This is a genomic window from Parageobacillus sp. KH3-4, from assembly GCF_022846435.1.
GTDB classification, from domain to species: domain Bacteria; phylum Bacillota; class Bacilli; order Bacillales; family Anoxybacillaceae; genus Parageobacillus; species Parageobacillus thermoglucosidasius_A.
The window spans coordinates 1,914,390-1,972,060 of sequence record NZ_AP025627.1 but is presented as its reverse complement, the minus strand read 5'-3'; the positions used below and the strand labels follow the sequence as shown (position 1 = coordinate 1,972,060).

Here is a 57,671-nt window from a genome sequence, read left to right as displayed (position 1 = left end):
CTCGAAGGCGCGGTATATGACCTTGATTTAGCGGGGGAGATCGTTGTAACAGACCGACGCGATATGGTCGATCTGGCGCGTTTTTCGCGGACGTATACGATTACGTTTTGTTTGCCGTCTGACAAAGAACGAACGATATCGTGCTCCGTTCGGCTGGCGATGGACTTGGAACAAATCGCGCAAGAACTGCTCCAGCGCGCCGTGCGCCCTGGCTGTGAGCTTGCTGTTATGTTTTTCTTGCCGATTCGGCGATATGCAACGTGCTCTCTCATTGAGAGCGCGTTGCGTCGCATTTGGGGCGAAAAGCGCATCATTCGCCAAACGTTGCGGCATGACTTTTATCACGAACCATCCGCATACTACATGAATGAAATTACGATCGAATTTGGGCGCCCTATTTATGAGGACAACGTCGATGATTTGCAGGCGATGGTCCCGTATATGCTCGATTCGCTTGAGCAGTTGCAGCGGTTTTACCAAATGTGAAGACGCGGAAGTGGAAAAACGACGGAAAATCCAATATGATGAAAAGAGAGGTGAAAAGCGATGAGCATTTATGATTTTACAGCGAAAACGATTCGCGGCGAAGAACAGTCGTTAGCGGATTACAAAGGAAAAGTGCTTCTTATCGTAAATACGGCAAGCAAATGCGGCTTTACCCCTCAATATAAAGAATTGCAGGAACTGTATGAACAGTATCGCGACCGTGGATTTGTTGTCCTTGGTTTCCCGTGCAATCAATTTGGAAATCAAGAGCCGGGAACGGAAGAAGAGATCGAACAGTTTTGCCAAGTCAATTACGGCGTGACTTTCCCAATGTTTGCAAAAGTTGACGTCAACGGTGAACAAGCCCATCCTCTTTTCCGCTATTTAACGGAAAAAGCGCCGGGAGTGTTCGGGACGAAAGCGATTAAGTGGAATTTCACGAAGTTTTTAATTGATCGCAACGGAAATGTTGTTGCCCGTTTTGCTCCACAGACGAAGCCGAGCGAGCTAAAAAGCGAAATTGAAAAATTGTTGTAGCGAACGAAAAACTGTCTTTCCGAAACGAAGGAAGGGCGGTTTTTTGTCAATGGATCATCCGTTTTGCAGTGTAACAATGATGACAATGCGGGCTAAATTTTATGATGGCTAGTGCTGGCTTCACCGATCAACGCCTAAATGATTATATGCATTCCGCCCAATCATGCACAAATTCTGAGGTTTCATCATCGGAAACTGAAGATAGGCCATTAGGAAGGCGTTTGCTGGATACATGGAACGGCGAGCGTGCACGTGTAGGAAAAGCGGTTTTGCGCGTTATCCTGCTGTGCTGTACAAAATTAAGCGAGGAGGGAAACGTGTTGAAAATTAAATCGATTGAGCCAACTCCAAGTCCGAACACGATGAAAGTATTGCTAGATGAAGAATTGCCATTTGGCACGAGCCATAACTATAAGCCGGATAATGTCGAGACGGCGCCGCCTCTCATTCAGCAGTTGATGAAAATCGAAGGGGTAAAAGGAATTTATCATGTTGCCGACTTTTTGGCGGTGGAGCGCAATCCGAAATACGACTGGAAAGAGATTTTAACGAAAGTGCGCGAAGTGTTTGGCGAAGAAGTCGAAGAAGAGCAAGAAGAAACGCAAAAGCTGAACGAACACTTCGGGGAAGTAAAAGTATATGTGCAAATGCTGTACGGGCTGCCGATGCAAGTGAAATTAACGGATGGGGAACGGGAGCACCGCGTCGGGCTTCCGCAACCATTTATCGATGCGGTCATTGAAGCGCAAAAATATGCGGACAATGTCGTGCTAGAGCGGAAATGGGTTGAAAAAGGCGTGCGTTACGGCACATTTGAAGAAATCGGCAATGAAATAGTTGAAGAACTTTCCGCGGCATATCCGCCGGAACGATTAGAGCGCATTGTGCAAATGTTCCGCCGCGGAGAACAGGCAAAAACAGCGCAAAAACGTCCGAGCATCAAAGTAACAGAAGAAATGCTCGATGATCCGGATTGGCGGAAACGGTATGCGGCGCTAGAACAAATGGCCGATCCGAGCGAAGACGATATACCGGTGCTCGCAAAAGCGCTGAGAGATGAAAAAGTGGCGATCCGCCGCTTGGCGACCGCGTATTTAGGGATGGTCGGCGGCAAAAAAGTGCTGCCGTATTTGTATGAAGCGCTGAAAGACAAGTCGGTGTCCGTCCGTCGCACCGCCGGCGACTGCTTGTCGGACATTGGCGATCCGGAAGCGATTCCGGTGATGATCGAGGCGCTGAAAGACCCAAGCAAGCTTGTCCGTTGGCGTGCCGCTATGTTCTTATACGAAGTCGGCGACGAATCGGCATTGCCGGCGTTAAAAGCGGCGGAGAACGATCCAGAATTTGAAGTAAGCATGCAAGTCAAAATGGCGATTGAGCGCATTGAAGGCGGCGAAGAAGCGAAAGGGTCGGTATGGAAACAGATGACAGAAAGCCGGAAAAAAGAAAAATAACCACATGTTTCTGAAAAAGCCGCCCGTCTTGAAACGAAAAAAGGGATGCGAATCGGTAAATTTTTCATTTTTGAAAACAAAATATATGTTTTATTATGGGCTCCATCGGGGAAAGAAAGGAAGCGAATGTTTATGCTTCATTGTAAAAATGTCAAGCGGACTTCGTCGATGGTATGCCCGCATGCGATATGCTGCAGAAAAGGCGCGACAAAACCTGTCGCGCCTTTTCTATGCATGTAAAGTTCCTTTTGCTTTTTATTATGTTGTCACAGTCGTTGTAGATGACGGAGCGAATTGAACAATTTCTAGCACAATCGGGGTATTTGCCGGGATTGGATCTCCGCCGGCAGGCACGTTAATGGCAAGTGATCCGACGCCTGTAGCCCCCGGTGTATACGTGGTGATGCCCTCCATTTGCAAAACGCCGTTAATATAAACATTATAGTAACTGTTGTTTGTCGCTAATGTCGGCAATTCCGTAGCCGGGTTTCCGTCGTCTTGTAAAAAGTTTGCTGCATCAATGGTCAACGTCGCGCCCGCGGCTGTTTCTGCTGTTGTAAGAAGGAATGCTGATTTTAAAGACTGCTGACGTTCCAACCAAAGGAGCTCCCATCGTCCTTCAATTTATTACAATCAAGGTTTAATTTTTTAAGAAACGAAGCGCTTTTGCTTATGGCAAAGATCCAGGTTGCAGCGTTTTACCGGTTTGCAACGTAAATATGATTATTTTGATTGATTTTTCGAAAATAAAATAGTATGCTGGTGGCATTGAATAACGTTGGGAGGGATTGCTGTTATGTCTATGGCTTATGAAGAGTATATGCGCCAGCTTGTGCAGCCGATGCGCGATGAACTTGTGCGCGCCGGATTCCGCGAGCTTCGTACAAGCGAGGAAGTCGAACAGTTTATGGAAAACGTCGAAGGAACGACATTCGTAGTGGTGAACTCTGTTTGCGGATGCGCGGCAGGATTGGCGCGACCAGCGGCAACGCAGGCTGTCCTGAACAGCGAGAAAAAGCCCGATCATTTAGTGACGGTGTTTGCCGGCCAAGATAGAGAAGCGACCGCAAAAATGCGCGAATATTTTGTTGGCTATGCCCCTTCATCGCCATCGATGGCTCTTTTAAAAGGTAAAGAAGTCGTTCATTTTATTCCACGCGAGGAAATTGAATTTCAATCGATGGAAACGGTAATGGAAAACATTATGAGTGCATTTGCAAAGTATTGCGAATAGGATGCTTATTAGGCATCCTTTTTTTGTTTGGGGACGCTCGCTTAAAAAATTGGCTTTGGCACATGAAAGGCGAACGATGAATGAAAAGGAATAGAAAGAAAATCATAAGGGGACGTTAAAGGTGGAGGTGACATACGATGACGAAGCGGAAGAAAGATCCGTCGAAAACCGGGATCAGCGCGCCAAACGTAAAAGGACAAGGAACAACGCAAACGGAAACGGGGGCATACGAACTTGACTCCGCCCGCAAGAAAACAAAAGCCGATTAACGGAAAAACTCGCAGTCGCTCTGCGAGTTTTTCTTATGCATTCGCAATACAGCTATAAATGAAATAAAGGATCGTAATGATGCTTGCCGCAAAAAAGATCGCATTCATGTTGTTTCCCGCCTTTCTTGGTATGTTTCGTTCCATAAAGTATGATACACTATTTATATACTCATAGTATATATCATTTAAAACGGAAAAAGAAAGCGTTTTTCCATGCGTAAACCGGGGGAGATGGAGCAACGGGGTTAGCTATGTATGAAAGCTTTGGCCAAGCCTAATTATTGCAATTTCACTTCGATAAACTTGAAGAAACCGGAAAACAAAGCTGTTTTTGGCGTCTTTCACTTCATCAAAAGCTTTTTTGTTTAGTAAACAGACAATGCAGCCAAAGCGGACAATAGAAAAATAGAATCCGACAAAGTGAGGTGAAATGGCGTGAAGCTGCCAAAATGGTTGAGAAAAGTGCTCGTTGTTGCGATCACGGTATGCACGTTTGGCCTAGTTACTCCGCCAGCTTCATTAATGGCCGCTGACGAACCAGCGGCGGATGATTCACCGTCTTCCGATTGGCAAAACAGTCATGGCGGATCGCAAACGGCGTCCGTTGGATCCGAGCAGGAAACGCGAGCGCCAATTTTGACGCGGCAGCAATTTATTGAACAAATGATGGAAAAAGCGGTTGTGCAATCGTATGAAAAGTTTGGCCGCAAAATCGCCCCGGTGATTAAAGAGGAGTTTCGCGATGTGATTTTGCCGCGCATCGAAGAAGTCATCGCGTCGCTTGCCGAACAATATCCGGAGGAACAACTGCAATATTTAGCGGTCACGGAAAACCCATCGGGCGGGATGGGAGAACGAATTTTCCATATTTATCGCATCGACACGGGGGAAGATATCATCCGTTTCCACGTCAGACGCGAACATCCGCCGCAAGATGGCTATTGGTTCCAGTTTCATTACCATACGTACCATGATCGTTTTCAAACACATTACGAGCTTGGAAAGATTTATTGGGATAAAAACATGCCTCCACAATGGCGGACATAAGCGATTTTTAAGAATCTAATTCCATTTGCACCGTTTCATGAAGTTTTTTCCTTATTTTATGAATTTTCCCCTGTTTTGGCGTGTGCTATAATTTTCGTTAGCAGAAAAATAGATTATTAGATTGGCAGTAAAAATGCGGGGGAAGGCTTCATGAAACTGTTTCTTTTTTTGATCGCGACGGTTATCGCGGTCGTTCCGCTTCTTTCGCTTTCACCGTATCCGGCGGCACACGGCGTTTTGCTTGATGACAGCGATATAACCGTAAAGCATACGGCACCGTACCGTATATTAAAAACGATGGTTATTGTTCCGGAAACGGATTATCCGCGCGAGGAGGCAAAAAAAATCATAGATACGCTCGCCCATGTCGATTCATCGCTGCTGCAAAAAGCAGCAGACCATCATATTTACGTTCAGCTGCTGAATGGAAAGATTACCGACGAACCGTCTGCAAGGCATTTGCGCGGAAAAACACCGCGCGGATATTTGTCATCGTCGACTACGTGGGATGATATCCCCGGGCTGGGCGGATCGCATTTAGTGCTTGTCAAAATTGGCCATAGCGAGAAAGGACAAGGCCACGGTTCGGTGAATTTGGAATTGCATGAATTTGCCCACTCGCTCGATTACATTGTGTTTCACCATATACATGAAACGCCTGCTTTTCGAGCGATTTGGAAAGAAGAGGCAGCGAACCTATTTCCGCAGTATTACTATTTCCTTACGTATCCGGAAGAATATTTTGCCGAAGCGTTCGCTTATTATTACTACAATAGGGATACGCGCAAACATTTGCAATCCAATGCTCCAAAAACATATCAATTTATCCGCGATCTAAAATAAAGAGCTCGCCAATGAGCTCTTTTTTTATTGTGTTTCGCTGAGATGTCCCTTATGATAGAAGATGAGGTGAGAACATTGCGTCAATATTTACAACTATTGGATGATATTCTAGAAAACGGAATAGAAAAAGACGACCGTACAGGAGTCGGGACATTATCCGTTTTTGGCCGTCAGCTCCGTTTTGATTTGCAAGAAGGCTTCCCGCTTTTAACAACGAAAAAATTACATATTCGCTCGATCATTTACGAATTATTGTGGTTTTTAAAAGGAGATACAAATGTCCGTTATCTGCAGGAAAACGGGGTTACCATTTGGGACGAATGGGCCGATGAAAACGGCGATTTAGGTCCGATATACGGCGCGCAATGGCGTTCTTGGAAAGGGGCGGACGGGAAAACGGTGGATCAAATCAGCTGGATTATTGAAGAAATTAAGCGGAATCCGAATTCCCGCCGCTTATTAGTAAGCGCCTGGAATGTGGCGGAGCTGGACGAGATGAAGCTTCCGCCTTGCCATTATGCGTTTCAATTTTATGTCGCTGATGGAAAGCTTTCTTGCATGTGGCAGCAGCGCTCCGTCGATACATTTTTAGGGTTGCCGTTTAATATTGCCAGCTACGCGTTGCTGACACATATGATCGCCCAGCAGTGCGGTTTAGACGTTGGCGAATTGATTTTCAGCGGCGGCGATGTCCATTTGTATAAAAATCATATTGAACAAGCGAAGCTGCAGCTGACGAGAGAGCCGCGGCCGCTTCCGAAACTGGTGATCAAACGGAAGCCTGCTTCAATTTTTGAATACAAATTCGAGGATTTCGAAATTGTCGGCTATGACCCGCATCCGCATATTAAAGCACCGGTCGCCGTATAAAGGGGAGATACGATGATTTCACATATTTTTGCCATGGATCAAAACCGCGTCATCGGCAAAGATAACCGGCTGCCATGGCATTTGCCTGCCGATTTGGCGTATTTTAAAAAAGTAACGATGGGACACGCCATAATGATGGGGCGCAAAACGTTTGAATCGATCGGGCGGCCGCTTCCGGGAAGAGAAAATGTGGTTGTCACACGGAATCGGTCATTTCGAGCGGAAGGATGTACGGTGCTCCATTCGCTCGAAGAGGTTCGCCAGTTTGCCGCCAATCGTGACGATGAAGTGTTTGTCATTGGCGGCGCGGAACTGTTTCAAGCGACATTGCCGGTTGCCGATCGTCTTTATATTACAAAAATTGAGGCGAGTTTCCCCGGCGATACGTTTTATCCCGCTTTTGATGAGTCACAATGGCAGCTCGTTTCCTATACGAAAGGAATCAAAGATGAAAAAAATCCATATGATTACGCATTTATGGTTTATGAACGCAAACATTAAACGTGTTTCGCTGTTTGGCGGAGCACGTTTTTTCGTTTAGGATCGAATAGAAACAGCGCCAAAAAGGAACGATAACAGTAAACGGTGAGTTGGAAATGGAGGAATAGGATGAAACACGTCGTTCCCTTGGCGTTCAAATTTATTGCATGGAGTGTAGTGCTGCTTTCGATTTTTACCATTTTTGATGCTCCGCTACTTCCGATATTCATGATGACGGCAGGAACCGCTGCTGTTGCTTATATTATCGGCGATTTATTGATTTTGCCGCGCTTTGGCAATTTGGTGGCGGCAATTGCCGATGTGCCGCTTGCGTTTTTGTTGATTTGGTTTGCTAGTTCCGCGCTGTTCGAGCCGGCGGTTTATATGGCGTACGCTTCATTTTTTTGCGCGTTGGCGATTGGTGCGATCGAAGCGTTTTTTCATCTGTTTATGGAAGACCGTGTGCTTGATGTGGCAAGCAAAGAACAAGCGTATCGGTGGAATGGAGATGGAAGCTGGGCAACAGAGTTTGCCGAGGAATACGAAAACGATCAAAACAAAGACGACCGCACGTAAGACGGTCGTCTTTCTATTCATTATACGTAAAAAAGCACGCAGCAATACATCATCGCACTGCCGCCAAGTACAAACAAATGCCAAATCGCATGATGGTACGGAAGCTTTCTCCATAAGAAAAACAATGCTCCGACCGTATATAGGATGCCACCGCCAACCAAAAGAAAAAAGCCAAACGGATATAGCGCGTCATAAAGCGGGCGAATAGCAATCACCGCAAGCCATCCCATCGCAATATACACGACAGTAGATAAAATAACAAAACGGTCGACGAAAAACACTTTTAACATAATTCCCACAGCTGAAAGTCCCCAAATGATGCCGAACAATGTCCACCCAAGTGCACCGCGCAACAACAGCAGTGTAAACGGCGTATACGTGCCGGCGATCAACAAAAAAATCGCCGAGTGGTCAAGAATTTGGAAGATGCGTTTCCACTTATGCCAAAAAAACGAGTGCAATAAGGTGGAACAAACATATAGGAGGATCATGCTCACTCCAAAAACAGTAAAACTAACGACTCGCAAGCTATCGCTAGATGCTGAGAAGAAGAGAAGAATGAACGCGGGGATGCTTAACAATACACCGAGTCCGTGCGTGATGGCGTTAGCGATTTCTTCTTTCCGTGAACATTCCATTTTTTTCCCCTCGTTTTCGAAAAGATTAACTTTATTTTATTCCAATCGCGTTATATAAACAAGACAAATGTGAAAGCAAGCAAGGAGACAAGGAAAAACAATGGCAGGACACCTAAAGCCGTCATAAAAGGAATGGTTTTTACAAGTTTTTTGAAAATTCCCTTTCTTTTTTTAAAATTTGTGCTATAATTTACAAATTAAAAAGACAACTTAGAAAGAAAGGGAACGAAGGAATGGAACAACAACTGAAACGAAAACAAGGAGCCGTTTATGTTGAAGATATTTTAATCGCTCATCATACGTTAAAGGATGTGGTACATCACACTCCGCTGCAAAAAAATCCGTTATTATCGGAACGTTACGAATGTAACGTATATTTGAAGCGGGAAGATTTGCAAGTGGTGCGCTCTTTTAAAATTCGCGGCGCATACAACCGGATGAAACATTTAAGCGAAGAAGAGCGGAAAAACGGCATCGTCTGCGCCAGCGCGGGAAACCATGCGCAAGGGGTGGCGTATTCATGCCGCGCATTAGGCGTGCACGGAAAGGTGTACATGCCGGCGACAACGCCGAGACAAAAAGTGTCACAAGTAGAGCTGTTTGGAAAAGAGATGGTCGATATCGTTTTGGTAGGCGATACGTTTGACGATTCGTTTAACGAAGCAATGGAGTGTGCCAAGAAAGAAGGCCGCACGTTTATTCATCCGTTTGACGATGAATATGTCATCGCCGGACAAGGGACGATCGGCGTCGAAGTGCTCAATGACTGCGAAGAGCCGATTGATTTCGTGTTTGCGAGCATCGGCGGCGGCGGATTGATGGCTGGACTTGGTACATATGTGAAAAGCATTTCTCCGGCGACAAAAATTATCGGCGTCGAACCGGAAGGAGCGCCATCGATGAAAGCCGCCCTCGAACAAGGGCATGTGGTGACTTTGAAAGAGATTGATAAATTTGTGGACGGGGCGGCGGTCAAAACGGTTGGCGAAAAAACGTACGCTCTTTGTAAAGAAATTATTGACGATATTGTTGTTGTGCCGGAAGGGAAAGTATGCACAACGATTTTGGAGCTATATAACGAAAACGCGATCGTCGTTGAACCGGCGGGGGCGCTTCCAATTGCGGCACTTGATTTTTACAGAGATAAAATCCGCGGAAAAACGGTTGTCTGTGTTGTCAGCGGAGGAAACAATGACATTGACCGAATGCAGGAAATTAAAGAGCGTTCGATGATTTACGAAGGGCTGCAGCATTATTTTATCGTCAATTTTCCACAGCGCGCCGGCGCGCTCCGCGAATTTTTAGATGAAGTATTAGGGCCTACCGATGATATTACCCGATTTGAATATACGAAGAAAAATAACAAAGAAAACGGCCCAGCGTTAGTCGGCATTGAATTAAAGCGCCGCGAAGATTACGCCCCGCTCATTGAGCGCATGAAGAAAAAAGGATTTCCGTTCCAAGAAGTCAATAAAGACCCAAATTTATTCCATTTGCTCATTTAGCAAAAAAGCGCGAAAAAAGCCGCAAGTATTTTGCGCATTTCCGACATGATTTTTCGCCGATTTCGTGTATAATAAAAGTAAATCGGTGAAAAAAGAGGATTGATATTTTGCTATTCAAAAGCCTGGAGTTTAAAAATGCTTATGGGCAGAAGGTGAAGATTATAGAAATTCCTGTATTGGAGGAAGATAACACATATCGGTTTATGATTCAGTTGCGTTTAGAAGCGTTTATTGCCAAAGTATATCGATCCCGCGACGTCCATACGGTTTACTCGTTTCGCGAATATTTGAAAAAAGTGCTAAAATGGTCTGTGTATAAGCAAATTTTTAAGACTGATGTTTTAAAAAACAATGCTTAAATTTGGGAAAAGTTGTTTTGCTTCGGCAAAACAACTTTTTATTTTTTCCATTTTAAGCAGTTGTGTGAATAAATGTAAAACGTTGTTTAGTAAGTTCATTTGTCTTTCAATATTTTTTCAAACTTTCCACACAAATGATTGGTACGATAATCAATCGGATGATACGGCGGAAAAAAGATGATACTTTAGAAATGGGGTAAAAAGAAATTTCTGGGTTCACTGGAAAGAGGTGGGGGAATTTTGCATAATTAAAGCGCTGTGTTGCATAAATTCATTCTGGCTGTCAATCGGGAATTTGCATTAAAAGAAACAGTAAAAAAGCGGTGTTTACGTCCGCTGAACCGAGAGCGAATTTTATGCAATGATTAAGGGTTTCACCAATAAAAATGGTTGATTCTCTAGATTTTTATAGGAATTTTCCTCGTTTCATTGTATAATTGTATGGTAGTTATGAATGGTTCACCGATTTGCGTTGTTGAAACAACGCCGTGGGACTGGGAGCCGAAAGAACAGAAAAAACGGGTGAAAAGAAAGATGAAGCGAATGATCGTTCTTCTCGCGATTGTTCTTCTTGCTGCGTGCGGAAAAACGATTCCTGATGCAAAAAATTGGCCAATTGACGATTTTACATTTACGGATCAAAACGGGGAACCGTTTGGTTTAAATGATTTAAAAGGAAAAATATGGGTTGCTGACTTTATTTTTACAAACTGTGAAACGGTTTGCCCTCCAATGACTGCCCATATGGCTAAGTTGCAAAAAATGGCGAAGGAAAAAGGGCTCGATGTTGAATTTGTCTCGTTCAGCGTCGATCCAGAAATAGATACGCCGGAAAAGCTTAAAGAGTATGTGAAAAAGTTTGACGGAGATTTAGCAAATTGGCATTTGCTTACAGGTTACAGCCAGCAAGAAATCGAGCAATTCGCCGAGAAAAATTTTAAAACGATTGTGCAAAAACCAAAAAATCAGGATCAGGTGATTCACGGAACGAATTTTTATCTCGTTGACCAAAACGGCACGATCGTGCAAACTTATAGCGGGGCACAAGACGTTCCGTACGAACAAATTTTAGAGCATATCGAAATTTTGCAGTCGTCATAGAGAGGCAAAAATGTAGGCGCATTTTTGCCTTTTCGCGTTTTTTCGAGAGGGCAGGTGTAAAAAATGAAAAAATGGGGATTGCTTTTTTTATTGTTGCTTTATTGCGCAGGATGTTCTGCCAAGCAGACCATCAACGTTGAGAGCTTGCCTGAGCGAGAAGTGAAGTTAGCGCCGCGGACGGTTGCCGATGATTTTTTTCCAAAAGATGTTCGCCTGCTTGCTCTCGGCGATTCGTTAACGGAGGGGGTAGGGGATCACGAACAAAAAGGCGGATATGTTTCGCGCTTGCGCCAACAATTGTTACAACATAAAGGGGTGCGGACGCTTTCGGTCGTCAATTTAGGAAAGCGGGGATTACGGATTTCCCAGCTCGATCCTATCGTAACGAAAAATTTAGACGAAGTCCGGAAGGCGGATCTTATCTTTATCACCATCGGCGGAAATGATATTATGAAAATTGTTCGCTCCCATTTCTTTGATTTATCGTACGCTTTATTTGCGAAGGAGCAAAAACGGTTTGCCGGGCGGCTAGACCGCCTTTTGGCAACGATCCGCGCGACCAATCGCGACGCTACGATCGTCCTTGTTGGTTTATATAACCCATTTTCTAGCTCGCTTCCGAACATTCCGGAAATCGACGATGTGATTGAGCTGTGGAATAATGGAAGCGAAGCGGTTTTGTCGCGTTATGACCGGACGATTTTTGTCAATGTGAAGGATTTATTTGACGGCCGCGATGACATATTATATAGCGACCAATTTCATCCGAATGAAGTCGGTTATGAGCTAATCGCAAGACGTGTGTACGAACAATTGGAACAACACGAACAATTGTGGCTAGGGAGATTGGAAGAATGAATTGGAAAAAGCTGTTTTGGATATTAGCCATCTTCAATATCGCCGTAATTGTGCTGATTTGTGCTTGGCTGTTTCAGCCTTCGAAGCCGATATCGATACCGTCTCCGAAAAAAATAAACGGAGCTTCTTTTACGGTATATTCCAATAAGGAACATCTGAATACGGTGATCAATGATTATATACGCAAAAAAGCGGGAAGCCATCCGGCGCAATACCGCGTTTGGCTTGACGACCGTGTATATGTAGCCAGCAAGCTTCCGGTATTTGGTCGCGATGTTGCGTTAACGGTTTCCTTTGTTCCGAAAGTCGTGAAAGGGGGGGACGTCGAACTGCAACATCCGGAAATATTATTGGACGATTGGAAGCTTCCTGTCACTTATGTGTTAAAATATTTAAGCAAACATGCGCCACTGCCGGATGAGGTCATCATCGATCCAAACGTGAACCGTGTTTATGTAGCGCTCACCGACATCCGCTTTAGAGATGGCTATCAAATTGCCGCCCAAAAAATTGACTTAAAACACGATAAAATCGTGTTTACACTGACGATTCCCGTTCAGCATCCGTAAAAAATCGGGCAGCTTGCAAGCTGCCCTCATTTTATGTATGGACTCGCAATCCTTTTGGGTAAAAGTTTTTTACAATGCCCTTTACTTCTTTGCCCCAGCCGAGCGGATACCCATCAACGGTCACAAGCAGCCAGCCGCGGTCTTCTCCCGTCTCGATCGTTTCCCCGCGCAAATATTTTAAACATTCGCCGCTGTCGCTTGACAAATCAAGAGAGAAACGAACATCTTGCGGCTTTAGCGATAAAGCGAGCGCGTGATTCGGCTCAAAACGCTGCTTTTTCGCTTCTCCTACGTGCAGCCCCGCTCGTACTACTTTGAGACCATTGAGGCTTGGGCAGTGATCTGGTAAAGCGAAAAGATGGTGTTGAAAGGCGTAAAGCGGTCTTTCAAGTTCTATTTGCAATACTTCTTGTGCAAACTGCCGATATGTGCGGAGCATTTGTTTAGAGACGTTCGGTTTCGCATAGCTGCCATTCCATGAAGGGGCGAAACCCGTTTTTTTCATTTTTGCGACAAAATGCCCTTCCCCTTTCAAACAGTGCGGCCATAGCCGGGCCGTCCGTTCGATTTCCTCCAAGTCGGTGTTCGTCCATTCTCTCCTTCCCGGTTGAATACCATGAACTTTTTCAATCGATAGCAATTCCAGATCATCATATGTTTGCAAAAAAGTTTCGATTATCTGTTCGTTCTCTTCAGGAGAAAATGTGCAAGTGGAATAAACGAGAATGCCGCCTTCTTTTAACATGTCGTACGCGCAGTCTAAAATACGCCGTTGTTTGCTGGAGCATTGTTCGACGTGCGCTTGGCTCCAAAACCGGACGGCTTCTTCGTCTTTGCGAAACATGCCTTCCCCCGAACATGGAGCGTCGACTAAAATTTTGTCAAAAAACCCGGGGAAATATTTCGCGAGCTTTTCCGGCGTTTCATTTGTGACAAGCGCGTTTGTGATGCCAAACCGCTCAATGTTTTCCGACAGCGCTTTGACGCGTTTTGGATGAATTTCGTTGGCTACAATCAGTCCCTGATTTTTCATCATTGCCGCAAGCTGCGTCGTTTTTCCGCCGGGTGCAGCGCAAAGATCGAGAACCGTTTCCCCCGGATTCGGGCTTAACACCTCAGCCACAAACATCGCGCTCGGTTCTTGGATATAATAGAGCCCTGCCGCATGATACGGATGTTTTCCGGGTTGTTCGTCTCCATCATAATAAAAGCCAGTAGGGCAAAATGGCACGGGGGAAAGCGCAAACGGGACGAGCGTTAAAAACGTTTCTCGGTCGATTTTCAACGGATTGAACCGCAATCCGTTTGCTTTTTCTTCATGATATGTCGAAAAAAAACGAGAAGCTTCGTCTTGCAAAAGCCTCTCCATTTTTGCAATGAATTCGCTTGGTAATTTCAATGATCTAACTCCTTTCCGATCGATTGATAGCCTGTTATTATGATGCCTTGATCGCACGCACGATAAACGATGTTTCAACAGATGAGATTAGTCCTATTTTCCGCCCAGCCATTTGACTTTTGGCTCCGTTTTGTTGATGATGCGTTTTATGTTCGCGCGGTGGCGGTAAAAAATGAACGCCGCCAATAGTAATACTGCGATCATTAGCGGAATGTCATCAGTAAAGAAGATTGTATAAACCACCGCGTACGCGCCGGCAGACATCGAAGAGAGTGAGACATATTTAGAAATATATAAAACAATGAAAAAAACGACGAGAAGGGAAACGAATAAAAACGGCGAATAAAACAGCATCACCCCTGCCGATGTTGCGACGGCTTTTCCGCCGCGAAATTTCGCAAAGACCGGGTAAATATGTCCAAGGACCGCGCACACTCCTGCTAACAGCGGGTGCACGTGAACGGAGAACAACACGGGCAAGCTTGCCGCCAATGTTCCTTTCAACATATCTCCGCATGTGACCATAAGCCCTGCTTTTACTCCGAGCACGCGAAACGTGTTTGTCCCGCCTAAATTGCCGCTTCCATGCTCGCGGATATCGATTCCATATCCTATTTTCCCGACAAGGAGCGCGAACGGAATCGAACCAAGAAGGTAAGCTGCGATTAAAATAAGCGCTTTTTCCATCAATCTCCTAACACCCTTTACTTTATTAAATTCAATGCATGTTTTTATTTTATCATGCATGAAAAAAAACGGTAGATAGGAAACTAAAACATAGCGGCGGAAAAGTATTTTTTTTGCATTTATTCTTTTTACAAAGTAAACTTGATAATATCTTATGTTATTTTTTTATCGCCTGAGCAGAAAGAGGAGGAAGAAAGGAAATGAAAGCAAAAGTAACATGGAACGGACAAATGTCGTTTACGGGAATAAGCGCGTCAGGCGTGCAAATTCCAATTGATGCCTCCAAAGAAGCAGGGGGGCAAGATTCCGGGGCAAGGCCGATGGAATTGCTTTTGCATGGGCTTGCCGGATGTACGGGGATTGACATTATATCGATTTTGACAAAAATGCGACTTGAAGTTCGTTCGTTTTATATGGAAGTGGAAGGAACGCGCGCTAGCGATCATCCGAAGCGGTTTACCGATATCCATATTCATTACGCGTTCGAAGGGGATTTGCCGGAAGATAAAGTGATTCGCGCTATTCAATTGTCTAAAGAAAAGTACTGCTCTGTATCTCATTCGCTAAATGCCAATATTACAGCAAGCTACTCGATTAACGGGGTGAAAGGCAAAGAAAATTTATAAAAAGCGAGGAGGTATTTCGATGAAAAACGAAATGACGTTTCATGTGACAGGAAGCGCAAAAGGAATGCAAACGGTAGTCCATTCTAGACAACATACAATAACGATCGACGAACCGCCGGTGATGGGCGGCCAAGATACAGGCCCTGATCCGTTGACAACGTTGCTAAGCGCGCTTGCCGGTTGCGAAAATGTCGTGGCCAACTTGGTGGCGAAAGAGTTAAATTTCGACTTGCAGGGAATCGAATTTGACATTCAAGGAACGATAGACACACGGGGGTTGATGGGCGATCCAAACGTGAAACCGTATTTCCAACAAGTCACGATTTACGCCAAAGTAAGAACGAATGAATCACAGGAGCGGATCGAAGAATTACAGCGCATTACTGATTCGCGCTGCCCAGTGTATACAACATTGAAAGCCGCCGGCATTCCGCTGCAATCCAAGTGGACAAAAGCATAATGAATACCCCCTTGACTTCAAGGGGGTATTCCCATTTCAACAAGCGATCTTTAGGTGGTGACAATGGCGCGACAATACGATTTTACCGAAGGCAGCATTGCCAAACAGCTTATCGTATTTTCGTTTCCGATCATATTTACGAATTTATTGCAAGTTTCTTATCAATTTATCGACAGCTTTTGGGTCGGCAATTTGCTCGGAGCGGATTCCCTTGCGGCGGTCGCGGTGGCAAGCACGGTCATTTATACGATTTTATCGTTTATTATCGGCATGAATAACGCTGCTTTGACCATTTTATCGCAACAAAAAGGAAAAAATGACAAAGAAGGATTAAAGAGGTATGTCAATGCGTTTATTGTGTTGCTAACAAGCTTGTCGGTTATCATGGGGGTTTTCGGGTTTTTTGCCTCCGCGCCGATTTTACGCTGGATCGGAACGCCGAAAGAAATGATGGGCGAGGCAAGCGAATATTTGCAAATCAATTGTCTTGGCATCGTATTTTTGTTTGGCTATAACTTTATCGGAACGGTATTGCGGTCGCTTGGAGACAGCAAAACACCGCTGGCATTTGTCATCCTGGCAGTTGTGTTAAACACTGTGTTAGACCCGATATTTATTTCGTTGCTGGATTTGGGGGTAAGCGGCGCCGCGTATGCGACGATTTTGTCGCAAGGATTGTCATTTATATGCGGGATGTATGTTGTTTTGCGCCGCGGCCTCGTTCCATTTTCGCTTCCAAAGCTGCCGACAAAAAAAGAAACGGGGCTGATTTTGAGGCTAGGCATTCCGTCAGGATTGCAAATGTCTGTCATCTCGGCGGGAATCGCTGCGATTATGAGCGTTGTCAATTCCTTTGGCGAAAGCGTCGTTGCCGGGTTCAGCGCAGCTCAGCGGCTAGACAGCATTATTATGCTGCCGGCGCACGCGCTTGGAACGGCTGTCAACAGCATGGCCGGGCAAAACATTGGCAAGGGAAATTGGAAGCGGGTTTCCTCGATTGCAACGTACGGGGTATTGTATAATATGGCAGTAACGGGTTTCATTATTATTTTGATTTACGCGTTTGCCGCGCCGGCTGTTCGCCTTTTCATTGAAGAGTCGGATGCGGCCCGTTTCGGCACGGAATATTTGCGGCTTATCAGCTGGTTTTATCCGTTTTTAGGCATTAATTTTGTTTTAAACGGCATCGTGCGGGCGTCCGGAGCAATGTACCAAGTGCTTGTGTTGAACATTATTTCGTTTTGGGTGCTGCGCTATCCGCTGACGTTTCTTTGCTCTAAGTTTGCTGGAGAAAACGGCATCGCGCTTGGAATGGGGATTAGCTTTGCGATCAGCAGCGCAATCGCGTTTTCGTATTACCGTTTTGGCAACTGGAGAAATAAGAAGCTGTTTGCGTATTGAACACGATTGCTTGGAGCGGCAAACGTGTGCGTCATCCTTTTTCGTTTGTACATTTTAGGTGTGCAAACAAAATGCAAAAAGGCCTGATTGAAAAGTATTTTCGATTTTACGGCCATCCTTTTTTTGCTTGCTAAAACGGATAGCGGCGGTACTTTTTTTGAATCGATACCCATTTTGTCATCGTAAATTCTTCGACAATCCACGGGTTTCCAAACCGCCCGATTCCGCTCGCTTTCGTGCCGCCAAACGGAACGGTTGGGCTGTCATTGACCGTCTGATCGTTAATATGTGTCATACCGCTTTCCACTTGCAAGGCGAGTTGTTTGCCTTCGCTTAAATCTTCGGTGAAAATCGCTGAACTTAAACCGTATTCAGTATCGTTCGCCATCGCGATCGCCTCATCATCGGATTTGGCTTTAATAATGGTTGCGATCGGGGAGAACAATTCGGTTTGCGCGAGTTTGCTGCGATTATCGACATCGACAAATACAGTCGGCGTTAAAATATTGCCGATCCGTTTTCCTTCAAGCGCCGCTTTCGCTCCTTCTTTTTTCGCTTCTTCAATGATCGCCAATGCTTTTTCGATTTGTTTTTCGTTAATCAATGGGCCGATGATTGTTTTCGGATCGCGCGGGTCGCCATACGGAAGCGCTTTTGCCCGTTCAACGAATTTTTCGACAAACTCATCATAATGGTTTTGATGGACAATGATGCGGTTAATAATCATACAAATTTGCCCTTGATGGATAAATTTACCGAATATTGCTGCGTCAACGGCACGATCAACATTGGCATCAGCAAGAACGATAAACGGGTTGTTACCGCCAAGCTCGAGCGCGACGCGTTTTAGCATTCCGCCCGCAATCGCTCCGATATGTTTGCCGACAGCAGTCGAACCAGTAAAACTAATAAGCTGTGAATTCGGATTCGTTAACATATCGTCGCCGATTTCGTCGACATCGGTGAGAACGACGTTTAAAACTCCTTTCGGCAATCCGGCGTATTCAAAGGCTCTTGCGATAATCGAGCCGCCGGTGAAGCATGTTTGGATATCCGGCTTATGTACGACGCTATTTCCTAATGCAATTGCTGGGGCGATCGTTCTCATCGACAAATTCATTGGAAAGTTAAACGGAGAAATCGATGTGATGACCCCTAATGGCAGGCGATAAATCCGGTTGATTTTCCCTTCTGTTTCCGACGGAACTTCCCTCACTTTTGTCAATTCATCCACCATGTTGATCGCTTCTTCGACAAGCCCGATCGATAAATCAAGTTCCACATTCCCCTTAATGATGCTCCCGCCTGTTTCGCGGGCGATCATATCAATAATTGCATCCCGATTGGAACGTAAATATTCCGCCGCTTTGCGGAGCACTTTCTTTTTCTCTTCAGGGGATGTGTTCGCCCATTCTTTTTGTGCTTGTTTGGCAACATCAAACGCTTCGGCAAGCTGCGTTTTCGTTGCGAGATGGACGGTTGCGATAACGGAATTGTCATATGGGTTCAAGTTATCATATGTCCGTTTGCTAAGTCCATCGATCCATTCGCCGTTGATGAAGCTTTTGTTGAATTCTTCATACCGTTCCATCAGAGACACCTCCTTTTTTTTATTTTTACATTCGTGATTTTTGTTATGCATTGTTAGGATCAAACGAGCGATGATGGAAGGTTGCAACCGCTTATCATTCAATGAATGGATGAAGTGCGGGAATTTGCGTAACAAGTAAACGTGCAAAGCAGTTTTTTCAGAGACCTAAGTTCGCTGGATTTAGGGTCGGATTTGACGCAACATTAGGACTTGGCCGAATGAATGTTATATAAACTGGAAAGACATTATAAAAATTTATAAAAAAATTTACAATAGTTTAGCAGAAAATAAGCAGTTTGTCGCTATTATTTTTGATGATAGTGGAAAAACAAGGAAAGGGGCGATAATGAAATGAGATTTTCCTCTAAATGGCTAAAAGCGGCTTTTCCTGCATTGATGTTATCGGCTACGCTCGCTTCCGGAAACGTTTTTGCAGGTGAAAAAGCTGACGGAGTAAAAACGGATGCGCATCAACATCGATATATTGATGTGCAGCTGTTAGGCATTAACGATTTTCATGGGCAGCTTGATGTGACAAGAAACGTTGGAGGAAAAGCGGTTGGACGCGCGGATTATTTGGCCGCGTATTTGAAACTGCGAGAAGCGGAAAACAAAAATACGCTTCTTGTGCACGCGGGGGATGCGGTTGGGGCTAGTTCGCCTGTATCGGCGCTGCTGCAAGATGAGCCGACGATCGAATTTTTAAATAAACTAGGCTTTGATGTCGGAACGCCTGGAAACCACGAATTTGATGAAGGGGTCGGCGAAATGCTTCGCCTCATTTATGGCGGAACACATCCAAAAACCGGCTATTTTCGTGGCGCGGACTTTCCATATGTAAGCGCGAATGTAATAGATAAAAAGACAGGCAAACCGCTTCTTCCGCCTTATGTTATTAAAAAAGTGAAAGGGCTGCCGATCGGTTTTATCGGAGTAACTTTATCCGACACGCCAAGCCTTGTCGCTCCAAGCGGTGTGGCTGGGGTTTCGTTTACGGATGAAGCAGAAGCGATTAACGAAGCGGTAAAACAGCTAAAACGGCGAGGGGTGCGTGCCATCGTCGTCCTTGCTCATAATCCAGGGGTTTCTAATAAAGATGGTTCCAATGCGAGCGGAGAAATTGTGGAAATCGCGAAAAAAGTGGATGATGAAGTCGATGTGATTTTTGCCGGCCATAATCATGCATATTTAAATGCAGAAGTGGATGGCAAACTGCTTGTTCAATCGTATTCCTATGGAACTGCTTTTTCTGATGTCGATCTAAAAATTGATCGGCGAACGAAAGACGTTGTCGCAAAAAAAGCAGAAATCGTGACTACCTATCAAGATGGTATTAAGCCTGATGCAGAGATTACGAAACTAATTGACAAGTATGAAGAAAAGGTAGCGCCGATTATTAACCAAGCCATCGGCACGGCAAAAACGACGATTAGCGCTGAGCAAAATGCAAGCGGTGAATCGGCTTTAGGAAACTTGATTGCCGATGCGCAGCGGACGGCGATGAAAACCGACTTTGCCTTTATGAACCCAGGAGGCATTCGCGCCGATATTGAACAAGGGGAAGTGACATGGGGAGAGCTGTATAACGTGCAGCCATTTGGCAATCAATTAGTAAAAATGACGCTCACGGGAGGACAAATCCGCAACCTATTAAATCAACAATGGCAGTCGAATCAAACGCGCATGCTGCAAATTTCCGGCCTCACGTATACTTGGGACGCAAGCAAACCGATAGGAGACAAAGTCGTCGATATTTATTTGCCAAACGGAATGAAACTCGATCCAAATGCGGAATACACCGTTACGGCAAACAGTTTTCTCGCTGATGGAGGGGATAACTTCACGGTATTTACAGAAGGAAAAAACCGGGAAGTAGGACCGGTCGATCTGGATGCGCTCGTCGCTTATATTCAACAGCTTCCGCAGCCATTTGATGCCAACATCGAGGGGCGCATTCAAAAGCTGCGCTAAAAAACAAAGCTGGTTCCAAACAGTGGCTTGGAACCAGCTTTTATGTTACGCTTTTTGCTCGAACAGCTTAATAATTTCAATAATCACGTTCGTTGCTTTGATCATGTTGTCGACGGAAATGTATTCATAGCGGCCGTGGAAGTTTTCGCCGCCGGTGAAGATGTTTGGCGTCGGCAGTCCCATATAAGATAGCTGCGAACCGTCGGTGCCGCCGCGGATCGGCGAAATTTTCGGCTCAATATTTAAGTTTTTCATCGCTTCATAGGCGATATCGACGACTTCACGGACAGGTTCGATTTTTTCTTTCATGTTATAATATTGGTCTTTTATTTCGATCATGATTCGCTCTTTTCCGTACTTTTCTTGCAATTTTGCCGCGATTTCCTGCATTTTTGCTTTGCGCGCTTCAAATTGTTGGCGGTCAAAGTCGCGGATTATGTAATGAAGCATGGTTTCTTCGACATTTCCTTGGAAGGATAGCAAATGATAAAATCCTTCGTATCCTTCCGTATGCTCAGGCGCCTCGTTAGCAGGAAGCTGTCCGTGAAATTCCATCGCGATTTTCATCGAGTTGATCATTTTTCCTTTGGCAGTGCCCGGATGGACGTTTTTCCCTTTGATCGTGATTTTTGCTTCCGCAGCGTTAAAGCTTTCATACTCTAATTCGCCGAGCGGTCCGCCGTCGACCGTGTAGGCAAATTTAGCGCCAAATTTAGCGACGTCAAATTTATGCGGACCTCTGCCGATTTCTTCATCCGGCGTAAAGGCAACGCGCACTTTGCCGTGTTTAATTTCCGGGTGCTGGATTAAATAAGCCATCGCCGTCATAATTTCCGCGATTCCTGCTTTATTGTCCGCTCCCAGTAACGTCGTACCGTCGGTGGTGATGAGCGTATGGCCTTTATAGTTGGCCAATTCCGGGAAATCTTTTGGCGACAGGACAATGTTTAACGATTCGTTTAAGACGATATCGCCACCGTCATAATTTTCGACGATTTGCGGATTGACGTTTTCTCCCGTAAATTCAGTCGCCGTGTCCATATGTGCTAAAAAGCCAATGGTTGGCACATCTTTATCCGTATTCGCCGGCAATGTTGCCATTACGTATCCGTTTTCATCCATTGTCACGTCTTCCATGCCGATTGCTTTTAATTCTTTCACCAACATTTTTCCAAGCTCGAGTTGCCCGGGAGTGGAAGGGCAAGTGTTGCTGTTTGGGTCGGATTGCGTGTTGACTTTAACGTATTTCGTAAAGCGTTCGATGATTTCCTGTTTCATCTAGCCACTCTCCTTACTATTTGCTATCTTTTTCCGTTTTTATTTTATCATAAAAATGTTGCGCAAATAAAAAACTTTGTTGCATAAAAAATGGTAGACAGAATTTATATAAAAATTGTATACTAAACGTATAATCGCATATAAAAAATATACGATTCATCTTCGGGGCAGGGTGAAATTCCCGACCGGCGGTGATGAAGCCAATGCGCTTCTCAGCCCGCGAGCCGTTTAGGCACGATCCGGTGCAAGTCCGGAGCCGACAGTATAGTCTGGATGGGAGAAGATGAAGGTTTGCCGGCGTTCGAATGCTGCGCGCTCGAACGTCTATTTGAGCTTTTTGAGCTTTCTTTTTCTCCCTTAAGTGTGAAACTTAAGGGTTTTTTATTTGGTGCTCATGCGGCAGCCTTCTTCTTGTGAGGATGAATCACGAGAAGGGGAGGAGAAAGGAAATGAAAAAGCTGAATGTTCGCGCGTTTGTCTTGATCGGTGTATTTAGTGCCGTCTCGTATTTGCTGATGTTGTTAAACTTTCCGCTTCCGCCATTCCCAAACTTTCTATTGATCGATTTCAGCGACGTTCCGGCATTGTTCGCCGCGCTTTTATACGGACCGCTGGCGGGAGTGTTCGTGGAATTGCTAAAAAATGTGCTGAATTATTTCATAGCCGGCAGCCCTACCGGCGTTCCGGTCGGGCATATCGCCAACTTCATGGCCGGGATTACGTTTATTTTGCCGACGTATTATGTGTACCGCAAAACAAAATCGAAAAAAGGCATGCTGCTTGGATTGACTGCTGGCACCGCCATCATGGCGCTGGTGATGAGCGTATTGAACTACTATGTGTTTCTGCCGGCATATACGGTCTTTCTAGGCGCTCCGGCAATGAGCGCTCCGGAAACAAAAGCGCTCGTCGTTTCTGCCATCTTGCCGTTTAATGCGGTAAAAGGCGCCATGATTGCCGTCGTCTTTATGCTTCTGTTTGCCCGACTCAGCCAGTGGCTGCAAAAACAAACAGCAGTCAACCATGTTTAGTCATAATAAAACGAGGACCCTTCCTGAGCGAAGCGGCCCTCGTTTTTCGTTTGGAAAGCTCCGTCACCATAACTTAAACGTGTCAGCTGGATCAGCAAATCGTTCTTCTTTAAACGGATTGGCTGTCATCGAATAACCGCGCTGTTCCCAATATCCAGGCTCGTCTTTTTTCATAAACCGGATGCCTGACGCCCATTTCGCCCCTTTCCATAAATAAAACGATGCAGGCGGAATAAAGCGAAGCGGGTAGCCATGTTTTGGGGAGATATCCTGCCAGTCATGATGTTTATCTTTCCAGCGGTACACAAACAATGCGTCATCCCCCATAAGCGCCTCGAGCGGCAAGTTCGCCGAATAGCCGAAGCGGTCCCCGTTTAAGTAGCCGTAAATTTTCACGTATTTTACATCCGGCTCCAGTTCGACAAAACGCAAAAATTCGCGAAAAGCGATTCCTTCAAAGGTTGTATCAAACTTCGACCATGTCGTCACACAATGCATATCGATCGTCGATATCGTTTTTGGCAGCTCCATTACTTGCGAATAGGAGAGAGAGATTTCTTTTTTTACATCCCCAAATAGCCGAAACTCCCATGTTTGTTCATCGAACTGGTATACATCTCCCTCATGAAGAATCGGCCATTTTTCCGTTTCAAATTGGCCTGGCGGCAGTTGTTTTGCCATCTATGTGCACCCTTTCTATGTATTTTGTTTGTATTCAATAATACGGCGAAAAAATGGCATATGCAACTATATTGGCAGGAAACAATCAGATGCTTACCGAATAGATCATATCGAAAGAAAGAAGGTGATTAGCCCGCGATGGCAATATTTATTTGGAAATATCATACATAGTTTTGGGGACCAGATATGGCAAACGCATCGCCCAAAAGCTTGCTGAGTAGAAAATGTAATTGGATGATTTAGAAAATGAGGGGATCGCAGTGGACTTTTACATCGATAGAGATTTATCCAAAGCGAATTGGCGGGAAATGAAAGATGTGTACGAATCCGTTGGCTGGACAAAACATACAGAAGAAGTCATCCAGCAGGTATTTCAAGCAAGCAATATCATTGCGCTTGCTTTTTTGACGGCCGCATCGTTGGATTCGGCCGCGCGCTTTCCGATGGCGTGTTTAATGCCGCCATTTATGATGTTGTTGTGCATCGCGATTTTCAAAAGCGCGGCATCGGGAAAGCAATCGTCGAAGATTTGCTTGCCCAGCTCCGCCATGTTTCTTGTGTTCATTTGATTGCGACGACGGGAAACGAGCCGTTTTACCAACAAGCAGGGTTTAAAAAGATAAAAACGGCGATGGGGCGGTATCTCAGCCGCGATTTAGCGAGGGAATATTTAGAGGGGGGAGAAAATGCATGAAAATAAAGCATGCGACGGTAGATGACGCGGAAGCATTGGCGCATCTCATCTTGCAAGTAGAAAAAGAAGCGGAGTTTATGCTGTTTGAGGCAGGGGAACGAACGCTCGACCCCGAGCAGCAGCGAGGCCAAATCGAAGCAATGCAGAATGAGGAAAACTCAACGATATTGGTGGCAGAGGCGGAAGGAAAGCTAGTCGGATATTTAGTCGCAAGGGGCGGACGCGCCAGAAGAAATAAACATACGGTATATATCGTCATTGGCGTGCTGGCTTCGCATAGAGGAAAAGGCGTCGGTACGCTGCTATTTACCGAATTGGAACGATGGGCGAGGACGAAAGGCATCCATCGCTTGGAACTAACGGTAGTCGCCGATAATCAACGGGCGGTATCGTTGTATCGCAAAATGGGATTTGAACAGGAAGGGATCAAACGGCATTCTCTGTTGATAAACGGCAAATATGTGGATGAATATTACATGGCAAAATTGTTGTGATTCGGAGGAAACAAGATGGAACGCGTGCATTTTTTAGAGCAAAACCACTTTCACGAACAAGCAGAAAAAACGTTTTTGGAACAGAAGAAAAAAATTTTGCGCCTGCTGCCGGAAGCAGATGTGCAGCATGTCGGAAGCACGGCGATTCCCAATAGCCTCACCAAAGGGGACCTTGATATTCAAGTGCGGGTTCCTGCGGAAATGTTTAACGCTGCTGTTGAGAAGTTATCGACCTTATATGCGATCAACGAAGGAAGCGTGCAAACGGACTATTTCCGGGCATTCCAAGATGATACGTTCGATCTGCCACTAGGTGTCCAGCTAACCGTCATTGATTCCAAGCTCGACGTTTTCTGGAAATTTCGCGAGGTGCTGCTTGCAAATGATGCGTATAGGGCGGAATACGACGAATTGAAAAAGGCATACGAAGGCAAAAGCATGGAAGCGTATCGGGAAGCGAAACAACGATTTTTCGCGCGCCTGATGGAAACGCCGGAATTTAAGAACCTATGAGGCAGGTAAATATCGTTGTAACCAATACAGTGCAATATTTTAAAATAAATTAATGATCTGTTATGGCAAATTATAAATGAAAAATGAATGGAGGAGAAAACATGAAACATAAACAAATAAAACCGTTTCCAGAAAACTTTTTATGGGGCGCTTCCACATCCGCTTATCAAGTAGAAGGAGCATGGAATGAAGATGGCAAAGGGCCTTCTGTCATTGATATGCGTGACAACTATCCAGAAGGGACGACGGATTTCAAAGTGGCAAGCGACCATTATCACCGTTATAAAGAAGACATTGCTCTTTTTGCGGAAATGGGGTTGAAAGCATATCGGTTCTCGATTGCTTGGACACGTATTTATCCGAACGGTACAGGTGAATGGAACGAGAAGGGAATTGAATTTTATCATCATTTAATCAATGAGCTTATCAAATATAATATTGAGCCGATTGTGACAATGTATCATTTCGATTTGCCTTACGCTTTGCAAAAACAAGGAGGATGGTCCAATCGGGCCACAATAGATGCTTTTGAACAATATGCCAAAACATTATTTGAGTGCTTTGGAGACCGTGTAAAGTATTGGCTGACTATAAATGAACAAAATATGATGATTTTGCACGGAGATGCAATTGGGACTATCGATCCAAATTTAGAAAATCCAAAAAAAGCTTTATACCAGCAAAACCACCATATGTTTGTCGCGCAGGCAAAGGCGATGATTTTGTGTCATAAAATGCTTCCTGATGCTAAAATTGGACCAGCTCCAAATATTGTTTCTATTTATCCAGCCAGCTCAAAACCGGAAGATATCCTTGCTGCAAACAATTATGCAGCAATCCGCAACTGGTTATATTTGGATGCCGCTGTATATGGCCGCTATAATCCAATCGCTTGGTCTTATTTAGAGGAAAAAGGTTACACGCCAATAATAGAAGATGGAGATATGGAAATATTGGCAAGCGCAAAGCCTGATTTTATCGCATTTAACTACTACACATCGCAAACGGTTGCTGCAAGCAATGGAAGGGAGCCAGACATAGGGCATACGGGAGATCAGCACATTACTGTTGGTGAGCCAGGCGTATACAAAGGCGTGGAGAACCCAAACCTTAAGAAAAATGAATTTGGCTGGGAAATTGATCCTGTTGGGTTCCGCACAACGTGCCGGGAAATTTATTCCCGTTATAACTTGCCGTTAATAGTGACAGAAAACGGACTTGGTGCGTTTGACAAGCTTGAGGATGGAGATGTGGTGAATGATCTCTACCGCATCGATTTTTTGAGAGATCATATCAAGCAATTGCAACTGGCGATCACAGATGGTGTTGAGATATTTGGATATTGTCCATGGTCCGCGATTGATTTAATTTCAACACATCAAGGTTGCAGCAAACGATATGGATTTATTTACGTGAATCGCACTGAAGATGACCTAAAAGACTTGCGTCGAATTCGTAAACAAAGTTTTTATTGGTATAAAGAAGTAATTGCTTCTAATGGCAGTAAACTTTGATGCATTTTTTAAGATGTGCAAGGCGGCGAAAAAATTTTTGCCGCCTATGATTTGGAAACGATTGTTTGCTGCTACTTTGTGTAGATTCCAATTCGCTAGCCGTGTGGAAGGTCCCCGCCAGGCCAAAGGCGGGGACAAGTGCGTTACAGAAGTGCAATGTAGGACAATGGACTGTCAAAGTTTTGGTTTAGGTAGACAAATGGGATTTTGACATGATATAATTATCTCAAAATTTCCAATTATTTTATTATAATTATTATTCGAAACAATTGATAACAAATTAAAAAACAAAAAAGCATGTTTTACCAAAACGGCTCCCTTTTTTTATTAGGGATCGAAAAGGAGGGATTGTAATGGGGGAGGTCAGGAAAGGAGCGGTCATGGAGGCGCCGGTTGATCACTTGTTGGTTGAAAAGCTTTCAGACCCTCGGACGATGGGGCAACTAATCCGCCTGCTCGATAAGCTGGAGAATGTAACGTTTCTGCTAGATATGCTAGAAAATTTTCTTCGGCGCGGACCAGAATTTGCTAATTCGATCAACGAACTTGTTATTCTTTTGCGACAAAACTTATCCAGACCAGAATATATCACGCGTTTTGAGCATGCCTTAACCGCGTTGCATCGAATGCAAGAATTCTTTGATTCTCCGCAAGTTCAAGAGCTGTTCAAATCCGATGTTTTGGATGTGCGTTCGGTGCAAATAATTGGAAAAGTGTCACGTTCATTGTTTCAAGCCTCTAAAGAAGCGTCAGAAACGGGGACAAAACGAGTGGGGATCATTGGTCTGATGCGGGCATTAAGTGATCCCGAAGTGCAACCGGCGCTTAATTTTATCCTTAACTTTGCGCGACACTTATCGAAGGAGATCAACGATGCATGAGTTATCTATTGCCCATAGTTTGGCGGAATTAGCGGTGGAAGCAGCGGAATTTTCGGGGATAAAGCAAGTGAAAGCATTGTATTTAAAGCTTGGCGTTTTGTCGGGGGTTGTAAAAGAAGCTCTAGAATTTTCCTTCGATGTAGTCGTTCAAGGAACTTCTTTAGAAGGAGCAAAACTGATCATTGAAGATGTTCCCGTAACGGTTTTCTGTCCAAGCTGTCAAGAAACACGAATTTTGCCCGAACCGTTTCCTATGCGTTGTCCTGTGTGCGGGACGAAAACAGGACAAGTGCTTGCGGGACGAGAGATGGAATTGTACGCTTTGGAAGGTGGAGAAGAAAATGCAAGAGCTGACCTTGAATCCTCGAATTGTTGAAATTCGCCAGAACATTTTAAAGAAAAATGATCTTCTTGCTAGGGAGTTGAGAAAGCGATTTCAAAAAGCCGGCGTTTATGTCGTCAATCTTGTTTCCAGCCCTGGAGCGGGAAAAACGACGCTGCTTACAGAAGTGCTCACCCGCCTTGGCAAACGGTATCGAGTGGCTGCTTTAGTTGGCGATTTAGCTACGGAAAACGACGCGGATCGCTTGCGACAAAGCGGGGCAAAAGTACGCCAAATTACAACCGGCACCGTTTGTCATTTGGAAGCGGAAATGATTGCGCGAACGTTGCAAGATTGGGATTTAGAAAAAATTGATTTCCTTTTTATTGAAAATGTCGGGAATCTCGTCTGTCCTGCAAGTTACGATTTAGGAGAAAACCAGCGCGTTGTTCTCTTTTCCGTAACAGAAGGAGAGGACAAACCAGTAAAATATCCAACCATTGTCAATAGCGCTGATGCAGCGGTCATCACAAAAATTGATTTAGCGGAAGCGGCAGGTTTTCAACGTGAGCGTTTTTATGAAGCGCTGAATCAGGTGCGGCCGGGCATTCGCATTCACGAAGTTTCTGTTCGTACCGGAGAAGGGGTCGACGAATGGATCTCGCGTTTAGAGGCGGACAAATCAGCATTTCATATGTCTAGCTCTGTATAGATTCAATAAATGAATGTTGTTTAAAGCTATTGAGCCAGATGGAAAGCGCGTATGCCTTAACGAAGAGGCAAAAAATTGAATATGTTTTATTCGCAATCTAGTCTAAAAGGCTCATATTTTTGGAGGTGAAGAAAGTGGTAAATCTCCTTTGGATGCACGGCGGTGCGTGCAATGGAAACACCCAATCGTTTTTAAATGCGGAAGAGCCGACGGTCATTGATTTAGTGACCGATTTCGGCATTAACATTTTATATCACCACTCTTTGTCGATGGAGTTTGGCGAGCAAGTCCGCCGCCTTTATGAGCAAATTCTCAATGACGAAATCCCGCTGGATATCTTGGTGGTAGAAGGGACAATTATTCAAGGGCCTAACGGAACTGGGCATTATGATATGCTCATGGATCGTCCGAAAAAAGACTGGATTTGGGATTTCGCCCATAAAGCGCAATATGTTGTTGCAATCGGTGACTGCGCGTGCTGGGGAGGAATTCCGGCGACAAAACCGAATCCGTCTGAGTCGATTGGGCTTCAATACATGAAAGAAGAGCGCGGGGGATTTCTCGGAACACAATTCCGTTCAAAAGCAGGATTGCCGGTCATTAATATTCCTGGTTGCCCGGCACATCCTGACTGGGTGACGCAAATTCTTGTTGCGATCGCTACTGGCCGTGTGGAAGACGTTGTTTTAGACGATCTCCAACGTCCACAAACGTTCTTCAAAACGTTCACCCAAACAGGCTGTACGCGTGTGCAGTATTTCGAGTGGAAAGAACCAGTTGAAGAATTCGGACAAGGTACGCGAAAAGGATGCCTATTTTATGAGCAAGGATGTCGCGGCCCAATGACTCATTCGCCATGCAACCGCATTCTATGGAACCGACAATCTTCCAAAACTCGGGCAGGAATGCCTTGCATTGGCTGTACGGAGCCTCAATTCCCATTCTTTGATCTGGCACCGGGAACGGTGTTTAAGACGCAAAAAGTTCTTGGATCGATTCCAAAAGAAGTGCCGCAAGGAAGCGATCCGTTCAGCTACTCTGTGAATGCGGCATTGGCGCGGGCAGTGGCGCCGAAGTGGGCGAAAGAGGATATGTTTGTTCCGTGATGAAAAGCGAAAGTTCACGATTTGCGTTATTGGAATAAAGTAGGAACCGGGTCGACAGAATCGAAGCGCCAACGAGGTGTTTGTCGGTGATACTTAACGGAACAAAAGTAAACTGTATACGCAAAGGTGTACAGAAAAAATATGTTGTACGTTAGAAACTGCCGATTTTCATATGCAAAGATTCATATGTCTTTTAGAAGCGGGGTGCTTAAAGAGAATGAAAAAGCAAGGGACGATTGTAAAAACGAACAAAATGGAAATTAAAGTACATTCTCTGGGGCGTGTAGAAGGAGATTTGGACGTAAAAGTAGCCATTGAAGATGGTGTTGTTGTGGACGCTTGGACGGAAGCGACGATGTTTCGCGGTTTCGAGATGATTTTAAAAGGAAAAGATCCGCAAGCCGGTTTGATTGTTACCCCTCGGATTTGCGGCATTTGCGGCGGAAGCCATCTCACGAAAGCGGTTTATGCGCTCGATACTGCCTGGGGCACGGAAGTACCGCCGAATGCGACGCTCATCCGCAATATTGCTCAAGCGGCAGAAACGATTCAAAGCATTCCTCGTTGGTTTTATGCTTTGTTTGCGATTGGGTTAACGCATCGAAATTACGCCTCTTCTAAGTTGTATGATGAAGTGGTTCGTCGTTGGGCTCCTTTTGAGGGAGAACATTATGAGATTGGCGTCACTGTTTCAGCTAAACCAGTGGAAATTTACGCAATCTTTGGCGGTCAATGGCCGCATTCTAGCTTCATGGTTCCTGGGGGAGTTGTCAGCGCGCCGACATTGTCCGATATTACTCGCTCTATCTCGATTCTGGAATATTATCGGGAAAACTGGTTGGAGAAAATTCTTCTTGGTTGTTCCGCTGAACGCTGGTTGGAAAACAAGACTTGGGACGATGTTCTTGCATGGTTGGATGAGAAGCCGGAGCACCGCGATTCCGATCTTGGCCTATTCATTCGCTACAGCATGGAAATCGGATTGGACAAATACGGAGCGGGTCCGGGCCGCTATTTAGCTGCTGGAAGCTTTTTCAATCCACAGCGATACCGCTATCCGACGATTGCAGGACGCAACGCTGCGCTGATTTCCCGTTCCGGAATATTTGATGGAGAAAAGTTCCATGATTTTGACCAAGCACGGATACGGGAGGACCACACCCATTCTTTCTATCGCGGCAGCGGTTCTTACCATCCGTTTGAGGGATTAACCGATCCGGTGGATCCGATCGAAGGACGAAAAGAAGGGAAATATACGTTTGCTAAAGCGCCGCGTTATGATATTCCGGGCATTGGAGAAACTCCGCTGGAGGTAGGCCCGTTGGCCCGCCAAGTAATCGCTGGTCGTCCTGGTGCTGAGGAGTGGCAAGATTATGATCCTCTCTTTTTGAATATGATTAAAGAAATCGGACCAAGCGTGATGGTTCGTGTGTTGGCTCGCCTTCACGAAGCCGCGAAATATTATTTGCGCATGAAGGAATGGTTGAAGCAAATCGATTTAAACGAGAAGTTTTATATCAAGCCGAAAGAATTGCCTGAAGGGCGCGGATTCGGAGCGACGGAAGCGGCGCGCGGCGCTTTGGCTGATTGGATTCAAATTAAAGATGGAAAAATTGAAAATTATCAAGTCATCACTCCGACAGCATGGAACATTGGACCGCGAGATCGTCATGGCCAGCGAGGACCTATCGAAACAGCGATGATCGGAGTACCTATTAAAAATCCGGAAGATCCGGTTGAATTGGCTCATATTGCCCAAAGCTATGATTCGTGCCTTGTTTGCACCGTCCATGCTTATGACGCCAAGTCGCATAAAGAGTTAGCCAAATATGAAGTGATTAAAATGTGCTGATATCTCGAATATGCGACGTTTAAGATGAAGCGTTTTTCTGCCGTGCCAGCATATCAGCGGACGTTTACATGCAACTGTAATCTAATCGTCCAGTAAAACAGCGAAATAGAGAATGATAATGGAAACGATGGCTCTTTGAACTGGCACGCTTGCAGAAGGAGGAATTCGTATGACCGTTATTATTGGATGTGGCAATTTGCTTCGAAGCGATGATGGAGCGGGACCTATGCTGATCCGCAAATTGTGGGAACAGGGGGTTCCTCCAGGAGTCCGCTTGGCGGATGGCGGAACTGCTGGCATGGATGTCGCTTTTCAAATCGGGGATGCTGATGAACTGATTCTTGTAGATGCCTGTAAGTCAGGAGCTGAGCCAGGCACGATTTTTGAGATTCCGGGTGAAGAGGTGGAAACTCCTCCCCTAAAAGATGTCAATCTTCACAATTTCCGCTGGGATCATGCGATTGCCTTAGGCCGTTGGCTTCTAAAAAGCCGCTTTCCGAAGAAAGTGACCGTTTTCCTGATCGAAGCCGAAAACTTGTCGTACGGATTTGGATTGTCTCCAACGGTGGAAGCCGCCTTAGATCGTTTGGCGGAGGAGTTGCTTCAACGCTTAGGAGGGAAAAAAAGTGAAGCTTGAACTGACGTCAACGGGCTATCTACATATTCCCGCCGAAGAAGCGGTGCGGTTCCCTACGGGAACCGCCATCGCTTTAGTACGTGGCGGAGAACTGTGGGTGATGCCGGTAAGTCATTTGGGAGCGGGGGGATTATTGTTAAAATTGCGCAATTCTCGTGGAGATCGAAGCATATTTGTCCAAGAATTTTTGCCTGAAGGAGTGATGCCGGGAATTCGCGATGCTATATGGGATGATCAATATGGAACGCTTCGCATACCACTTTTTGGTTCCGATACGATGACGGAGAGGTAATCATTGCAAAAGCATATAAGCTCATCCCGCGATTTGGGTGATGAGGATAAAGCGGAAAACGGGCTTTGCACCGAGCCGACAGGACGCTAACACGAGTGAGGTGTTTGCCCATGATCCTTAACGGAACAAGAGCGAGTGCCTGCTTGCAGGTGTAGCAGAACCTGCCGGCTTTAGTCGTTTAGAGGTTCAGTTTTCGTTTCCACATTTAGTAAGGGAAGGGGAATAACAGTGCTGCAGCCACAGCCAATAGGTGTTTTTCCTGGAGCGGCAGGTTTTTTTCTTTTACCACCTGTTCCAGAAGCAGATCAATTCATATCCTTTCTTCTCCGCGGACATTTCCCGGATAGTTGGCCGGAGAGCTGGCGCTTTTTTGCTGCGGCGATTGAGGGAAAAAGCGAAGACGAGGTGTTAGCATTATTGCCCGAAGGACCGGAAGCTGCTTACAACCGTTTTATCTTGGATCCGCAAGCACATACGTATACTTTGGCCAAAGAAGCGATCTCAGGGGACCTCTCCCTTCTTTTGGATGCAGTGGCTTGGCGCCTTAAATTATGTGAAACTCCCCCGCCGCTTGGTGATACTGCAGGAGAAATACGAGCGTTTTTACTGGCAACTCAAGCGTACGATGCATTTCAACGAAAAGATTGGCCGACGGGGCTTTCGTTTCTTTTCGCAGCCGCTACTATAGCAGAGGACGTGTCTCCTGTTTTTTCCGCTCGGCTTTATGCGGAATGGGCGGCGACAAAACAAATGCTTGGTGATCACGGAAAGGAAACGGTAGAAGGATACCAAAAAGCCATCGCTCTTTTAGAAATGTCGTCCTTTCAGGAAGCTAGGGCTGAGCTGTGGTTTCAATTGGGCACAGTGCATCAAACAGGCGCCGAAGGACGGAAAGGTTCTCTTCTAGAAGCCGCCAGATGCTATCATGAAGCACTGAAAGTATATCGAAAAGACACTTATCCGGAAGAGTATGCTACTGTTCATATGAATCTTGCATTGGCGTATTTGGCCATGCCGTCTTTAGACCGCAGTGCCTATTTGCGCACGGCGACAGCGATTCAGTCATTGAGGGAAGCTTTGCGCATTTTTAAAAAAGATACACACCCGGAACTTTGGGCAAGCGCTACGGTCAATCTGGCTAATGCGTTACAGCATGTGAAAACATCTCATCCCGAAGAAAATCTTTGGGAAGCGGTAGCTCTTTATGAAGAGGTGCTTGAAGTGCGCCGTCCTAAAGACGATCCGCTAGGATATGCCCGCGTCTTAGCCAATCAAGGGAATGCTTTGGCACATCTAGGCGCGTTTTCTCGAGCATTGCCTCGATTGGAAGAGGCGAGACGATTGTTTCGTACATATGGAGAACATGAGGCAGCGAATGCCGTCGAAGACATATTAACAGAAATTGCCTGTAAGCGGAAGCAAGCAGCATCCAATGAAAAAATGGAGCAGTAAAATGAGAGAGGAAGGGTAGCATGAATCCCCATGAGCAACAATACGTTAACCTTTTGTTGGCTATGGCGGTTGACCGTTTTAGTGAACGCATTATCCAGCGCAATGAAGGGGCGCAAAAAGCGCTAGAACGGCTCCGCACGAATCCTCAAGGAGAAGGAATATGGCTGAACGAATTTGTGGACGCTTTCTTTCGCGACGCTCTCCTTGATAATCCGGCGGGTTCTTGCTTGATTTTGCAGGCTTTGGCTAATCAGCGTGTCCATGATCTTTCTAACATTGCTGAACGTGTGACGGTTGGAGAAATGTTGCAGGAGATGGCCAAACAAACATTTGCCGCTTTATTGCATCGGAAAACTGAAGAAGCGCTTGAGCAAACGTTGGCTTTTGGAGGTGAGTAATCATGAAAGTTCAGCAAGAAGAGGACTTTCAAGCTTTGGCCGAACGGGTGGACCGGGCGTTGGACTCGATTAAGGGACTGCCAGAAGATGCTCGGATGAAGGCGATGGAATTAAAAAAAGCCATCGAAGCGTTTCATGAACATGCTCTTAGAAAGCTCGTCCGTACGTTTCGTGAAACGGAGGAGGGAAAAGAATTGCTGCTAAAGGCGGTAGAAGACCCTTCTATTTATGCGATGTTTTTGTTGCACGGAATCATTAAACAAGATTTGTTTACCCGTGTCACTGCTGCGCTTGAAGAAGTGCGTCCTTATATGCGTTCGCATGGCGGTGGCGTAGAACTAGTTAAAGTGGAAGGAAAGACGGTTTATGTCCGCCTCCAAGGAGCCTGTTCCGGTTGTTCGCTATCTGCTGTGACGCTAAAAAACGGGGTTGAGGAAGCGATTAAAGCCCGCGTTCCAGAAATTGAAAATGTCGTCATGGTCGAAGAGGAAGCGGTCTCCGGCTACTTGCCATCGCATATTATGGGTGACACTGGAAATTTAGAACAAAATGGATGGGTGCAAGGACCATCCGTCTCGGAATTGGAAGAAGGGCGCCCTGCTCGCTTTTCGTATGAGGAACATGACGTTTTGCTAGTGCGCATGGATGGAAAAGTAATGGCATTTCGCAATCAGTGTCCTCATATGGGGATGCCTCTTGACGGAAGACTGGTGGATGGATCGGTTATTACTTGTCCATGGCATGGCTTCCGTTTTGATTTATCCACCGGGGAATGCATGACGGCCCCTCACGTGCAACTAGAACCATTTCCAGTGCGGGTGGAGGATCAGAAAATATGGATACGATTAGGCTGAACGCTTATCCCGAGCGGTGGTTGGGGGGACCGGCTCCCGGCGGTCTTACATTGCCTCCAGCCCAGCCAAACCGGATTCATCTTTATGCACCGAGGGGAGTGTATATAGACGATCATGTTGTGATAGTGGCCGACAGCGGCAACCATCGCGTGCTCATTTGGTACGGCTGGCCGGAAAACGATCATGCGCCGGCTGACATCGTTTTAGGTCAGCATGATTTTGAAACAGAGGGACCAAAACTGTTTCATCTCCCAACTGGCGTTGCTGTCATTGAAGGAATGTTATTTGTCGCAGATGCGTGGCACCATCGTCTGCTCATTTGGGAAACATTGCCGAAAATAAATAACCAGCCTCCCGATTATGTCTTGGGACAGGCCGATTTGTCGGGAACATCCCCTAATCGGGGAGGGAAAGTCAGTCCGACCGGATTTTATTGGCCATATGGTTTTGCTTATATGAATGGATGGTTTTACGTAGCGGATACGGGAAATCGTAGAGTTTTAGGATGGAAAGGTTTACCTGAAGATGGACGTGTTCCCGATTTGATTCTTGGACAACCCAATGGTTATGTGAACAGCGAAAATCGGGGAAAAGGCGTAGGAATGGATACATATCGCTGGCCTCACGCCATTGCCGGCGATGGAAATACGTTATATGTTGCGGATGCAGGCAATCACCGCGTCCTCGGTTATACGCCGTCTCCAGAGATAGACCGGCCAGCTGATTTAGTTCTCGGTCAACAAGATTTTACTCAGTCATTTGAACTTCCCCATGTCCCGCAAGGCCCTCGGCGACTCCGGTTTCCTTACGGGATCGCACTATGCGGCAATTTGCTTGCAGTGGCAGATACGGCCAACAGCCGCATCCTTCTTTTTACTGAGTTGCCGCGAAAAGGCGCGTATCATCCTGCTTCGTACGTTATTGGTCAGGCGGATTTCGAAGGAATGGGAGAAAACCGCTGGCAAGCCGTAACAAGGGATTCACTATGCTGGCCGTACGGGATTTGGTGTCATCAACATCGGCTGGCCATCGCTGATTCAGGAAATAACCGTGTCATCATTTGGCGTCTTGAATTCGTGTAAATGGTATTAAACATAGAGAGTAAGAAATTGAGGAAACTGCCAATCTATAAGATTTCAAGGAAGATTTTCATCGTTTTCGGATGAACTCTTGCTTTTTATTTTAATTATATGCAAAATGAAACATCTGAAATTTCGAATTTATTACAAAATGGGAGGGACGCATCCATGTGTTTGGCTATTCCAGGGCAAATTGTAGAAATGTTTGATGATGATCATCATTATGCTGTGGTGGATGTTTGCGGTGTGCGTCGCAAAATTAACATTGATTTATTGAAAAATGAGCGCCTCTTTCTTGGAGACTGGGTGCTCATTCATGTTGGATTTGCGATGAGTAAAATCAGTGAAGAACAAGCGAGTGAACAACTGAAATTGCTTAGCATGTTAGATGAATCGGACGAAGCGATAGAGGAAGTGAAAGGTTACCAATTTGATAAAGAAAGAATTTGAACATATGAATGAACACACACGTTGCAGGCTTGATGAGACAAAAGGAAGATTGTTGGTCAATGATGACCCGATATGCATGCAGAGGGGGCACTATGATCCGAATATGGGGGGTGTAATTGAATGGCGACGATGAAATATGTTGATGAGTTTCGCGACCCGGAATTAATCCGCAAGATATCGGAAGAAATCCGCCGTCTCGTTGATCCAAATTATCATTATCGTTTTATGGAAGTTTGCGGAGGACATACCTTTTCTATTTTTCGATTTGGATTGCAAAATCTGTTGCCGGAAAATATTGAACTTGTTCATGGACCGGGATGCCCTGTTTGTGTTCTCCCAATGGGACGCATGGACGATGGGCTATCTATTGCCCAGCAGCCGAACGTGATTTTTACCGCTTTCGGTGATGTGATGCGCGTTCCCGGGAAACATGGAACGCCTCTCGAACTAAAAGCTAGAGGGGCCGATATCCGTATGGTTTATTCTCCTTTAGATGCTTTAAAAATAGCGATGGATCATCCTGATCGGCAAGTTGTGCTGTTTGCGATTGGTTTTGAAACGACCGCTCCGTCAACGGCATTGACGCTGATGCGCGCTCGTGAACTGGATGTGTCCAATTTTTCCGTATTTTCCAATCACGTCCTGATTATACCGGCGATTCAGGCGATTTTGGATTCTCCGGATATGCGCATTGACGGGTTTATTGGACCTGGTCATGTGTCATCGGTAATCGGCGCCCGTCCTTATGAATTTATCGCGAAAAAATACCGAAAACCTATAGTCATCTCCGGTTTTGAACCGCTGGATTTATTGCAATCGATCCTCATGCTTGTGAAGCAAATGCGCGAAGGGCGGTTTGAAGTGGAAAATCAATATAGTCGTGTCGTTCCATATAAAGGAAATATTTCTGCGCTTGACATCATGAAAGAAGTTTTTGAAGTTCGACCTCTTTTCGAATGGAGGGGACTTGGGACTATTCCGCAGTCTGCGCTAAAATTGCGCCCTGAATTCGCCAAGTGGGATGCGGAAGTTCGTTTCCAAGTCGAGGGAGCTCGCGTGAACGATCCGCAAATGGCGCAGTGTGGCGAAGTATTAAAAGGCGTGTTAAAACCACAGCAATGCAAACTGTTTGGCAAAGAATGCACTCCGGAACATCCTGTAGGAGCTCTCATGGTGTCATCGGAAGGAGCATGCGCTGCCTATTACCATTACGTTCATTTGCAAGATGCAGTGGGGAAATAAAAGGGAAGGAGATATTTTTATGGATTGGCTTGTCCTGCTTGGAGTTGCTCTTTTTCTTGGGGTCCGTCATTCATTAGACCCCGATCATGTCGTAGCTGTTTCGACTCTCGTCTCCGAAGAACGGAGACTTTGGCCTGCCGCCCAGCTTGGTTTTATTTGGGGGATAGGACACTTAATTCCGATCGCTTTTGTCGGGCTTCCGCTATTAATCTTACATTTAGAAATCCCTCCGTTTTTTGAGAGCCTTGTTGATGCGGGGGTAGGGATTCTTCTTATCTTGCTCGGTGTGACTACGCTTTGGAAAGTGATCAAAGAGCGTGTCCATTATGACGTTCATTCGCATGATGAAACGATCCACGCGCATTTTCATCGTCCTGGACACCGCCATCCGACGGTGAAATTGGAGCGCCGGCAATGGATCACTTTCGGGTTCGGCCTCGTGCATGGCCTTGCGGGAAGCGGTGCCGTCGCTGTGCTCGCCATGCAAGCTTCACCAAGCTTAGAAATGGCGATCTTTTGGCTTTTGATTTTCGGTTTGGGTACAGTCTTTGGGATGTTTGCGATGACATTATGCATCGCTGCGCCGGCTCTTACGATGGTAGCGAAGCGAAACACGATACGTTTTCGAATTCGGGCGGCGGCAGGGGTTATCAGCTTATTGTTCGGTAGTTATATGATCTGGGAGATTTTTCCCGAATTTCTTAAATAATCGTTGCATCAAGAAGAAAGGAAGGAAGGAACATGAAGACTGCCAAAGTGCATTTTACTGATTCTTGCATTGAATTGGCTCATGGCGCCGGTGGGAAAGCCAGCCGAAGACTGATCGAAGGGCTATTAGTTCCTTATATGATGGGGGACAAGCCGGCAGAATTAAATGACGCTGCGTATATTGACGCAGATGGGCGCCGCTTGGCGTTTACTGCAGATAGCTTTGTTGTCAATCCACGAGTCTTTCCAGGAGGGTCTATCGGCGAACTTGCCGTCAATGGAACGATAAACGATTTGGCGATGGGAGGAGCCAGACCGCTGGCTTTGGTGACTACACTTATTTTAGAAGCGGGGTTGGCAACGGCGGAGCTGGAACGGGAAGTGGCGGCTATAGCTAAGGCGGCTCAACGCGCTGGAGTGCCTGTGGTCGGGGGCGATACGAAAGTAGTGGAGCACGGAAAAGCGGACGGCCTGTTCATCACTACTGCCGGTATCGGCATCACAGATCCGCGTGTTTCTCTTTCGGCCAAAAACGTTCAACCGGGTGATCAAGTCATTCTGTCTGGTCCGATTGGAGACCATGGGATTACCGTTCTCTTGGCTAGAGGAGAATTGGATTTGGAAGCCGATCTTACTTCCGATACTCGTCCGCTCTGGCCGTTTGTATCGGCGCTTATTGAGGCGGCGGCTCCGGGGTTGCGATGGTTGCGCGACCCGACCCGAGGAGGTGTAGCGACGGCATTAAACGAATTGGCGAGGGACGCTCAGGTGGCTGTTATGCTCGATGAAGAGGAGATTCCAGTACGTCCTGTGGTACGCGGTGCCTGTGAAATTTTAGGATTGGATCCCCTTCATATTGCCAATGAAGGACAGTTTCTCGCCGTCGTTTCACCGGAATACGCCGATATCGCATTAAAAGCGCTTAGAAGCATGCCAGGCGGAGAGGATGCGCGGCGTATTGGTGAAATACAAGCAGAACCAAAGAAAGTAGTTTTAGCACGTTCCCGGTATGGAGGAACGCGAATGATTGATATGCTTATCGGCGACCCGCTGCCACGCATCTGTTAGTCAATCATGAGAATTCTTATATAATAATCTCTCTTTGGAGGATGAAAATAAGGATGCTAGAACTTTATGGTGCGAAAGGATGTCCTTATACGAGGGAATTGCGAGAAAGTTTGTTATGGGACGGAAAAGAATTTGTAGAGTATGATGTCGAAGAAGACAAAGAGGCGTTAAAGCAGCTTATCGTTTTGACGGGAGGAGGAACTGTTCCCGTCTTAGTGGAAAATGGGCGAGTCATTCAAGTAGGGGTTTCCGGTCGCGGATGCATGGTTGCTTTGCCGTCCGCAAACGAAGACGAATCTTTATTTTAATAGGCGATAGGACTCCACTTCTAATTGGGCAAGGTGCGGCCTAGTGAAAGAAAACGGGAGATAAATCGCCTTTTCTTTTGTCGAAACAAACGAACAACCTTGTGCAGGGCTGCTCTGCGAATCGAAAGGTGCGGAGCTGGAAAAGATCTGTCGCGTAAAATCTTCCACCATCATGTGTCTTGTGTGAATCGAATGCGAGAACGAGGCTGTGCGCCGGCGTATCAAGTTCAACGTACAAGGCGTTCTTATTCAAGGTTAGGATGGTTCGCAAAGATTCGTTCGCTTGTTAGTTAGGAGGAATTGCCCACTCCAGCTTCAAAACGAAGTGAAAGCAGGTGGTTTATCATGAAAATAGCGCAGCGTATTCGCATTTATGGTGTTGTGCAGGGGGTTGGTTTTCGTCCTTTTGTCTTTCGTACAGCAAAGCGGTGGGGACTCAGCGGATGGGTGCGCAATGGAGAAAGCGGTGTGGAGATTCATGTGGAGGGGGATGCCGGCTCCATTCAACAATTTGTTCGAGAAATTACGGAGCGTCCTCCTGCTTCAGCCAAAATAATCCATTTGGAAATCAAAGATGCGGCTATACAAGGAGCAGCTGATTTTGAAATTTCGGCAAGCATGCGCCATGATCGGCCGACGGTGCATATTCCTGCTGATCTTGCGGTCTGTTCGGCATGTTTGTCCGAACTGTTCGATCCGGTTAACCGCCGCTATCTTTATCCGTACATCAATTGCACAGATTGCGGCCCTCGCTATACTGTCATTGAACGTCTTCCGTATGACCGTCCTTATACGACGATGCGCGCGTGGCCTATGTGTCCGGCTTGTTCGGCGGAATATCATGACCCGGCGGACCGCCGGTTTCATGCGCAGCCGACTGCTTGCCCCGAATGCGGTCCTCATTATTATGTGCGGTGGCAGGAGGGGGGAATGTATCGTGATGAAAAAGCGATTGAAAAAACGGCAGAGCTCCTTCGTACCGGGCACATTGTAGCGATCAAAGGGCTTGGCGGCTATCATTTGGCGTGCGATGCTGAAAACGAAGAAGCGGTATGGGAGCTTAGAAGGCGGAAACGCCGCGGCGAAAAACCGTTTGCTTTGATGGTGAAAGATATCGAGACGGCAAAAACCCTTATCGATATATCAGCGGAAGAAGAGGGGCTCCTTACATCTTCCGCCTGTCCAATCGTGTTGGCGAGGGCGCGCCGATTGCTGCCGGGAGTAGCTCCCGATAATTCCGATTTAGGGGTAATGCTTCCATACACTCCTCTCCATCATTTGCTGTTTCACTTCGGTGCGCCGCATGTACTTGTGATGACGAGTGCTAACCGTTCCAGTGAACCCATCATCTATGAAGATGACAAAGCGATCAAGGCGCTTGAAGGCATTGCGGACGCGTGGCTTATTGGAGAGCGGCCTATTGCCCGCCGCGTCGATGATTCCGTTGTTCGCGTCAGCCCATTTGGCCCTACCGTACTTCGGCGGGCGAGGGGGTATGCGCCGCTTCCTGCTGCCCAACTGCCCGGCGATCGGCCGATTCTTGCTGTCGGATCCGACTTAAAAAATACTGTCACATTAGTGGTGAATGGACAGGCGATCATTAGCCAGCATTTAGGAGATTTGATGAAATACGAAGCATATATGTCATTTGCGCAAACGGTCTACGATCTTTTGTCGATGTATGATGTTCCATTGGGGGAAACGATCGTAGCGTACGATCTTCATCCTGATTATCGTTCTACCGCCTTTGCTCAGGGGCTAGAAGCTTATCAACATATCGGCATTCAGCACCACCGAGCTCATGTGGCGTCCGTGCTGGCGGAGCGAAATGCATTGGACAAACGGGTGATCGGAGTAGCCTTTGACGGGACAGGTTTTGGCGACGATGGAGCGATCTGGGGTGGCGAATTGTTTGTCGGAAGCGCCAGAAAAGGATTAGAACGGCGGGGCCATCTTCGTTATGCCATGCTTCCCGGCGGCGACGCGGCAGCACGCATGCCGATTCAAGCGTTGGCTGGTTTCTTTGTGAATGAGCCGGAGTTGGCCATCAACATCGGAAAGCGGCTTTCGCTTCCTGAGCGTTTTTTCACGGCGGTAAAGATGGTAGAAAAACAATTGCGCACCTTTCCTACGACATCTGTCGGGCGTTTGTTTGATGCAGCAGCTGCCCTTTTAGGATTCACCGGCTCAATCTCGTTTGAAGGTCAGGCAGCCATTTGGCTGGAGCATTTAGCACGTACAGCTCCGTTAGAGAAGGTATACCCTTTTCCATGGGATGGAAAAGAGCTTGATTATCTCCCTCTTTTGAAAGAAATGATCGAGGATCGTTTGAACGGCAAAGATGTGGCGGTTATTGCACGCGCGTTTCATCGAAGCGTCGCCGAGGGAGTATTTAGAAGTGTTCGTTCTTTAGGAGCGGCCTATGGGATTGACACGGTTGTGTTATCCGGAGGGGTATTTCAAAATTCGCTTTTGTTAGCTGATTTGAAGGAGTTGTTTCTGGAAAGCGATATGCACGTATGGGTCAGCGAAGGAGTGCCGCCTAACGACGGCGGCATTAGTCTTGGGCAGGCGGCGCTCGTGGCGGTGACGAATTCTATGCACTAGACAAATAAATCCTTTAAGTTCTTCTAAACACCGTGATGTCAGTTGCAGAATGTAAAAAGCAAAAGTACTCGAGTTTTTCAACAGCAGTCTCAGCAATGAGATTCCGAAAGTATAGGTTCGAGTGCTTTTTGTGCGTACATATTGTTTATTTTTGCAAATTGTGAGGAGAATAAAAGCCTTATTCAAAGTTCCCAAACCAATGATGCGCGAATGACCGTGTTTGCTGGAACCATCCTGCTATATTCAGCATGGCGTAAATAGCAAAATTGCCAGAAATGTTCCCGTACGCCGCTTAGTCTATATTAGCGCTTGAAAAATGAATGCCATTCAGTTTGTTGCAAGAAGCGCCAGATTTATGAGATGATAGGATTAACTTTAAATAAAATAATATGAGGAGGATATCGAAAAAATGGCTTTTATGAAAAAATGGTTGATGTTTGGTCTCGGCTTGGCTGTAACAGGCAAGGAACAAGTAGAAAAATTTGTCGATGAGCTGGTGAAAAAAGGAGAATTATCTTTGGAAGAGGCGAAGGATATTATGGATCAGTGGATTCAGCAAAAGGAAGAAAGAAAAGCGGAGTTGCAGCGCATTGTGCGCGAACAGCTTAAGCAAATGATGGATAAATTGGATTTGGCAACAAAAGAGGATATTCGAAAATTGGAAGAACGAGTGGAGAATTTGGAAAAAAGCGACGGCGAATAAATGAAGGAAGCCTAACAAAAGTTCTTGCTGCTCAAAAGGAGGGTGGATGGATGGTTGGGAAAAGGATACGCCATATGAGCCGTTACCGTGATATTGCCATCGCGTTGATTCGTCATGGATTTGGAATCGTGGTCGAAGAAATTGGATTTGCTCAGTTCCTCTCCCTCCCGCACAAGATGTTTTTTGACGCGAAAGAAAAGGATGGAAAAACCACTGGTGAACGAATTAGGCTTGTTCTGCAGGAATTAGGTCCAACCTTCGTGAAATTGGGGCAAATTGCAAGTACGCGCCCCGATTTGCTTCCGGAAGAGATTATCCGCGAATTGGAAAAATTACAAGATCAAGTTTCGCCTTTTTCGTTTGAAGAAGTGCGCAACATTGTTCAAAAGGAATTAGGGGCTGACTTAAATCAAATTTTTCGCCAGTTTGCGGATGTTCCACTTGCCGCCGCTTCGATCGGGCAAGTTCATCAGGCAATCTTGCATTCAGGTGAAAAAGTGGCTGTCAAAGTTCAACGTCCGAACATCGCCAACGTCATTGAGACAGATTTGGAAATTCTTCAGGATTTGGCTATTCTTGCTGAACGCCGGCTTGAATGGGCCGCACGGTATCAAATTCGCGATATGGTTGATGAATTTTCTCGTTCCTTGCGAGCAGAACTTGATTATACGATTGAAGCGCGCAACGCCGAGAAAATCTCCAATCAGTTCAAAAATGACCCGAACATCTATATTCCTAAAGTGTTTTGGGAGTATTCCACCAAAAAGGTATTAACGATGGAATACGTGGAAGGCGTCAAATTCAATGAATTAGAGCGGCTAAAGCAAAACGGTTATAATCTGAAAAATCTGGCGGATCGCTTAACGAAGGCGATTTTCCGGCAAATTTTTATCGAAGGTTTTTTCCATGGAGATCCCCATCCCGGGAATGTGTTGGTGCTGCCTGGAGAGGCGATCGCGTTTATCGATTTCGGAATGGTAGGGCGGCTGAATCCTGAGATGAAATATCATTTTTCTTCATTGGTTATTGCTTTAATGCGCCAAAGTACAGATGGGGTCATTAAGTCGATCTGCCAAATGGGATTGGTGCCGGATGATGTGAATTTAATGCAGTTGCGTGATGATGTGGAACAGTTGAGAGAAAAATATTACCATGTCTCGTTAAGCAAAATCAGTCTTGGCGAGGCTGTCAATGACCTGTTCCGCGTAGCGTTTCGCCACTCCATCCGCCTCCCTAGAGATTTAACGTTGTTAGGAAAAACGTTGCTGACGGTGGAAGGGATGGTGGAAAAACTAGATCCTGGTTTCCGTATCCTCGATATTGCCGAACCGTTCGGGCGGCAGCTATTAAAGGAACGATGGCAGCCTAAAAACGTAGCGGAAGTGGTATGGAAGCGCGTTTCCGATTATGGAGAAATGTTGATTGACTTTCCAAAGAACATGAAAGAATTGACTTCTTTAATCAAACAAGGAAAGCTTCATCTTGAGATCGATGTCCCTAAGCTGGACCATTTTTTAAAAAAATTAGATCAAATCAGCAATCGATTATCGTTTAGCATCGTTTTATTGTCCTTCAGCATTATTATGGTGGGGATTATTATCGGATCTTCCATGGGCAGGCAATCAACATTGTTGTGGAAAATCCCGGCGATCGAGATTGGTTTTGGCGTAGCGACACTGATGTTTGTATGGCTGCTGTATTCGATTTTTAAGTCGGGGAGATTTTAGTGTCCTAAATCTTTGGTAGCAAGTTACCAAGCAGCCGCTACACATGCGGTGAATACGGGAGCCGGACTTTTTTGTCGAAACACACCCAGAAGTCTCTTGCGGATAAAAAGTCTTGCCTCGCTGATTGGGACGATGAAGTCCCGGAATGGTGTAAAAGGAAAACGTCAAACAACGATTTTGTTTTCCATTGATCCCAAGTTCATTGGATGGAACAGGAATTTTGCACCATAGTCGTCGGCGTGGCGGGAGGAACGTATGTCAACACGCCGACACAGCGATATTCGCCGTTTGCGCCCATAAAAGTGGGCTATTTTCGGCGGATGGAAGCGCCCGCACTTTTTTATGCATTGACAAGCGTTGCGACGTCTTGTTCAAAGTCGATCGGCTCTTCAATTGGTTCGTATCGGCGAACCACTTTGCCTTCACGGTTAATGAGAAATTTGGTGAAGTTCCATTTGATTTCGTCCCCAACCAGCCATTCCGGGTTTTTTTCCATAATCATCAATTTCAGGATTTTTCCGTTTGCGCTTGTTTCGTCAAACCCTTTGAATGGGGCTTCTTTTTTCAAATATTGAAATAATGGGTGAGCGTTATCGCCGTTTACTTCAATTTTAGCGAAAATTGGAAAGGTTACCCCGTAATTTCGTTGGCAGAAAGCAACGGCATCTTGGCTGCTTCCCGGTTCTTGCCCGCCAAACTGATTGCATGGAAAGCCAAGAATTTCAAATCCATATTTGTGATATTTCTCATATAATTTTTGCAAATCTTGAAATTGTGGTGTAAATCCGCAGCGGCTTGCTGTATTAACAATGAGCAGCACTTTTCCTTTGTAATCAGATAAAGAAACCGTTTCTCCATTTGGTTTTTTCACTTCATAATTGTAGATGGACATAAACTCACTCCTTTAACAACATTTTTTGTATTAATTATTAAATAATAAAATAAATAAATTGTAAAATTATTTGCCTTTCATCTGCCAACATTTCTGGAGGAGAGAATATTTTGGAACGATTGTTGTTGTTTTTCGCCGTCGCATCGATTGGGATTGCTTTGCGTTTTTTCGTTTTAGGAGAATTGGAGTGGAAGCAGCTGCTCTTTGCCTCTTGTTTTTTCGCCGGCGCCCTGTTGATTTGGGGAATCGAACGATGGCTGGCTTGGCTTGATGCCCGGTACGAAGAAGCGGGGGACGAAGATGTTTGGCATACGCATATGGCGGAACGATTTTGGACGGGAAAAAAAGCGTTTGTTTAAGGGAGGCAAAAAGATGGGGAGTTTTGGCGTTTCTTTCCATTTCCATGGCAACGTATCGCTAATGGCATTTTTGCATTTGCCGATGGAACTTCGGTACAAATCATAGAACAGCGAAAAAAGCTGTTTTGTGTGAACGATGTATGGCATATTGTGCAAAACGGTATGGTTGCTGCGGTGGCGCGTACGGATTATTCATGGAAAAACAAGCTGAAGCTGCGCGAGCGGATGATTGTAGAGATACAGGGAAAAACGCTGTTTTTTCAGTCACCGGAAATGGTTTCTCGCACAGAAGTATGGTTAGATGGAAAAGTGATTGCGGAGGGAAAACGTTCGCGGCGGCTGCGCTGGAGTTACACGTTTCACGTGAACAAAGGCTACGAAGAATGGGAACGAGCGCTCGTTGCGGCGTATGTGTTATTTAATTACGCACATCACCAGTAAAATTTGTATCGTATGGCAATGCTCCCACGCTTGCCACACTGGCGATTGAAACAGCGGTGATAAATGGATAATCGCCGCTGATGTCAATGATACTATTCCACTTTTTTCGTCTGCTATGCGGCAGATGGTATGAATCAGCGCTGGCGTTCATCCGTCTTTGCTTTGGAGGCATAGGAGAAATGGTAAAAAGGGATTGACAAACCATGCGTTTCCATATTAAATTAAATAGCATACGAATAAAATTTGAATTTTTCGTAATTCGGTAGACTTTCAAACAGTCCGTTTGCGGCGGAGTGGTTGAAAGTAAACCGAAGAGCGGAAATACGTACAATTTGGTAGATCTTCAAAAAGCCTTATCGGCTCGTTGAAGATAAACCGGCTATGCGTACTCGATGCCATTCGTGCGCCCTTTTGATGAAAAAGGGAAACACGATGGACGGGGACGACATAGCCGGTTTTTTGTTGCGAAAAAGAGAGGGGGATTCGCGTTGGTTTGGTTCATCTTGTTATTTGCAACGGTTGGAATTGTTCTCGTCAGTTCTTTATTGCTATTGGATCGGCGTGTGCCGCTATGCTATGTGCGGGTGCACGTAGGTGTGATGGTGTTGCCGATCGCCATGGCGTTAGCGGGGCTGATTTTTGCTAATCATCACGCTGTAGCCGGATTATGGCGTTCCGATATGCTCGGCTGGCTTATGGCATTGTTTATTTTGACGCTCGGCTGGGTGATTGAGCGCTTTTGTCTTCGTTATTTGCATGGCGACCGCGCGTATCGAAAGTATTTTACACTGCTTACTTTTACCGTTAGCGCTGCGGCGCTGACATGGCTGAGCAACGATATTCGCTTGCTTATTCTCTTTTGGGGTTTGCCGTTATTGGGGTTGACACAACTGGCACGGTTAAAAAAAGAATGGCGTCCGGCGCGAACGACGGCGGTGCGCATGGCTGCCGTGTTTTCGTTAAGCTGGCTTGCCTTGTTTGCCGCTGGTTTAGGGCTATGGAGCGCAACGGGACATTGGCGGCTGTCGCTTGCTTTGTCGCCAGAAAGCATTCGCCATCTCGAATGGTGGGAAAAAACGGGGCTGAATGTTCTGCTTGTTTTGGCAGCGATCATCCCGGCCGGACAATGGCCGTTTCAGCGCTGGCTGTTGGAATCCGCGGTGACGCCGACGCCGATTTCTGCGGTCATGCATGCCGGACTGGTCAATGCCGGCGGTCTTTTACTGACGAGATTTGCTCCGTTGTTTAATGGTGATGTATCACAAATGTTGCTGATTGTTCTCGCCGCGATTTCGGTGCTGATCGGCACAGGAATTAGTTTCGTGCAAGTTGATTATAAACGGCAATTAGTTGCCTCCACGATGGCGCAAATGGGATTGATGCTCATTCAATGTGCGTTAGGGGCTTATGTTGCAGCAGTGATTCATTTAGTGTTGCACGGTCTGTTTAAAGCGACGTTGTTTTTGCAATCCGGTTCGGTTGTGCCGCGCCCGAATAAAACGCTTCGTCTATCGCAAAGCTTGTCCCAAACATGGCGATTTGCCGGAGCGGTGGGCGGCTTTGTCGTAGGAGGAATTGTTTTGCTTATGTCGCCGGAAGAAAATGCGAAATGGTTGAGCAGTCTTATTCTTGGCTGGTCGCTGGCGTTTGCGTGGGGGCGGCTTGCCGTTTTTAAGGACGGACGGATCATTGTCTTATTCGTATTGGCAGGGGCGGTTTTCATTTCTGGGACGGTGCACAGTAGTCTCACGATGCTTTTGCATAAAACGGTGCCACTAAATTCGAGTACATCTGTTGCCGCTGGGGCGATAGCCGTCTTGATGCTAGCAGCCGGCGGATTGGCGAGCATATGGCTTTCCGCCCATCGTTCATCAGATGTGTTTGCGCGATTGTATATGTGGCTCGTCCATATGGGCGAACCACGCTTAGCGTCGATGGAAAGCCATCCGCGTTATCTTGCCGATTATTTGCAGAAGGAGGTCGTTAATGGATGAACACGACTATCGTATCGCTCGAACGCCCGAATGTGCGCAAGCAACGGACAGAAGATGCCGCGGCTATCAATGTGGCCGAGCTTGTCCAAAATGCCAGCAAAGCAATCGCTCCGCTTTGGCCGATTGCCACGTTTATCGCTCGCCATCCATGGATGGGGCTAGAACATCTTCCGTTTGAGCAAGTGGCCCGCCGTTTAAAGTCATTGAAAGATATTGACATTTATCCAAGCATGTCCATGTTGCGAGCGGCTCAGCGGAAAGGGGAGTTGGATCCGGAGTTTTTGGAAATGCGGCTGCAGCGCTGGCTGGATGAGCAGCTGCTGGCGTTGCCGCGCGAGGAAGCGGAACGTTTTTGCCGAACCGCGCTTCAGCATGAAGAAATTCCGAATAAGGTGTTAACGTCTCCGCAGTTAAAAAAACTGGCAGCAAAAATGAAAGGAATGCGCTTGTGCGACGGTGCCGAACGTTTGCCAATCCGGCCGCTAAGCCTTCTTCTTGAAGAACAAGGAGAAGGGGAATGGGCGCGGATGCTTGACCATCATATGATTAAATGGTGCAAATTATTTTTAGATGAATCGCAAGCTTCATGGCCGCTGCCATATCGGGAAAAAGGGTTTTACTGCGCATGGCGGAAACTGGTGACTAACGACCCATCGTTGAGCAAAGAGCAACGCGAACGATTGAGAAATTTGCCGCAAGATGCTGAAGATGCATTGCAGCAAGCGTTAACCATGCTCGGCATACCGCATGACGCGGTGAAAGACTACTTGGAAGCGCATCTTCTTTCCTTGCCGGGATGGACAGGAATGCTACAATGGCGTTCGCAGCAGTTCGGTCAAGCGCATTTGCTGCTTGTTGATTATTTAGCCATTCGCCTTTCGCTGGAATGGGCGTTGATCGCGCCGTATTTGCCATTGGCAAGACAAAAAGAGGACGATGAAACGTTTCTTCTTCCGCTTCTCGCGGCTTGGATGCACTGGGGAGGGATGACGCCGGAAGAATGGCTGCGATTGCCGCAGGCTGAGCAACAAGCGCGGTTATCTCTGGCTTATCGCTTTGATAAAATTGTTCGCGGCAAACTTTGGCTGGAAGCGTGGGAAGATACGCAAGAGGCGCAGCTAAAGGAGAAAATTGCGTCTCATTCTCCAAACAATGAGCAAAAACAAGCAATCGTCCAGCTTATCTTTTGTATCGATGTTCGTTCTGAACCTTTCCGTCGTCATTTGGAGCAAGCAGGTCCGTTTGAAACATATGGGTGCGCTGGGTTCTTCGGCCTTCCCATCAAGACGCGCGAACTGGATAGCGACTATGCGCACGCTTCTTGTCCAGCCATCGTAGAGCCGCTTCATGAAGTTCGCGAATATGCATCAGCGGCAATTGTCAAGGAATATCGCGGCCGCCGCAACGTGCTACTTTCGCTTAGCTATATGTTCAAAAAAATGAAACAGCATTTGTTTGCCAGTTTGTTGCTTCCAGAAATGAGCGGACCGTGGCTCGGTTTGCACACACTTGCTCGAAGTATAGCGCCGGGCGGAGCAGGCCGCGCATTTCGCCAGTTTCTAGGCAATTGGGCGAAAAAGCCGGAAACAGAACTTTCGCTGGATCGGGAATCTTATTGGGAAGCAGCGGATCTTCCCGTAGGCTTTTCTACCGAGGAAAAAGTACGGTACGTTTATCGCCTATTAAAAGGAATGGGGCTTACAAGCCGCTTTGCGCCACTTGTCGTTGTCTGCGGCCATGAAAGTGAAACGGCGAACAATCCTTACGCTTCGTCGCTTGATTGCGGTGCGTGCGGCGGAGCGGCGGGAGGGTTCAACGCACGGGTGTTCGCTGCCCTTTGCAACTTGAAAGAAGTTCGCGAAGGTCTTGCAGAAAAAGGCATCGTTATTCCCGAGGACACTGTTTTTGTTGCTGCCGAGCATATGACAACGGTTGATGAACTTCGTTGGCTTTATGTGCCGACGCTTTCAGAAGCGGCGCAAAAAGCGTTTGAGATACTGCAAGGCAAGCTGGAAGAAGTAAGCCGCGACGCGAATAACGAGCGGTTGGCGAAACTGCCGGGATTGGGTCGCAAAACGAAAGATCCGCTTGCCGAGGCGCGCCGCCGTGCGGAAGACTGGAGCGAAATCCGTCCGGAATGGGGGCTTGCGGGGAATGGCGCGTTTATTATCGGGCGCCGCCAGCTAACGAAGCATTGCGATTTAGAAGGGAAAGTATTTTTGCATAGCTATGACTGGCGCGAGGATCCGTCTGGGGAGTCTCTGGCAAACATTATTGCCGGTCCGGTGACTGTTGCGCAATGGATTAACTTGCAATATTACGCATCGACTATCGCTCCGCATTACTACGGAAGCGGCAGCAAAACAACGCAAACGGTCACTGCGGGAATCGGAGTCATGCAAGGAAACGCGAGCGACTTGCTTGCCGGGCTTCCGTGGCAATCGGTAATGGCGTCCGACCATGAAATGTTCCATTCGCCGCTTCGCTTGCTCGTCATCATCGAAGCGCCGCGGCAACATATCGAGCGCTTGCTCGAAGACGATCCTCATTTCCGACAAAAAGTGCAAAACGGATGGCTCCGTTTAGTTTCCATTGACCCGGACAACGGGCAATGGGAAAAATGGTCATAATTGATCGCGTGCATGTCATCATTAATTGTATGGAGAATATTGCTTTGCCGCCGTCGGTCATAGAAGGCACTAACTGTTTCATGACAAAAGTTAGTGCCTCTTTTTTCTTGTTTTGAATAAAAAAAGATGGTTATATTACCACAAAATTTTCAGAAAAGTAAAAATAACGCTTTCAAAACGATAAAGGATTATTTTTCGAAATGAAGAATAATTAACGAAAAGAACAATAAAAAAGAGGAGAGTTTAAAATGGCGAACAAACAATCTCATGTGCGCGTAGCTGTCGTGCAAGCTGCTTCCGTGATTATGGATCGAACAGCAAGTACGGAAAAGGCGATTTCGTTAACGAAACAAGCTGCTGAAAAAGGCGCGAATATCGTCGTATTTCCAGAAGCTTTTATTCCTGCGTATCCAAGAGGGCTTACTTTTGGAACGAGGGTTGGAAGCCGTTCACCAGAAGGGCGAAAAGACTGGCTCCGCTACTGGGAAAATTCCGTAACTGTGCCAAGTGAAACGACCGAAATGTTAGGAGAAGCAGCCCGTAAGGCAGGAGTCTATCTCGTTATTGGTGTTGTTGAGAGAGATAACGAGTTTAGTAGAGGCACTCTTTATTGCAGTGTTTTATTTTTTGGGCCAGACGGCACTTTGCTTGGAAAACACCGAAAGCTAAAACCTACAGCTTCTGAACGCATCATCTGGGGAGAGGGAGACGGAAGCACTTTGCCTGTTTACGATACGCCATATGGAAGAATAGGGGCGCTCGTTTGTTGGGAAAACTATATGCCGTTGGCGAGAGTAGCGATGTACGCCAAAGGAGTCCAAATTTATATCGCCCCGACGGCAGATGCTAGAGAACTCTGGCAGTCTACGATTCGCCATATTGCGGCGGAAGGAAGATGTTTTGTTTTATCTTGCAATCAGTATGTCACGAAGGACATGTACCCTACGGATTTAGCCTGCTATGAAGAACTGGCGTCAGCCCCTCATGAGATGTGCGCTGGAGGCAGCGCGATCGTCGGCCCATTAGGAAATTATATCAAGGAACCTGTCTATGGTAAGGAAGACGTTCTTATCGCCGATTTGGATTTGCGTGAGATCGCCTACGGCCAATTTGATTTTGATGTGGTCGGCCACTACTCAAGGCCGGATGTGTTTCAACTGTTAGTCAATGAAGAGAAGAAGGATAGTGTGAAATGGATAAAGTAGCGATATTTGCTTTTCTAAAAAAAATTGGTATGCAAGCAGAAAAAGCTTCTATGGTTATCACGCCGCCGCGCAACAGAAAAAGATTCTTTTAGGCGGTAGCGATGTTTCGGTTTCTAACGCCAGAATGATAGAATGAGAAACCGCCAACCAGTCATTTTTCCGATGGTTGGCGGCTTTTTGCGCGACAGACAAGCAATTTTTTGCATGATGCTCAAAGCAGAATGGTAGAGAGAATCATAGATTGTTCGGCGAAGAGTACTGCGATTAGCCCTCCTGCCATACTTCTGAAACCGTGCAAGATTCAGCTAGAGATAAGTCAGCCACAGCGTCATCGAGCGTCACTAATCCGCTCCAGTTTGGATCTTGGATCATCCGGCATAAATCCAAGAAGCGGGCTTGGGCCATCGCTTCGTACCATCCTTGTCGATCAGACAATGATAACGTCCGCCGATACGGCAGGCGGGAAACGAAAGATGAGGATGTGCGCTCAGGCGCGTACGCATTGGGAGACAATCGCGCTGTGGCCCATGCTCGTACTTGTTCGTAAGCGTCCGCTCTTGGTTGCGTCGGCACGGTATCAAGCAGGGCGTCGATCTGCTTCGCCTGTTCTTCTGCGAGCACGCCCTCGACGTACAGACGTTGAGGAATCCAACCTTCGAGCATAATCCGCCCTTGAGCACAGTGGACTTCCCACTGTGTCGACTCAGGAGCGTCCTCCTCCATTGTGAATCCATGGTAATATTGAACCGGTACGTACTCGTCCAAGGATTTGGACTCTGATTCTTTTGTAGGCAATTGTGTTTCCCGTACATGACCATGACGTGTGCAACCGCGGTGAATGACGCTCGCCCACACGCGTGATTGTTCGCCGCTTGCCTCGGTTATGGCAAAACCGCGTGCATCTTCAGGCTCGCCAAACCAGTGTCTGCCGACTTCGAAGAAATGGACTCCATGTTCGATAAAGATGCCGCCGCTTTGGTTTCGGTTCCAGAACCAATGTCCCGATGTGACGCGATGTGCGGCGTTGTGGAGGCTGGCATGGTACACACGCCCCAACAGACGGTGGCGGATCATCCATTCGACTGCTTCCACCAGCGGGTTGTAGCGCAAGACGAGGTTGACGGCGAACGCACGCCGTTGTTTTGTGGCGAGATGGGCATTGTCTTTCAGCGCCGCTGCAGTCAGCGCCCCTGGTTTTTCCAAAAGTACGTGTTTGCCTTGCATCAATGCCAGTTTGCTGAGCGAAGCGTGAAGATGGGGCGGCGTCGACAAAACCACCACGTCGATATCCGGATCGCGAATGAGCTCGGTCGCTTCCCGGTACTCGCGCGGGCTAGCGACATCGGGTTGACGTTGGCGATAGGCGGCCAGCACGCGCTGGCGTTTTTCGTCAGTACGGCCGGCAACAGCCGTCAATTGAAATTCAGGCAATGTCGCGAGTGCGCCGGCCAAGAATGCAGCAAAAGCGCCTGCGCCGGCAATGCCTACACGGTATGATGAGAGCGGATAAGACATGGCGTCTTCACCTTCCTCCATCTTGCGTTATTGTTGGCAGTTATATATTATACCTATAATTATATCGTGAGACATCTTTTGGCCACCTTCGTTTTGCATCCGTCTAGCAATGGGTGACGCGTGTCATTACAGATAGGAATCATTTTGTAAGCTGGACATGGGAGAGAGGGAGAGCATGTCGCACCAATTATATCAATAGTAAGAGCGTTTTACTTGCCATTTGCGGGGGATATTATGTATACTTATTATTAGCAACCGGGTATATTGAGTGCTAACAACTTTTCCACTTTCTCATTCTTCCATCTGTTTCGATGTTTGAGTTTTAACAGAGTGCTCACAAATTTTATGAAATTCGAAACTAATGGAGGGATGGCAAAATGAAAGCATTGCTGTTGGCTGGAGGTTTAGGCACACGTTTACGCCCGTTAACGGAAAACTTGCCGAAACCGATGGCGCCCATTGCAAATCGCCCATGGCTGGAACACCTCATCATTCATCTGCGTGAACAAGGCGTTGATCAGTTTATTATGGCTGTACACCATTATCCGGATGTGATTCGCCGTCATTTTGGCGACGGCCGCCGCTGGGGAGTGAAGATTGAGTACTCTCTCGAACCGTTCCCAATGGGTACGGCTGGAGCCATCAAAAACGCGGAACGGTTTCTTGATGAACGGTTTTTGGTCGTCAACGCCGACATCGTCCACTTGCCACAGTTAGTCCCTCTTCTTGATTTTCATCGACAACACGGAGGAATTGCCACCATCGCACTGACGGAAGTAGAAGACCCATCTTCATACGGAGTAGTAGAACAAGATGATAGCGGACGGATTTTGCGGTTTGTTGAGAAGCCGCGCCGGGAAGAGGCGCCGTCCAACCGGATCAATGCAGGGTTGTATATTTTTGAACCGGAAGTGATGCGTTATATTCCGGCGCAGCGCGAAGTTTCCATTGAGCGTGAAACGTTCCCGCGCTTGATTGAGGAAGGTGCCGGCGTATACGGCATGGTCAGCCGCGGCTATTGGCGTGACATGGGAACTCCGGCTCGTTATCGCCAAGTCCATTGGGATGTGCTTAACCGACGGTTTCCTCTGCTCATGCATGGACGTCAAATTCAGCCGGATGTTTGGGCGGGGGAAGACGTCGAATTCGGTGCTGGTGTCCTCTTGGTACCGCCGGTTTTGATTGGCAATAATGTGAAAATAGGCGATCAAACAGTGATCGGTCCATACGCTGTGATTGGCGATAACTGTTATATCGGTGCCCACGTGCATTGTTCGAACTCCATTCTTTGGGATCGCTCAGTGGTGCGCGACAACAGCCGTCTCAGCAACAGCATTTTCGGCTACCGGACTGTGGCGCCGGCCGGCGAGGTTTTCAACAATTCAATTATTAACCAACCAGGAGAGGTGATGCGGGCATGAAGCGGATTGCTTACGTCAGCACATATCCGCCGCGCCGCTGCGGCATTGCCACGTTCACCGAACATCTTCTGCAGAGCGTGCGCATTGCCGGCAAACGGCGCGATGTTGATCCGGTGATCGTTCTTTATAACGAGAATGATGACGATTCGGTTTATCGGAATGACCCGAAATTTTGGCCGCTGGCGGCAGAGGACCGCGCCGCTTATGCGCGGATGGCGGAAAGGGTCAACCGCAGTGATGTTTCGGTGGTCGTTTTGCAGCATGAGTTTGGCATCTTCGGCGGCGAAGCGGGAGAATACATACTCGATTTCGTTCGCGCGCTGAAGAAGCCGCTCGTTACGACGTTTCACACGATCTTTGCCGATCCTCAACCGCCTTATCGACGCATTCAGCAACAAATCGCTGATGAGAGCGACGCGATTGTGGTCATGAACCGTCAGGCGATTCCATATTTGACCCGAGCGTTTAACTTGTCGGAGAGCAAAATCTTCTACATTCCGCACGGTGCGCCGGTGCCGCGCCGCGAGGAACGGAACCGTCTCCGCCGCCGCCTTGGCTTTGCAGGACGAAAAGTGATGTTCACATTTGGATTGCTTAATCGCGGAAAAGGCATCGAATCGGTGCTTGCCGCTTTGCCAGGAGTCATCCGCGAAGTGCCGGAGACGCTGTATGTCATCGCCGGACAGACGCACCCTGAAGTGAAAAAACGCGAAGGGGAAGCATACCGCGAAGAACTGATGGAGATGGTTCGCCGTCTTGGATTGGAAAATAATGTGCAAATGATTAATCGCTATTTCAGCGAGGAGGAACTAGTCGACTATTTGACAGCGTGCGATCTTTACGTCACCCCATATCCGGGAATGCAGCAAATTACAAGCGGCACTTTGGCTTATGCGGTCGGCGTGGGCCGTCCGGTCCTTACAACGCCATATGAGCATGCTCGCGACTTGTTGCGCGGTTGCGAAGAATTGTTATTGCCGTACGGCGACACCGAAGCATGGGAACGGCAATTGCGGCGGCTGTTGGCGGATGAAGCGGCTTTGCGGCAGTGGGAGGAACGGATTTGGAAAATTGGCGAAGCGACGCATTGGCCGCGTGTTGGTGCACAATATGTGCAACTGTTTGCACAGATCTGTGGAGAAAGAGGCGGTGAGGAAACAGCGGACGCGCAATTGAAAGGAGAGGTGAAATCCGTTGTCTCCGGCAGCCGTTAAGTTTGACCACTTGGAACGTTTGACCGACGATACAGGGTTGCTTGAGCATTGCCTCGGGCGCATTCCGCGCCGCCGCGAGGGATACTCAACCGATGACAATGCGCGCGCCATCTGGGCGTGTGTAGAGTGGCTTGATTTGTTGAAGGATGATGAGTCGGGGGAGCGCCGGAGGCTATACCGGCTGCTAGACCGGTATTTAGCCTTTCTGCTCTGGGCGCAGCGGGAAGACGGAACGTTTCAAAACAACTTTCATTTTGACCGGACGCCGGAAGCGGAAGCGCACTCTGATGATTGCTTGGGACGATCCATCTGGGCGGCGGCAGCGGCGTATGTGAGCCTTGATGATGATGCCCGGCGCCGCGTGGTTGCCGAGATTTTTCGCCGAGCGCTTCCGGCCAGCGGCGAGATGCAGTTTTTGCGCGGCCAAGCTTGGGGG

Annotated in this window: 59 protein-coding genes, 1 pseudogene and 1 riboswitch (2 of these 61 cut by a window edge); of the genes and pseudogenes, 51 read left to right on the top strand and 9 right to left on the bottom strand. The window is 46.7% G+C overall.

Features of this window, described 5'->3' with window-relative positions:
* The 3 genes from MWM02_RS10160 to MWM02_RS10150 all read left to right on the top strand — a co-directional run.
* Window positions 1-486 carry the 3' portion of a hypothetical protein gene (locus MWM02_RS10160; protein ID WP_244401930.1) on the top strand. The gene continues 39 nt to the left of window position 1, outside the view, so only the last 486 of its 525 coding nucleotides appear in the window; its start codon lies off the left edge, out of view; the stop codon is at window positions 484-486.
* A 60-nt stretch (window positions 487-546) separates the two neighbouring features.
* Window positions 547-1,023 carry a glutathione peroxidase gene (locus MWM02_RS10155; RefSeq protein WP_064553649.1) on the top strand — a complete coding sequence of 159 codons (477 nt, stop codon included), beginning with the start codon at window positions 547-549 and terminating at the stop codon, window positions 1,021-1,023.
* A 320-nt stretch (window positions 1,024-1,343) separates the two neighbouring features.
* Complete coding sequence (locus tag MWM02_RS10150; protein ID WP_064553798.1) at window positions 1,344-2,477, top strand: conserved virulence factor C family protein; 1,134 nt, start codon at window positions 1,344-1,346, stop codon at window positions 2,475-2,477.
* A gap of 258 nt (window positions 2,478-2,735) precedes the next feature.
* Here the strand turns inward: MWM02_RS10150 and MWM02_RS10145 are convergent, their stop codons facing one another.
* Window positions 2,736-3,074, bottom strand: coding sequence for a DUF4183 domain-containing protein (locus tag MWM02_RS10145; RefSeq protein WP_244401929.1), 339 nt, complete (start codon window positions 3,072-3,074; stop codon window positions 2,736-2,738).
* 199 nt (window positions 3,075-3,273) lie between these two features.
* Here MWM02_RS10145 and MWM02_RS10140 point away from each other — a divergent pair, with 199 nt between their 5' ends.
* The 7 genes from MWM02_RS10140 (at window position 3,274) to MWM02_RS10110 (ending at window position 7,796) form a co-directional block, all read left to right on the top strand.
* On the top strand, window positions 3,274-3,711 hold the full coding sequence (locus tag MWM02_RS10140) for a BrxA/BrxB family bacilliredoxin (RefSeq protein WP_064553655.1): 438 nt from the start codon (window positions 3,274-3,276) through the stop codon (window positions 3,709-3,711).
* A 137-nt stretch (window positions 3,712-3,848) separates the two neighbouring features.
* Window positions 3,849-3,980 (top strand): YuzL family protein, encoded by a 132-nt coding sequence (locus MWM02_RS10135; RefSeq protein WP_081260541.1) that lies wholly within the window; start codon window positions 3,849-3,851, stop codon window positions 3,978-3,980.
* A 435-nt stretch (window positions 3,981-4,415) separates the two neighbouring features.
* Window positions 4,416-5,027: a YpjP family protein gene (locus MWM02_RS10130; protein WP_244401928.1), complete on the top strand. Its 612-nt coding sequence runs from the start codon at window positions 4,416-4,418 to the stop codon at window positions 5,025-5,027.
* 150 nt (window positions 5,028-5,177) lie between these two features.
* Window positions 5,178-5,870 carry an anthrax toxin lethal factor-related metalloendopeptidase gene (locus MWM02_RS10125; protein ID WP_244401927.1) on the top strand — a complete coding sequence of 231 codons (693 nt, stop codon included), beginning with the start codon at window positions 5,178-5,180 and terminating at the stop codon, window positions 5,868-5,870.
* A gap of 75 nt (window positions 5,871-5,945) precedes the next feature.
* Window positions 5,946-6,740, top strand: a complete 795-nt coding sequence (thyA, locus tag MWM02_RS10120) for a thymidylate synthase (protein ID WP_064553659.1) — start codon at window positions 5,946-5,948, stop codon at window positions 6,738-6,740.
* Between the two features lie 12 nt (window positions 6,741-6,752).
* The gene (locus MWM02_RS10115) at window positions 6,753-7,241 is read left to right on the top strand and encodes a dihydrofolate reductase (RefSeq protein WP_064553661.1); all 489 of its coding nucleotides are present in this window, start codon (window positions 6,753-6,755) and stop codon (window positions 7,239-7,241) included.
* A gap of 108 nt (window positions 7,242-7,349) precedes the next feature.
* On the top strand, window positions 7,350-7,796 hold the full coding sequence (locus MWM02_RS10110) for a YndM family protein (protein ID WP_064553663.1): 447 nt from the start codon (window positions 7,350-7,352) through the stop codon (window positions 7,794-7,796).
* A 20-nt stretch (window positions 7,797-7,816) separates the two neighbouring features.
* Here MWM02_RS10110 and trhA read toward each other — a convergent pair whose 3' ends face one another.
* A complete protein-coding gene (gene trhA, locus MWM02_RS10105; RefSeq protein WP_244401926.1) occupies window positions 7,817-8,434 on the bottom strand; it encodes a PAQR family membrane homeostasis protein TrhA in 618 nt (205 codons plus the stop codon).
* A gap of 233 nt (window positions 8,435-8,667) precedes the next feature.
* Here trhA and ilvA point away from each other — a divergent pair, with 233 nt between their 5' ends.
* From ilvA to MWM02_RS10080, 5 genes are all read left to right on the top strand, one after another.
* A complete protein-coding gene (gene ilvA, locus MWM02_RS10100) occupies window positions 8,668-9,939 on the top strand; it encodes a threonine ammonia-lyase IlvA (protein ID WP_064553667.1) in 1,272 nt (423 codons plus the stop codon).
* Between the two features lie 107 nt (window positions 9,940-10,046).
* Window positions 10,047-10,298, top strand: a complete 252-nt coding sequence (locus MWM02_RS10095; RefSeq protein WP_244401925.1) for a YpmP family protein — start codon at window positions 10,047-10,049, stop codon at window positions 10,296-10,298.
* Window positions 10,299-10,832: 534 nt separating this feature from the next.
* Window positions 10,833-11,399, top strand: coding sequence for an SCO family protein (locus tag MWM02_RS10090; protein ID WP_064553800.1), 567 nt, complete (start codon window positions 10,833-10,835; stop codon window positions 11,397-11,399).
* Between the two features lie 63 nt (window positions 11,400-11,462).
* A complete protein-coding gene (locus tag MWM02_RS10085) occupies window positions 11,463-12,257 on the top strand; it encodes an SGNH/GDSL hydrolase family protein (protein ID WP_064553671.1) in 795 nt (264 codons plus the stop codon).
* Window positions 12,254-12,826, top strand: coding sequence for a YpmS family protein (locus MWM02_RS10080; RefSeq protein WP_064553672.1), 573 nt, complete (start codon window positions 12,254-12,256; stop codon window positions 12,824-12,826). The genes MWM02_RS10085 and MWM02_RS10080 overlap by 4 nt, the downstream gene beginning before the upstream one ends.
* Window positions 12,827-12,857: 31 nt before the next feature.
* Here the strand turns inward: MWM02_RS10080 and MWM02_RS10075 are convergent, their stop codons facing one another.
* Complete coding sequence (locus tag MWM02_RS10075) at window positions 12,858-14,225, bottom strand: RsmF rRNA methyltransferase first C-terminal domain-containing protein (protein WP_256462183.1); 1,368 nt, start codon at window positions 14,223-14,225, stop codon at window positions 12,858-12,860.
* A 93-nt stretch (window positions 14,226-14,318) separates the two neighbouring features.
* Window positions 14,319-14,912 (bottom strand): glycerol-3-phosphate 1-O-acyltransferase PlsY, encoded by a 594-nt coding sequence (plsY, locus tag MWM02_RS10070; protein ID WP_244403614.1) that lies wholly within the window; start codon window positions 14,910-14,912, stop codon window positions 14,319-14,321.
* A gap of 200 nt (window positions 14,913-15,112) precedes the next feature.
* Between plsY and MWM02_RS10065 the strand changes: the two genes are divergently transcribed.
* From MWM02_RS10065 to MWM02_RS10055, 3 genes are all read left to right on the top strand, one after another.
* The gene (locus MWM02_RS10065; protein WP_064553676.1) at window positions 15,113-15,538 is read left to right on the top strand and encodes an OsmC family protein; all 426 of its coding nucleotides are present in this window, start codon (window positions 15,113-15,115) and stop codon (window positions 15,536-15,538) included.
* Between the two features lie 19 nt (window positions 15,539-15,557).
* On the top strand, window positions 15,558-15,998 hold the full coding sequence (locus tag MWM02_RS10060) for an OsmC family protein (RefSeq protein ID WP_244401924.1): 441 nt from the start codon (window positions 15,558-15,560) through the stop codon (window positions 15,996-15,998).
* Window positions 15,999-16,061: 63 nt separating this feature from the next.
* Window positions 16,062-17,399, top strand: coding sequence for an MATE family efflux transporter (locus MWM02_RS10055; protein WP_244401923.1), 1,338 nt, complete (start codon window positions 16,062-16,064; stop codon window positions 17,397-17,399).
* A 130-nt stretch (window positions 17,400-17,529) separates the two neighbouring features.
* On the opposite strand, the gene MWM02_RS10050 is transcribed toward MWM02_RS10055, so the two are convergent.
* A complete protein-coding gene (locus tag MWM02_RS10050) occupies window positions 17,530-18,990 on the bottom strand; it encodes an aldehyde dehydrogenase family protein (RefSeq protein WP_244401922.1) in 1,461 nt (486 codons plus the stop codon).
* Between the two features lie 351 nt (window positions 18,991-19,341).
* Here MWM02_RS10050 and MWM02_RS10045 point away from each other — a divergent pair, with 351 nt between their 5' ends.
* Window positions 19,342-20,961 (top strand): bifunctional metallophosphatase/5'-nucleotidase, encoded by a 1,620-nt coding sequence (locus tag MWM02_RS10045; protein WP_064553686.1) that lies wholly within the window; start codon window positions 19,342-19,344, stop codon window positions 20,959-20,961.
* A gap of 45 nt (window positions 20,962-21,006) precedes the next feature.
* Here the strand turns inward: MWM02_RS10045 and pepT are convergent, their stop codons facing one another.
* Window positions 21,007-22,239, bottom strand: coding sequence for a peptidase T (gene pepT / locus MWM02_RS10040; RefSeq protein WP_244401921.1), 1,233 nt, complete (start codon window positions 22,237-22,239; stop codon window positions 21,007-21,009).
* 154 nt (window positions 22,240-22,393) lie between these two features.
* Window positions 22,394-22,528: riboswitch (FMN riboswitch) on the top strand.
* Between the two features lie 160 nt (window positions 22,529-22,688).
* Here pepT and MWM02_RS10035 point away from each other — a divergent pair.
* A complete protein-coding gene (locus tag MWM02_RS10035) occupies window positions 22,689-23,270 on the top strand; it encodes an ECF transporter S component (RefSeq protein WP_244401920.1) in 582 nt (193 codons plus the stop codon).
* A 63-nt stretch (window positions 23,271-23,333) separates the two neighbouring features.
* Here the strand turns inward: MWM02_RS10035 and MWM02_RS10030 are convergent, their stop codons facing one another.
* Window positions 23,334-23,951 (bottom strand): sulfite oxidase-like oxidoreductase, encoded by a 618-nt coding sequence (locus tag MWM02_RS10030; protein WP_244401919.1) that lies wholly within the window; start codon window positions 23,949-23,951, stop codon window positions 23,334-23,336.
* Between the two features lie 298 nt (window positions 23,952-24,249).
* On the opposite strand from MWM02_RS10030, the gene MWM02_RS10025 reads away from it, so the two are divergent.
* From MWM02_RS10025 to MWM02_RS09915, 23 genes are all read left to right on the top strand, one after another.
* Window positions 24,250-24,645, top strand: coding sequence for a GNAT family N-acetyltransferase (locus MWM02_RS10025; RefSeq protein WP_244401918.1), 396 nt, complete (start codon window positions 24,250-24,252; stop codon window positions 24,643-24,645).
* Entirely contained in the window at window positions 24,642-25,139 is a 498-nt protein-coding gene (locus MWM02_RS10020; RefSeq protein WP_244401917.1) for a GNAT family N-acetyltransferase, read from the top strand. Before MWM02_RS10025 ends, MWM02_RS10020 begins: the two co-directional genes overlap by 4 nt.
* A gap of 15 nt (window positions 25,140-25,154) precedes the next feature.
* A complete protein-coding gene (locus MWM02_RS10015; RefSeq protein WP_244401916.1) occupies window positions 25,155-25,652 on the top strand; it encodes a GrpB family protein in 498 nt (165 codons plus the stop codon).
* A 101-nt stretch (window positions 25,653-25,753) separates the two neighbouring features.
* The gene (locus MWM02_RS10010) at window positions 25,754-27,166 is read left to right on the top strand and encodes a glycoside hydrolase family 1 protein (protein WP_244401915.1); all 1,413 of its coding nucleotides are present in this window, start codon (window positions 25,754-25,756) and stop codon (window positions 27,164-27,166) included.
* Window positions 27,167-27,519: 353 nt separating this feature from the next.
* Entirely contained in the window at window positions 27,520-28,047 is a 528-nt protein-coding gene (locus MWM02_RS10005) for a helical membrane plugin domain-containing protein (RefSeq protein ID WP_244401914.1), read from the top strand.
* A complete protein-coding gene (hypA, locus tag MWM02_RS10000; protein WP_064553806.1) occupies window positions 28,040-28,423 on the top strand; it encodes a hydrogenase maturation nickel metallochaperone HypA in 384 nt (127 codons plus the stop codon). The genes MWM02_RS10005 and hypA overlap by 8 nt, the downstream gene beginning before the upstream one ends.
* On the top strand, window positions 28,389-29,081 hold the full coding sequence (gene hypB, locus MWM02_RS09995; protein ID WP_064553716.1) for a hydrogenase nickel incorporation protein HypB: 693 nt from the start codon (window positions 28,389-28,391) through the stop codon (window positions 29,079-29,081). The genes hypA and hypB overlap by 35 nt, the downstream gene beginning before the upstream one ends.
* A gap of 134 nt (window positions 29,082-29,215) precedes the next feature.
* Window positions 29,216-30,187 carry an NADH-quinone oxidoreductase subunit B family protein gene (locus MWM02_RS09990; RefSeq protein WP_244401913.1) on the top strand — a complete coding sequence of 324 codons (972 nt, stop codon included), beginning with the start codon at window positions 29,216-29,218 and terminating at the stop codon, window positions 30,185-30,187.
* A 217-nt stretch (window positions 30,188-30,404) separates the two neighbouring features.
* The gene (locus MWM02_RS09985; RefSeq protein WP_064553720.1) at window positions 30,405-32,039 is read left to right on the top strand and encodes a nickel-dependent hydrogenase large subunit; all 1,635 of its coding nucleotides are present in this window, start codon (window positions 30,405-30,407) and stop codon (window positions 32,037-32,039) included.
* 169 nt (window positions 32,040-32,208) lie between these two features.
* Window positions 32,209-32,676 carry a hydrogenase maturation protease gene (locus MWM02_RS09980; RefSeq protein ID WP_064553722.1) on the top strand — a complete coding sequence of 156 codons (468 nt, stop codon included), beginning with the start codon at window positions 32,209-32,211 and terminating at the stop codon, window positions 32,674-32,676.
* Complete coding sequence (locus tag MWM02_RS09975; protein ID WP_244401912.1) at window positions 32,666-32,968, top strand: hydrogenase maturation protease; 303 nt, start codon at window positions 32,666-32,668, stop codon at window positions 32,966-32,968. The genes MWM02_RS09980 and MWM02_RS09975 overlap by 11 nt, the downstream gene beginning before the upstream one ends.
* Before the next feature lie 228 nt (window positions 32,969-33,196).
* Window positions 33,197-34,420, top strand: coding sequence for a tetratricopeptide repeat protein (locus MWM02_RS09970; RefSeq protein ID WP_232509691.1), 1,224 nt, complete (start codon window positions 33,197-33,199; stop codon window positions 34,418-34,420).
* A 20-nt stretch (window positions 34,421-34,440) separates the two neighbouring features.
* Window positions 34,441-34,818, top strand: a complete 378-nt coding sequence (locus MWM02_RS09965) for a hypothetical protein (protein WP_064553726.1) — start codon at window positions 34,441-34,443, stop codon at window positions 34,816-34,818.
* A gap of 2 nt (window positions 34,819-34,820) precedes the next feature.
* Window positions 34,821-35,672 (top strand): NifU family protein, encoded by an 852-nt coding sequence (locus tag MWM02_RS09960; protein ID WP_244401911.1) that lies wholly within the window; start codon window positions 34,821-34,823, stop codon window positions 35,670-35,672.
* Window positions 35,654-36,754, top strand: a complete 1,101-nt coding sequence (locus tag MWM02_RS09955) for an NHL repeat-containing protein (protein WP_244401910.1) — start codon at window positions 35,654-35,656, stop codon at window positions 36,752-36,754. The genes MWM02_RS09960 and MWM02_RS09955 overlap by 19 nt, the downstream gene beginning before the upstream one ends.
* 165 nt (window positions 36,755-36,919) lie before the next feature.
* The gene (locus MWM02_RS09950; protein WP_064553731.1) at window positions 36,920-37,201 is read left to right on the top strand and encodes a HypC/HybG/HupF family hydrogenase formation chaperone; all 282 of its coding nucleotides are present in this window, start codon (window positions 36,920-36,922) and stop codon (window positions 37,199-37,201) included.
* 120 nt (window positions 37,202-37,321) lie between these two features.
* On the top strand, window positions 37,322-38,443 hold the full coding sequence (gene hypD, locus MWM02_RS09945; protein WP_244401909.1) for a hydrogenase formation protein HypD: 1,122 nt from the start codon (window positions 37,322-37,324) through the stop codon (window positions 38,441-38,443).
* Window positions 38,444-38,462: 19 nt separating this feature from the next.
* Window positions 38,463-39,152 (top strand): HoxN/HupN/NixA family nickel/cobalt transporter, encoded by a 690-nt coding sequence (locus MWM02_RS09940; RefSeq protein WP_064553733.1) that lies wholly within the window; start codon window positions 38,463-38,465, stop codon window positions 39,150-39,152.
* Between the two features lie 32 nt (window positions 39,153-39,184).
* A complete protein-coding gene (gene hypE, locus MWM02_RS09935) occupies window positions 39,185-40,219 on the top strand; it encodes a hydrogenase expression/formation protein HypE (protein WP_064553735.1) in 1,035 nt (344 codons plus the stop codon).
* Between the two features lie 53 nt (window positions 40,220-40,272).
* The gene (locus tag MWM02_RS09930; RefSeq protein ID WP_064553736.1) at window positions 40,273-40,527 is read left to right on the top strand and encodes a Uxx-star family glutaredoxin-like (seleno)protein; all 255 of its coding nucleotides are present in this window, start codon (window positions 40,273-40,275) and stop codon (window positions 40,525-40,527) included.
* Between the two features lie 345 nt (window positions 40,528-40,872).
* Entirely contained in the window at window positions 40,873-43,134 is a 2,262-nt protein-coding gene (gene hypF, locus MWM02_RS09925; protein ID WP_244401908.1) for a carbamoyltransferase HypF, read from the top strand.
* A gap of 409 nt (window positions 43,135-43,543) precedes the next feature.
* Entirely contained in the window at window positions 43,544-43,837 is a 294-nt protein-coding gene (locus tag MWM02_RS09920; protein WP_064553739.1) for a phasin family protein, read from the top strand.
* 50 nt (window positions 43,838-43,887) lie between these two features.
* Complete coding sequence (locus MWM02_RS09915; RefSeq protein ID WP_244401907.1) at window positions 43,888-45,564, top strand: ABC1 kinase family protein; 1,677 nt, start codon at window positions 43,888-43,890, stop codon at window positions 45,562-45,564.
* Window positions 45,565-45,904: 340 nt separating this feature from the next.
* On the opposite strand, the gene MWM02_RS09910 is transcribed toward MWM02_RS09915, so the two are convergent.
* A complete protein-coding gene (locus MWM02_RS09910) occupies window positions 45,905-46,456 on the bottom strand; it encodes a glutathione peroxidase (protein WP_064553741.1) in 552 nt (183 codons plus the stop codon).
* A 110-nt stretch (window positions 46,457-46,566) separates the two neighbouring features.
* Between MWM02_RS09910 and MWM02_RS09905 the strand changes: the two genes are divergently transcribed.
* The 5 genes from MWM02_RS09905 to MWM02_RS09885 all read left to right on the top strand — a co-directional run bounded on the left by MWM02_RS09905 (window position 46,567) and on the right by MWM02_RS09885 (window position 53,085).
* Window positions 46,567-46,815 (top strand): DUF4564 domain-containing protein, encoded by a 249-nt coding sequence (locus MWM02_RS09905; protein WP_244401906.1) that lies wholly within the window; start codon window positions 46,567-46,569, stop codon window positions 46,813-46,815.
* A gap of 129 nt (window positions 46,816-46,944) precedes the next feature.
* Window positions 46,945-47,256, top strand: coding sequence for a hypothetical protein (locus MWM02_RS09900; RefSeq protein WP_244401905.1), 312 nt, complete (start codon window positions 46,945-46,947; stop codon window positions 47,254-47,256).
* Between the two features lie 488 nt (window positions 47,257-47,744).
* Window positions 47,745-49,250 (top strand): NADH dehydrogenase subunit 5, encoded by a 1,506-nt coding sequence (locus MWM02_RS09895; RefSeq protein WP_244401904.1) that lies wholly within the window; start codon window positions 47,745-47,747, stop codon window positions 49,248-49,250.
* A complete protein-coding gene (locus MWM02_RS09890; protein WP_244401903.1) occupies window positions 49,247-51,880 on the top strand; it encodes a DUF2309 domain-containing protein in 2,634 nt (877 codons plus the stop codon). Before MWM02_RS09895 ends, MWM02_RS09890 begins: the two co-directional genes overlap by 4 nt.
* Window positions 51,881-52,128: 248 nt before the next feature.
* A complete protein-coding gene (locus tag MWM02_RS09885) occupies window positions 52,129-53,085 on the top strand; it encodes a carbon-nitrogen hydrolase family protein (RefSeq protein WP_244401902.1) in 957 nt (318 codons plus the stop codon).
* Between the two features lie 264 nt (window positions 53,086-53,349).
* Here MWM02_RS09885 and MWM02_RS09880 read toward each other — a convergent pair whose 3' ends face one another.
* A complete protein-coding gene (locus MWM02_RS09880; protein WP_244401901.1) occupies window positions 53,350-54,600 on the bottom strand; it encodes a Gfo/Idh/MocA family protein in 1,251 nt (416 codons plus the stop codon).
* A 377-nt stretch (window positions 54,601-54,977) separates the two neighbouring features.
* Here MWM02_RS09880 and MWM02_RS09875 point away from each other — a divergent pair, with 377 nt between their 5' ends.
* The 3 genes and pseudogenes from MWM02_RS09875 to MWM02_RS09865 all read left to right on the top strand — a co-directional run.
* Window positions 54,978-56,021 (top strand): nucleotidyltransferase family protein, encoded by a 1,044-nt coding sequence (locus MWM02_RS09875; protein WP_244401900.1) that lies wholly within the window; start codon window positions 54,978-54,980, stop codon window positions 56,019-56,021.
* A complete protein-coding gene (locus MWM02_RS09870) occupies window positions 56,018-57,235 on the top strand; it encodes a glycosyltransferase family 4 protein (protein ID WP_064553753.1) in 1,218 nt (405 codons plus the stop codon). The genes MWM02_RS09875 and MWM02_RS09870 overlap by 4 nt, the downstream gene beginning before the upstream one ends.
* Window positions 57,216-57,671: pseudogene (locus tag MWM02_RS09865) on the top strand (glycosyl transferase) (it continues 685 nt past the right edge of the window). Before MWM02_RS09870 ends, MWM02_RS09865 begins: the two are co-directional and overlap by 20 nt.

Bases quoted from the DNA above. Each gene is read 5' to 3' on its own strand.
- MWM02_RS10085 (WP_064553671.1), top strand. From the start codon at position 11,463: ATGAAAAAATGGGGATTGCTTTTTTTATTGTTGCTTTATTGCGCAGGA.
- MWM02_RS10010 (WP_244401915.1), top strand. From the start codon at position 25,754: ATGAAACATAAACAAATAAAACCGTTTCCAGAAAACTTTTTATGGGGC.
- MWM02_RS09910 (WP_064553741.1), bottom strand. From the start codon at position 46,456: ATGTCCATCTACAATTATGAAGTGAAAAAACCAAATGGAGAAACGGTT.
- MWM02_RS09950 (WP_064553731.1), top strand. From the start codon at position 36,920: ATGTGTTTGGCTATTCCAGGGCAAATTGTAGAAATGTTTGATGATGAT.
- MWM02_RS09875 (WP_244401900.1), top strand. From the start codon at position 54,978: ATGAAAGCATTGCTGTTGGCTGGAGGTTTAGGCACACGTTTACGCCCG.
- hypD (WP_244401909.1), top strand. From the start codon at position 37,322: ATGGCGACGATGAAATATGTTGATGAGTTTCGCGACCCGGAATTAATC.
- MWM02_RS09960 (WP_244401911.1), top strand. From the start codon at position 34,821: ATGAAAGTTCAGCAAGAAGAGGACTTTCAAGCTTTGGCCGAACGGGTG.
- MWM02_RS09920 (WP_064553739.1), top strand. From the start codon at position 43,544: ATGGCTTTTATGAAAAAATGGTTGATGTTTGGTCTCGGCTTGGCTGTA.
- pepT (WP_244401921.1), bottom strand. From the start codon at position 22,239: ATGAAACAGGAAATCATCGAACGCTTTACGAAATACGTTAAAGTCAAC.
- MWM02_RS10035 (WP_244401920.1), top strand. From the start codon at position 22,689: ATGAAAAAGCTGAATGTTCGCGCGTTTGTCTTGATCGGTGTATTTAGT.
- MWM02_RS09985 (WP_064553720.1), top strand. From the start codon at position 30,405: ATGAAAAAGCAAGGGACGATTGTAAAAACGAACAAAATGGAAATTAAA.
- MWM02_RS09955 (WP_244401910.1), top strand. From the start codon at position 35,654: ATGGATACGATTAGGCTGAACGCTTATCCCGAGCGGTGGTTGGGGGGA.
- hypB (WP_064553716.1), top strand. From the start codon at position 28,389: ATGCAAGAGCTGACCTTGAATCCTCGAATTGTTGAAATTCGCCAGAAC.
- MWM02_RS10065 (WP_064553676.1), top strand. From the start codon at position 15,113: ATGAAAGCAAAAGTAACATGGAACGGACAAATGTCGTTTACGGGAATA.
- MWM02_RS10015 (WP_244401916.1), top strand. From the start codon at position 25,155: ATGGAACGCGTGCATTTTTTAGAGCAAAACCACTTTCACGAACAAGCA.
- ilvA (WP_064553667.1), top strand. From the start codon at position 8,668: ATGGAACAACAACTGAAACGAAAACAAGGAGCCGTTTATGTTGAAGAT.
- MWM02_RS09870 (WP_064553753.1), top strand. From the start codon at position 56,018: ATGAAGCGGATTGCTTACGTCAGCACATATCCGCCGCGCCGCTGCGGC.
- MWM02_RS10030 (WP_244401919.1), bottom strand. From the start codon at position 23,951: ATGGCAAAACAACTGCCGCCAGGCCAATTTGAAACGGAAAAATGGCCG.
- MWM02_RS10080 (WP_064553672.1), top strand. From the start codon at position 12,254: ATGAATTGGAAAAAGCTGTTTTGGATATTAGCCATCTTCAATATCGCC.
- hypF (WP_244401908.1), top strand. From the start codon at position 40,873: ATGAAAATAGCGCAGCGTATTCGCATTTATGGTGTTGTGCAGGGGGTT.
- MWM02_RS10060 (WP_244401924.1), top strand. From the start codon at position 15,558: ATGAAAAACGAAATGACGTTTCATGTGACAGGAAGCGCAAAAGGAATG.
- MWM02_RS09940 (WP_064553733.1), top strand. From the start codon at position 38,463: ATGGATTGGCTTGTCCTGCTTGGAGTTGCTCTTTTTCTTGGGGTCCGT.
- MWM02_RS10140 (WP_064553655.1), top strand. From the start codon at position 3,274: ATGTCTATGGCTTATGAAGAGTATATGCGCCAGCTTGTGCAGCCGATG.
- MWM02_RS10050 (WP_244401922.1), bottom strand. From the start codon at position 18,990: ATGGAACGGTATGAAGAATTCAACAAAAGCTTCATCAACGGCGAATGG.
- plsY (WP_244403614.1), bottom strand. From the start codon at position 14,912: ATGGAAAAAGCGCTTATTTTAATCGCAGCTTACCTTCTTGGTTCGATT.
- MWM02_RS09980 (WP_064553722.1), top strand. From the start codon at position 32,209: ATGACCGTTATTATTGGATGTGGCAATTTGCTTCGAAGCGATGATGGA.
- hypE (WP_064553735.1), top strand. From the start codon at position 39,185: ATGAAGACTGCCAAAGTGCATTTTACTGATTCTTGCATTGAATTGGCT.
- MWM02_RS09965 (WP_064553726.1), top strand. From the start codon at position 34,441: ATGAATCCCCATGAGCAACAATACGTTAACCTTTTGTTGGCTATGGCG.
- MWM02_RS10045 (WP_064553686.1), top strand. From the start codon at position 19,342: ATGAGATTTTCCTCTAAATGGCTAAAAGCGGCTTTTCCTGCATTGATG.
- MWM02_RS09885 (WP_244401902.1), top strand. From the start codon at position 52,129: ATGGCGAACAAACAATCTCATGTGCGCGTAGCTGTCGTGCAAGCTGCT.
- MWM02_RS10090 (WP_064553800.1), top strand. From the start codon at position 10,833: ATGAAGCGAATGATCGTTCTTCTCGCGATTGTTCTTCTTGCTGCGTGC.
- MWM02_RS10115 (WP_064553661.1), top strand. From the start codon at position 6,753: ATGATTTCACATATTTTTGCCATGGATCAAAACCGCGTCATCGGCAAA.
- MWM02_RS10135 (WP_081260541.1), top strand. From the start codon at position 3,849: ATGACGAAGCGGAAGAAAGATCCGTCGAAAACCGGGATCAGCGCGCCA.
- MWM02_RS09930 (WP_064553736.1), top strand. From the start codon at position 40,273: ATGCTAGAACTTTATGGTGCGAAAGGATGTCCTTATACGAGGGAATTG.
- MWM02_RS09880 (WP_244401901.1), bottom strand. From the start codon at position 54,600: ATGTCTTATCCGCTCTCATCATACCGTGTAGGCATTGCCGGCGCAGGC.
- MWM02_RS10125 (WP_244401927.1), top strand. From the start codon at position 5,178: ATGAAACTGTTTCTTTTTTTGATCGCGACGGTTATCGCGGTCGTTCCG.
- MWM02_RS10005 (WP_244401914.1), top strand. From the start codon at position 27,520: ATGGGGGAGGTCAGGAAAGGAGCGGTCATGGAGGCGCCGGTTGATCAC.
- MWM02_RS09915 (WP_244401907.1), top strand. From the start codon at position 43,888: ATGGTTGGGAAAAGGATACGCCATATGAGCCGTTACCGTGATATTGCC.
- MWM02_RS09890 (WP_244401903.1), top strand. From the start codon at position 49,247: ATGAACACGACTATCGTATCGCTCGAACGCCCGAATGTGCGCAAGCAA.
- hypA (WP_064553806.1), top strand. From the start codon at position 28,040: ATGCATGAGTTATCTATTGCCCATAGTTTGGCGGAATTAGCGGTGGAA.
- MWM02_RS10020 (WP_244401917.1), top strand. From the start codon at position 24,642: ATGAAAATAAAGCATGCGACGGTAGATGACGCGGAAGCATTGGCGCAT.
- MWM02_RS10055 (WP_244401923.1), top strand. From the start codon at position 16,062: ATGGCGCGACAATACGATTTTACCGAAGGCAGCATTGCCAAACAGCTT.
- trhA (WP_244401926.1), bottom strand. From the start codon at position 8,434: ATGGAATGTTCACGGAAAGAAGAAATCGCTAACGCCATCACGCACGGA.
- MWM02_RS10155 (WP_064553649.1), top strand. From the start codon at position 547: ATGAGCATTTATGATTTTACAGCGAAAACGATTCGCGGCGAAGAACAG.
- MWM02_RS10110 (WP_064553663.1), top strand. From the start codon at position 7,350: ATGAAACACGTCGTTCCCTTGGCGTTCAAATTTATTGCATGGAGTGTA.